The 55,952-nt window shown below is 67.5% G+C and carries 54 protein-coding genes, 3 pseudogenes and 1 riboswitch (1 of these 58 running past the window's edge); of the genes and pseudogenes, 35 read left to right on the forward strand and 22 right to left on the reverse strand.

Going from position 1 to position 55,952, the window contains the following annotated elements:
• The first annotated feature begins 393 nt into the window (after positions 1-393).
• Positions 394-1,008 (forward strand): DUF938 domain-containing protein, encoded by a 615-nt coding sequence (locus tag N5C25_RS07385; protein ID WP_279936710.1) that lies wholly within the window; start codon positions 394-396, stop codon positions 1,006-1,008.
• Positions 1,009-1,081: 73 nt separating this feature from the next.
• Here N5C25_RS07385 and N5C25_RS07390 read toward each other — a convergent pair whose 3' ends face one another.
• Positions 1,082-4,768, reverse strand: a complete 3,687-nt coding sequence (locus N5C25_RS07390; RefSeq protein ID WP_279936711.1) for an indolepyruvate ferredoxin oxidoreductase family protein — start codon at positions 4,766-4,768, stop codon at positions 1,082-1,084.
• 171 nt (positions 4,769-4,939) lie between these two features.
• Between N5C25_RS07390 and N5C25_RS07395 the strand changes: the two genes are divergently transcribed.
• Positions 4,940-5,575: a hypothetical protein gene (locus N5C25_RS07395; protein WP_019661950.1), complete on the forward strand. Its 636-nt coding sequence runs from the start codon at positions 4,940-4,942 to the stop codon at positions 5,573-5,575.
• A gap of 373 nt (positions 5,576-5,948) precedes the next feature.
• Here the strand turns inward: N5C25_RS07395 and N5C25_RS07400 are convergent, their stop codons facing one another.
• Positions 5,949-7,433 carry an AAA family ATPase gene (locus N5C25_RS07400; RefSeq protein ID WP_019661949.1) on the reverse strand — a complete coding sequence of 495 codons (1,485 nt, stop codon included), beginning with the start codon at positions 7,431-7,433 and terminating at the stop codon, positions 5,949-5,951.
• 123 nt (positions 7,434-7,556) lie between these two features.
• On the opposite strand from N5C25_RS07400, the gene N5C25_RS07405 reads away from it, so the two are divergent.
• From N5C25_RS07405 to N5C25_RS07445, 9 genes are all read left to right on the forward strand, one after another.
• The gene (locus N5C25_RS07405) at positions 7,557-8,186 is read left to right on the forward strand and encodes a ParA family protein (RefSeq protein WP_010487235.1); all 630 of its coding nucleotides are present in this window, start codon (positions 7,557-7,559) and stop codon (positions 8,184-8,186) included.
• A gap of 49 nt (positions 8,187-8,235) precedes the next feature.
• Entirely contained in the window at positions 8,236-8,712 is a 477-nt protein-coding gene (locus N5C25_RS07410) for a histidine phosphatase family protein (RefSeq protein WP_019661948.1), read from the forward strand.
• A gap of 4 nt (positions 8,713-8,716) precedes the next feature.
• On the forward strand, positions 8,717-9,343 hold the full coding sequence (locus N5C25_RS07415; protein WP_019661947.1) for a YceI family protein: 627 nt from the start codon (positions 8,717-8,719) through the stop codon (positions 9,341-9,343).
• Positions 9,340-11,391 carry a phospholipase D family protein gene (locus tag N5C25_RS07420; RefSeq protein ID WP_279936712.1) on the forward strand — a complete coding sequence of 684 codons (2,052 nt, stop codon included), beginning with the start codon at positions 9,340-9,342 and terminating at the stop codon, positions 11,389-11,391. Before N5C25_RS07415 ends, N5C25_RS07420 begins: the two co-directional genes overlap by 4 nt.
• Before the next feature lie 10 nt (positions 11,392-11,401).
• Positions 11,402-11,836, forward strand: a complete 435-nt coding sequence (locus tag N5C25_RS07425) for a hotdog fold thioesterase (protein WP_021204081.1) — start codon at positions 11,402-11,404, stop codon at positions 11,834-11,836.
• Between the two features lie 121 nt (positions 11,837-11,957).
• Positions 11,958-12,749 (forward strand): lysophospholipid acyltransferase family protein, encoded by a 792-nt coding sequence (locus N5C25_RS07430; protein WP_279936713.1) that lies wholly within the window; start codon positions 11,958-11,960, stop codon positions 12,747-12,749.
• 52 nt (positions 12,750-12,801) lie between these two features.
• A complete protein-coding gene (locus tag N5C25_RS07435) occupies positions 12,802-13,791 on the forward strand; it encodes an alpha/beta fold hydrolase (RefSeq protein WP_026347255.1) in 990 nt (329 codons plus the stop codon).
• A gap of 56 nt (positions 13,792-13,847) precedes the next feature.
• Positions 13,848-15,917: a tetratricopeptide repeat protein gene (locus tag N5C25_RS07440; RefSeq protein WP_031270642.1), complete on the forward strand. Its 2,070-nt coding sequence runs from the start codon at positions 13,848-13,850 to the stop codon at positions 15,915-15,917.
• A 10-nt stretch (positions 15,918-15,927) separates the two neighbouring features.
• Positions 15,928-16,536, forward strand: coding sequence for a YbhB/YbcL family Raf kinase inhibitor-like protein (locus N5C25_RS07445; RefSeq protein WP_058980253.1), 609 nt, complete (start codon positions 15,928-15,930; stop codon positions 16,534-16,536).
• Between the two features lie 179 nt (positions 16,537-16,715).
• Here the strand turns inward: N5C25_RS07445 and N5C25_RS07450 are convergent, their stop codons facing one another.
• Positions 16,716-17,540, reverse strand: a complete 825-nt coding sequence (locus N5C25_RS07450) for an META and DUF4377 domain-containing protein (RefSeq protein WP_279936714.1) — start codon at positions 17,538-17,540, stop codon at positions 16,716-16,718.
• Between the two features lie 73 nt (positions 17,541-17,613).
• Positions 17,614-18,408 carry an undecaprenyl-diphosphate phosphatase gene (locus N5C25_RS07455; protein WP_058980250.1) on the reverse strand — a complete coding sequence of 265 codons (795 nt, stop codon included), beginning with the start codon at positions 18,406-18,408 and terminating at the stop codon, positions 17,614-17,616.
• A gap of 223 nt (positions 18,409-18,631) precedes the next feature.
• Here N5C25_RS07455 and glnA point away from each other — a divergent pair, with 223 nt between their 5' ends.
• The 11 genes from glnA (at position 18,632) to N5C25_RS07510 (ending at position 30,887) form a co-directional block, all read left to right on the forward strand.
• On the forward strand, positions 18,632-20,041 hold the full coding sequence (glnA, locus tag N5C25_RS07460) for a type I glutamate--ammonia ligase (protein ID WP_019661939.1): 1,410 nt from the start codon (positions 18,632-18,634) through the stop codon (positions 20,039-20,041).
• A 346-nt stretch (positions 20,042-20,387) separates the two neighbouring features.
• Positions 20,388-20,726, forward strand: a complete 339-nt coding sequence (locus N5C25_RS07465; RefSeq protein ID WP_004134334.1) for a P-II family nitrogen regulator — start codon at positions 20,388-20,390, stop codon at positions 20,724-20,726.
• 22 nt (positions 20,727-20,748) lie between these two features.
• Positions 20,749-22,179, forward strand: coding sequence for an ammonium transporter (gene amt / locus N5C25_RS07470; RefSeq protein ID WP_058980247.1), 1,431 nt, complete (start codon positions 20,749-20,751; stop codon positions 22,177-22,179).
• A 221-nt stretch (positions 22,180-22,400) separates the two neighbouring features.
• Positions 22,401-23,147: an N-acetylmuramoyl-L-alanine amidase gene (locus tag N5C25_RS07475; protein WP_279936715.1), complete on the forward strand. Its 747-nt coding sequence runs from the start codon at positions 22,401-22,403 to the stop codon at positions 23,145-23,147.
• Positions 23,148-23,214: 67 nt separating this feature from the next.
• Positions 23,215-24,390 (forward strand): MltA domain-containing protein, encoded by a 1,176-nt coding sequence (locus tag N5C25_RS07480; RefSeq protein ID WP_279936716.1) that lies wholly within the window; start codon positions 23,215-23,217, stop codon positions 24,388-24,390.
• A gap of 84 nt (positions 24,391-24,474) precedes the next feature.
• A complete protein-coding gene (locus N5C25_RS07485) occupies positions 24,475-24,801 on the forward strand; it encodes a hypothetical protein (RefSeq protein WP_058980246.1) in 327 nt (108 codons plus the stop codon).
• A 103-nt stretch (positions 24,802-24,904) separates the two neighbouring features.
• Complete coding sequence (locus tag N5C25_RS07490) at positions 24,905-26,947, forward strand: TonB-dependent receptor (RefSeq protein WP_279936717.1); 2,043 nt, start codon at positions 24,905-24,907, stop codon at positions 26,945-26,947.
• Positions 26,948-27,062: 115 nt separating this feature from the next.
• Entirely contained in the window at positions 27,063-28,124 is a 1,062-nt protein-coding gene (locus N5C25_RS07495) for an ATP-binding protein (RefSeq protein WP_058980241.1), read from the forward strand.
• Positions 28,117-29,565 (forward strand): nitrogen regulation protein NR(I), encoded by a 1,449-nt coding sequence (gene ntrC / locus N5C25_RS07500; protein WP_279936718.1) that lies wholly within the window; start codon positions 28,117-28,119, stop codon positions 29,563-29,565. The genes N5C25_RS07495 and ntrC overlap by 8 nt, the downstream gene beginning before the upstream one ends.
• Positions 29,566-29,658: 93 nt before the next feature.
• Entirely contained in the window at positions 29,659-30,228 is a 570-nt protein-coding gene (locus tag N5C25_RS07505) for a superoxide dismutase family protein (RefSeq protein WP_058980237.1), read from the forward strand.
• Between the two features lie 32 nt (positions 30,229-30,260).
• A complete protein-coding gene (locus N5C25_RS07510) occupies positions 30,261-30,887 on the forward strand; it encodes a superoxide dismutase family protein (RefSeq protein ID WP_058980236.1) in 627 nt (208 codons plus the stop codon).
• Positions 30,888-31,099: 212 nt separating this feature from the next.
• Here the strand turns inward: N5C25_RS07510 and N5C25_RS07515 are convergent, their stop codons facing one another.
• Positions 31,100-31,987: a hypothetical protein gene (locus N5C25_RS07515; protein WP_058980234.1), complete on the reverse strand. Its 888-nt coding sequence runs from the start codon at positions 31,985-31,987 to the stop codon at positions 31,100-31,102.
• Between the two features lie 93 nt (positions 31,988-32,080).
• Between N5C25_RS07515 and N5C25_RS07520 the strand changes: the two genes are divergently transcribed.
• Complete coding sequence (locus tag N5C25_RS07520; RefSeq protein WP_026347250.1) at positions 32,081-33,376, forward strand: acetyl-CoA C-acetyltransferase; 1,296 nt, start codon at positions 32,081-32,083, stop codon at positions 33,374-33,376.
• A 92-nt stretch (positions 33,377-33,468) separates the two neighbouring features.
• On the opposite strand, the gene N5C25_RS07525 is transcribed toward N5C25_RS07520, so the two are convergent.
• From N5C25_RS07525 to N5C25_RS07535, 3 genes are all read right to left on the reverse strand, one after another.
• Complete coding sequence (locus tag N5C25_RS07525) at positions 33,469-34,764, reverse strand: heme biosynthesis HemY N-terminal domain-containing protein (protein ID WP_279936719.1); 1,296 nt, start codon at positions 34,762-34,764, stop codon at positions 33,469-33,471.
• Positions 34,765-34,770: 6 nt separating this feature from the next.
• Positions 34,771-35,748 carry a uroporphyrinogen-III C-methyltransferase gene (locus N5C25_RS07530; protein WP_058980231.1) on the reverse strand — a complete coding sequence of 326 codons (978 nt, stop codon included), beginning with the start codon at positions 35,746-35,748 and terminating at the stop codon, positions 34,771-34,773.
• 104 nt (positions 35,749-35,852) lie between these two features.
• On the reverse strand, positions 35,853-36,662 hold the full coding sequence (locus N5C25_RS07535) for a uroporphyrinogen-III synthase (protein WP_058980229.1): 810 nt from the start codon (positions 36,660-36,662) through the stop codon (positions 35,853-35,855).
• Between the two features lie 35 nt (positions 36,663-36,697).
• On the opposite strand from N5C25_RS07535, the gene N5C25_RS07540 reads away from it, so the two are divergent.
• The 5 genes from N5C25_RS07540 to N5C25_RS07560 all read left to right on the forward strand — a co-directional run bounded on the left by N5C25_RS07540 (position 36,698) and on the right by N5C25_RS07560 (position 39,782).
• Positions 36,698-37,165 carry a YiiD C-terminal domain-containing protein gene (locus N5C25_RS07540; RefSeq protein ID WP_008266702.1) on the forward strand — a complete coding sequence of 156 codons (468 nt, stop codon included), beginning with the start codon at positions 36,698-36,700 and terminating at the stop codon, positions 37,163-37,165.
• A 32-nt stretch (positions 37,166-37,197) separates the two neighbouring features.
• The gene (locus N5C25_RS07545) at positions 37,198-37,623 is read left to right on the forward strand and encodes a hypothetical protein (protein ID WP_058980224.1); all 426 of its coding nucleotides are present in this window, start codon (positions 37,198-37,200) and stop codon (positions 37,621-37,623) included.
• 57 nt (positions 37,624-37,680) lie between these two features.
• Positions 37,681-38,118, forward strand: coding sequence for a rhodanese-like domain-containing protein (locus tag N5C25_RS07550; RefSeq protein WP_058980222.1), 438 nt, complete (start codon positions 37,681-37,683; stop codon positions 38,116-38,118).
• Positions 38,119-38,217: 99 nt separating this feature from the next.
• A complete protein-coding gene (gene secB / locus N5C25_RS07555; RefSeq protein ID WP_005407596.1) occupies positions 38,218-38,736 on the forward strand; it encodes a protein-export chaperone SecB in 519 nt (172 codons plus the stop codon).
• Positions 38,737-38,756: 20 nt separating this feature from the next.
• On the forward strand, positions 38,757-39,782 hold the full coding sequence (locus N5C25_RS07560; RefSeq protein WP_058980220.1) for an NAD(P)H-dependent glycerol-3-phosphate dehydrogenase: 1,026 nt from the start codon (positions 38,757-38,759) through the stop codon (positions 39,780-39,782).
• A 142-nt stretch (positions 39,783-39,924) separates the two neighbouring features.
• Here N5C25_RS07560 and N5C25_RS07565 read toward each other — a convergent pair.
• Positions 39,925-40,211 (reverse strand): annotated as a pseudogene (locus tag N5C25_RS07565) (DUF4440 domain-containing protein); the annotation flags it as partial.
• A gap of 59 nt (positions 40,212-40,270) precedes the next feature.
• Between N5C25_RS07565 and N5C25_RS07570 the strand changes: the two are divergent.
• A complete protein-coding gene (locus tag N5C25_RS07570) occupies positions 40,271-40,945 on the forward strand; it encodes an Ivy family c-type lysozyme inhibitor (RefSeq protein WP_058980218.1) in 675 nt (224 codons plus the stop codon).
• A gap of 60 nt (positions 40,946-41,005) precedes the next feature.
• Here the strand turns inward: N5C25_RS07570 and N5C25_RS07575 are convergent, their stop codons facing one another.
• The 5 genes and pseudogenes from N5C25_RS07575 to N5C25_RS07595 form a co-directional block, all read right to left on the reverse strand.
• Positions 41,006-41,380, reverse strand: coding sequence for a hypothetical protein (locus N5C25_RS07575; protein WP_058980216.1), 375 nt, complete (start codon positions 41,378-41,380; stop codon positions 41,006-41,008).
• 490 nt (positions 41,381-41,870) lie between these two features.
• A complete protein-coding gene (gene arsB / locus N5C25_RS07580; protein WP_262212750.1) occupies positions 41,871-42,902 on the reverse strand; it encodes an ACR3 family arsenite efflux transporter in 1,032 nt (343 codons plus the stop codon).
• Positions 42,903-42,910: 8 nt separating this feature from the next.
• A complete protein-coding gene (locus N5C25_RS07585; RefSeq protein ID WP_279936729.1) occupies positions 42,911-43,414 on the reverse strand; it encodes an arsenate reductase ArsC in 504 nt (167 codons plus the stop codon).
• A 36-nt stretch (positions 43,415-43,450) separates the two neighbouring features.
• Positions 43,451-43,870: pseudogene (arsN2, locus tag N5C25_RS07590) on the reverse strand (arsenic resistance N-acetyltransferase ArsN2); the annotation flags it as partial.
• A gap of 1 nt (position 43,871) precedes the next feature.
• Positions 43,872-44,201 (reverse strand): helix-turn-helix transcriptional regulator, encoded by a 330-nt coding sequence (locus N5C25_RS07595; protein WP_058980212.1) that lies wholly within the window; start codon positions 44,199-44,201, stop codon positions 43,872-43,874.
• A 17-nt stretch (positions 44,202-44,218) separates the two neighbouring features.
• Between N5C25_RS07595 and arsH the strand changes: the two genes are divergently transcribed.
• Positions 44,219-44,947 (forward strand): arsenical resistance protein ArsH, encoded by a 729-nt coding sequence (arsH, locus tag N5C25_RS07600; protein WP_279936720.1) that lies wholly within the window; start codon positions 44,219-44,221, stop codon positions 44,945-44,947.
• A 21-nt stretch (positions 44,948-44,968) separates the two neighbouring features.
• On the opposite strand, the gene N5C25_RS07605 is transcribed toward arsH, so the two are convergent.
• The 3 genes and pseudogenes from N5C25_RS07605 to N5C25_RS07615 all read right to left on the reverse strand — a co-directional run.
• The gene (locus N5C25_RS07605; protein WP_021204019.1) at positions 44,969-45,661 is read right to left on the reverse strand and encodes a L,D-transpeptidase; all 693 of its coding nucleotides are present in this window, start codon (positions 45,659-45,661) and stop codon (positions 44,969-44,971) included.
• Between the two features lie 157 nt (positions 45,662-45,818).
• Positions 45,819-46,091 carry a hypothetical protein gene (locus N5C25_RS07610; protein WP_005407606.1) on the reverse strand — a complete coding sequence of 91 codons (273 nt, stop codon included), beginning with the start codon at positions 46,089-46,091 and terminating at the stop codon, positions 45,819-45,821.
• A gap of 274 nt (positions 46,092-46,365) precedes the next feature.
• Positions 46,366-46,919 (reverse strand): annotated as a pseudogene (locus tag N5C25_RS07615) (lytic murein transglycosylase); the annotation flags it as partial.
• 245 nt (positions 46,920-47,164) lie between these two features.
• Here N5C25_RS07615 and N5C25_RS07620 point away from each other — a divergent pair.
• From N5C25_RS07620 to N5C25_RS07640, 5 genes are all read left to right on the forward strand, one after another.
• A complete protein-coding gene (locus tag N5C25_RS07620; RefSeq protein ID WP_021202106.1) occupies positions 47,165-47,740 on the forward strand; it encodes an Ax21 family protein in 576 nt (191 codons plus the stop codon).
• A 125-nt stretch (positions 47,741-47,865) separates the two neighbouring features.
• A complete protein-coding gene (locus N5C25_RS07625; RefSeq protein ID WP_262212757.1) occupies positions 47,866-48,633 on the forward strand; it encodes a DUF6597 domain-containing transcriptional factor in 768 nt (255 codons plus the stop codon).
• A 68-nt stretch (positions 48,634-48,701) separates the two neighbouring features.
• Entirely contained in the window at positions 48,702-49,070 is a 369-nt protein-coding gene (locus tag N5C25_RS07630) for a VOC family protein (RefSeq protein WP_134735581.1), read from the forward strand.
• Between the two features lie 121 nt (positions 49,071-49,191).
• A complete protein-coding gene (locus tag N5C25_RS07635) occupies positions 49,192-50,166 on the forward strand; it encodes a Dyp-type peroxidase (RefSeq protein ID WP_021202103.1) in 975 nt (324 codons plus the stop codon).
• 180 nt (positions 50,167-50,346) lie between these two features.
• The gene (locus N5C25_RS07640) at positions 50,347-50,766 is read left to right on the forward strand and encodes a hypothetical protein (protein WP_058980202.1); all 420 of its coding nucleotides are present in this window, start codon (positions 50,347-50,349) and stop codon (positions 50,764-50,766) included.
• A 105-nt stretch (positions 50,767-50,871) separates the two neighbouring features.
• On the opposite strand, the gene pnuC is transcribed toward N5C25_RS07640, so the two are convergent.
• From pnuC to N5C25_RS07665, 5 genes are all read right to left on the reverse strand, one after another.
• Positions 50,872-51,441 carry a nicotinamide riboside transporter PnuC gene (pnuC, locus tag N5C25_RS07645; protein ID WP_058980262.1) on the reverse strand — a complete coding sequence of 190 codons (570 nt, stop codon included), beginning with the start codon at positions 51,439-51,441 and terminating at the stop codon, positions 50,872-50,874.
• A gap of 8 nt (positions 51,442-51,449) precedes the next feature.
• Positions 51,450-53,639: a TonB-dependent siderophore receptor gene (locus N5C25_RS07650; protein ID WP_058980200.1), complete on the reverse strand. Its 2,190-nt coding sequence runs from the start codon at positions 53,637-53,639 to the stop codon at positions 51,450-51,452.
• A gap of 70 nt (positions 53,640-53,709) precedes the next feature.
• A riboswitch (TPP riboswitch) is annotated at positions 53,710-53,805 on the reverse strand.
• 43 nt (positions 53,806-53,848) lie between these two features.
• Positions 53,849-54,973, reverse strand: coding sequence for a phosphotransferase (locus N5C25_RS07655; RefSeq protein WP_279936721.1), 1,125 nt, complete (start codon positions 54,971-54,973; stop codon positions 53,849-53,851).
• A gap of 128 nt (positions 54,974-55,101) precedes the next feature.
• Positions 55,102-55,509, reverse strand: a complete 408-nt coding sequence (locus N5C25_RS07660) for a glycine zipper 2TM domain-containing protein (RefSeq protein ID WP_262212764.1) — start codon at positions 55,507-55,509, stop codon at positions 55,102-55,104.
• 245 nt (positions 55,510-55,754) lie between these two features.
• A protein-coding gene (locus N5C25_RS07665) for a peptidoglycan-binding protein (protein WP_279936722.1) crosses the window boundary here: on the reverse strand, positions 55,755-55,952 show its end. The gene runs 1,794 nt beyond the window's last position; only the last 198 of its 1,992 coding nucleotides appear in the window; the start codon falls outside the window, past its right edge — the gene reads right to left on this strand; its stop codon occupies positions 55,755-55,757.

The following is a 55,952-nucleotide window of genomic DNA, read 5'->3' on the forward strand; positions in this document are numbered from 1 at the left end:
CGCCCCGCATCTGACAGATTTCCTCGGCTGTTGGTAGGTGTCGACCTTGGTCGACACATCTGTCAGACATCGAAATGAATCTGGGGTCAGATCCGTTTCCACAGGAAAACGCATCTGACCCCAAGAGCCGTTCCAACAGACCGCAGGAAACTGTCGAAGGCGGGGGTGGGTCCGGTTGCGGGGGCGTGAGCGCCATGGATGGCGCGACCGAGCCTACAGGGACGTATTTACGGCGTCCCCCGCAATCGGACCCACCCCGCCAACCCACAGGAAGTCCGCTTTTGACGTTGCTTCGGCCTTTGCCGTTGCTCCTGCGGGTGCAGGGCTGCAAGCCCTGCCGAGCAACACCCCCTCGTGCACAATGGGGCCGATCCCGCCTGGACACCGTCCCTGATGTCGAGCAAGCCGTATTCAGAAGCCTGCGAGCGCAACCGCGAACCCATCGCCACCGCACTCGACCCGTGGATTGGCGACCGCCACCGGGTGCTGGAGATCGGCAGCGGCACCGGCCAGCATGCTGCCTTCTTTGCCGAGCGCTGGCCCTGGCTGCGCTGGCAGCCCAGTGATCATCCGGACCACCTGCCAGGCATCGAGGCATGGCGTGCCGAAACGGCATTGCTGAATCTGCTGCCGCCGATAGCGCTGCAGGTGGAACTGCCGCCAGCGCCCGGCCTGAACCTGGCACCGGGCAGTACGTTCGATGCCGCATTCAGCGCCAACACGCTGCACATCATGAGCTGGGAACACGTGCAGGCACTGTTCGCCGCGCTGCCACCGGTGCTGCGTCATGGTGCGGTGCTGGCGGTGTATGGCCCGTTCAACTACGGCGGCCGCTACACCAGCGACAGCAACGCGCAGTTCGATGCCTGGCTGAAGACACGTGATCCGCGCAGCGGCATCCGCGACAGCGAAGCGGTGCAGGCGCTGGCGGCCGACAACGGATTCACCCGGTTGGGCGATGTGGCGATGCCGGCCAACAACCGCCTGCTGCTGTGGCGGCTGGGCTGAACCGCCGGTAGTACCGGCCGCTGGCTGGCAACCGATTGCCAGGAGGGATGCCGGCCAGCGGCCGGCACTACCATCAGGCCACCTGCACGATATGCAGCGCCTTCGGATTGCGCCACTGCGCCAGCAGGGCCGCTTCGCGCGCCTTGGCCTGCTCGAAATGCGCTTCCTTGACGTGGCCGAAGCCGCGGATGTGTTCGGGAATGCTGGCGATCTCCACCGCCAGCGCCAGGCGGTCGTCATCCAGGCCATCCAGCAGCACCTGCACAGTGGCCTCGTAATCACTGATCAGCTTGCGCTCCATGCGCCGCTCTTCGGTGCGGCCGAACACGTCGAAGCGGCCGCCACGCAGGAACTTCAGCTTCGCCAGCAAGCCAAACGCCTTGAACATCCACGGGCCGTATTCCTTCTTCAGCAACCGGCCCTGCTCGTCCTTCCTGGCGAACAGCGGCGGCGCCAGGTGGAAGCGCAGCTGGTAGTCACCCTCGAACTGCTGCTGCAGACGGCGCTGGAAGTCACCGCTGGTGTACAGGCGGGCCACTTCGTACTCGTCCTTGTAGGCCATCAGCTTGAACAGGTAGCGGGCTACCGTCTCGGTCAACGCGGTGGAACCGCCGATGCGCTCGGCCTCGGTAGCGCGCACGCGTGCCACCAGATCACGGTAACGCGTGGCGTAGGCAGCATCCTGGTACTCGACCAGGAAGGCGGCGCGGCGCTCGATCATTTCATCCAGCGAGCGCGACAGGCGCGCGTCGTCCAGCGGCAGGAATGCCACGTCGCCACCGTGCGAGGGCAGGCCGCGCAGCTCGCGTTCGTCGCCGGTGTTGCGCGGTGCAGCGGTGGCGCCCCATTCGTTGCCCTCCCATTCGCCCGGCGGCAGCGGATGCAGCGGGCCCGGGGTGGATTCGGTATCGGTGTGGCGGTTGCGCACCAGGCCGGCGGCCTGCTGCACGGCCTGCGGATCGACCGCGGCCAGGCGGCCCCAGGCGAAGGCCTGCTGGTTCATGGCCACCGCAGCGCCATTGAGCTCGATGGCGCGCATCAGCGACTCGAACGACAGCGGCACCAGGCCCTGCTGCCAAGCGTAGCCGAGGATGAACAGATTGGCGGCGATGGCATCGCCCAGCAGCGCGGTGGCCAGCTGGGTGGCATCCAGCAGCAACGGCTCCTGGCCGCCCAGTGCCACACGCACACCGGCGATGATGTCGGCGGCGGGGAACTGCATGTCCGGGCGGGTGGTGAAGGTACCCGGCATCGCTTCGTAGGTGTTCAGCACCACCTGCGAACGGCCGGCACGCACCTTCGACAGCGCCCAGTAGTCGTTGACCACCACCATGTCGCAGCCCAGCACCAGGTCGGCTTCACCGGCGGCGATGCGCACGGCGTGGATGTCATCCGGGCGGCGTGCGATGCGGATGTGCGTGGTCACCGCGCCGCCCTTCTGCGCCAGGCCGGTCTGGTCGAGCACGGTCGCGCCCTTGCCCTCCAGGTGGCCGGCCATGCCCAGCAGCGCGCCAATGGTCACCACGCCGGTACCGCCGACGCCGGTGATAAGGATGTTCCAGGGCTGCTCAAGCGTGCCGCGGATCGTCGGCGCCGGCAGGTTGTCCAGCAGCGTGGAGGCATCGCGCTTGCTGCCCTTGCGCGGCTGGCCACCGTGCACGGTGACGAAGCTCGGGCAGAAGCCGTTCACGCAGGAATAGTCCTTGTTGCAGTTGGACTGGTCGATCTCGCGCTTGCGCCCGAACTCGGTTTCCTTCGGCAGCACCGACACGCAGAAGCTCTTCTTGCCGCAGTCGCCGCAGCCTTCGCAGACCAGCGAATTGATCAGCACCCGCTTCTGCGGATCTTCCAGCTTGCCGCGCTTGCGGCGGCGACGCTTCTCGGTGGCGCAGGTCTGTTCGTAGATCAGGATCGAAACACCCTTCACTTCGCGCAGGCGCTTCTGCACCTCCTCCAGTTCGCTGCGGTCGTGGAACTCCACGTCGCTGGGGAAGTGTTCGCGCTGGCCGGTCCACTTGCCGATGTTGTCCGACAGCACCATGATGGTGTGGATGCCTTCGGCGCGCATCTGCTTTGCGATGTCCGGCACGCTCAGCGGGCCGTCCACCGGCTGGCCGCCGGTCATCGCCACCGCATCGTTGTAGAGGATCTTGTAGGTGATGTTGACGCCGGCGGCGACCGCCTGGCGGATCGCCAGCGAGCCGCTGTGGAAATAGGTGCCGTCGCCCAGGTTCTGGAACACGTGCGGGGTATCGGTGAACGGCGCCTGCCCGGCCCAAGTCACGCCTTCGCCGCCCATGTGGGTGAAGGTGTCGGTGCTGCGGTCCATCCAGGTCACCATGTAATGGCAACCGATGCCGGCCAGTGCCCGCGAGCCTTCCGGCACCTGGGTGGAGGTGTTGTGTGGGCAACCGGAGCAGTAGTGCGGCACGCGCGGGAAGCTGGCGCGCGGCAACGCAAGCTCGGCTTCCTTCTGCTGCATCCACTGCAGGCGTTGTTCAATGGATTCGTTGTTGAAGAACTTCTGGATGCGGCGACCGATCACGCCGGCGATGGTGGCCGGGGTCAGTTCACCGGTGGACGGCAGGATCCATTCGCCGCTTTCGTCGTACTTGCCGACGATGGACGGGCGTTGGCCCCAGCTGGCCGGCCAGTTGAAGAACTGTTCCTTCATCTGGCGCTCGATGAAGGCGCGCTTCTCCTCCACCACGATGATGTCTTCCAGGCCCTGCGCGAAGCGCGCGATGCCCTGCGGTTCCAGCGGCCAGGTCATGCCGACCTTGTACACGCGGATGCCGATGTCAGCGCATGCGGCTTCATCCAGGCCAAGGTATTCCAGCGCCTGCAGCACGTCCAGGTAGCTCTTGCCGGTGGTGACGATGCCCAGCCGCGCGCGCGGCGCGTCCATCACCACCTTGTCGATGCCGTTGGCGCGGGCGAACGCCTGTGCGGCCTTCACCGCATAGCGGTGCAGGCGCATCTCCTGGTCCAGCGGCGGGTCCGGCCAGCGGATGTTGAGGCCACCCGGGGGCATTTCGAAGTCTCCCGGCAGCACGATGCGGCGCGCCATCGGATCGACCTGCACCGAGGCCGACGATTCCACCGTCTCGGCAATGGTCTTGAAGCCGACCCAGCGGCCGGTGTAACGGCTCATCGCCCAGCCCAGCAGGCCCATGTCGAGGATGTCCTGCACGCCGGCGGGGTTGAGAACCGGCATCATCGCGCTGACGAATTCGTCTTCGCTGCCGTGCGGCAGGGTCGAACTGCGGCAGGCATGGTCATCGGCGGCCAGCGCCAGCACGCCGCCGTAGCGCGAGGTGCCGGCGGCATTGGCATGCTTGAACACGTCGCCGCAGCGGTCCACGCCAGGGCCCTTGCCGTACCACATGCCGAACACGCCCTGCACGTTGGCGCCGGGGAACAGGTTGGTCTGCTGCGTGCCCCACACCATGGTGGCGCCCAGGTCCTCGTTCAGGCCCGGGGTGAACTTCACCTTCGCCGCTTCAAGATGCTTGCGCGCGCGCCACAGTTCCAGGTCGAAGCCACCCAGCGGGCTGCCACGATAGCCGCTGACGAAGCCGGCGCTGTCGATGCCTTCGGCGGCATCGCGCAGGCGCTGCATCAGCGGCAGCCGCACCAGCGCCTGCACGCCACTCAGGTAGATCCGCCCCTCGTTGCGGGTGTACTTGTGGTCGAGCGTGTAGTCACGGTCGAGCAGGTCGGCGGAAGAGGGCGAAGTGAGTTGCGCGGTACTGGTCATGGCTGGCCCGGTAGGATCGGCTGGCACCGGCCGCGTGCACGCACGCAGCGGGAAAGGCGCGAATTGTAGCAGCGGGGCCGCGCAGGCCCCGGCACTCGCGCCCACGGCGGTGCTGGGGTTAGGATCGGGGAGAGAGAGAGGGAGGCTGCAGTCGCGGCCTGGGGAGAAGGGATGTCAGTTCCAGGAAAGATCCTGGCCAGCGTGCTGCTGGCCTCGGGAGCGGCCACGGCGTGGGCCGCGCCGGCCATGCCGGCACCACAGGAGTTCTACTTCGACAATGACCCGGCGGCCACGCCGATGGTGGCGGTGCAGGGCGGGGGCGATGATCTGGTCGCCCAGCTGGTCAAGCTGCGTGAACGCGGCCGCCGTGCGGTCGAGGCCACGGTACAACTGGCCTCGGTGGCCGGTGCGCAGGGCCGTGGCGAGCTGGCCGAGCAGTTGTATGCCGAGGCGATGAAAGAGGCCCCGGCACAGAGCAGCAGTGGCCGCAGCGTTCGCTGGAACTACGGCTGGGACCTGCTGCGCCAGGGCAAGCCAGAGGCGGCGCTGGAACAGTGGCTGGCCTCGGCCGCCAATGCGCGTACCAAGCCGAGCTGGGTGCCGCCGACCTATGCGCTGGCATTGTGGCGGATGGGGCAGAAGCAGGAGGCGGTACAGTGGTATGCGGCTGCGGTACGCACCGAGCCGACGCAGTGGAATACCACGGCCAACTATGCGCAGCTGCTGCCGCAGTGGCGCGAGGATGAGCGTGCGTCGCTGGCCGAGGTGCAGCAGGCCTGGGCGGCCGCACCGCCTGCCTGGCCCTGAGGGAAGGGGTTTGGCCGGGTTGCACCCGGCACCCGCAGAGGCAACAGCCGAAGCAACAGCAACAGCGGGCAATCCGCGGGATGGCGGGGCGGTGTGGGTTGGCAGGACACGCCGTAAACCCCCAGACCGGCCCAGCCGCTGGCGGCTGTGCGTTCGGGCGCTTGCGAAGCAGTGCTTCGCAAGCAAAGCGCCCTCACCCATGGGGGCTCGATGGCGCCTTGCTCGTGTGCGCAGGAAAGCGCACGCGAGCAAGCGGCGACCGAGCTTACAGGGATGTACTTGCAGCGTCCCCTGCGCGGCCTACCCGCCCGGCCAACTGCGGCTGTTGCTTTCAGCGACCAGCCACGAGGGGCTGCGCCGTTCGCGGGAAACCTCAGTCGTCCGCGGAAACCGTCCGCCCCGATGCCCACGCCCGCAGCGCCTCGACCTGCTCGGCCATCAGCACCGACAGCGGCCGCGTGGCGCGGATCTCGTTCATCAGCAGCTCGGTGTCCAGCGGCCGGCCTTCGGCGTGCGCTGCATACAGCCCGGCCACGATCGCCTGCTCGATCTCCGCGCCGGAGAAACCATTGGCCGCGGCCGCCAGCGCCGGCAGCGCGAAGTCGTCGCCATTGAGCTGGCGCCGGCCCAGGTGCAGCCGCAGCAGTTCCACGCGCACGTCAGGCGAAGGCAGGTCAACGAAGAAGATCTCGTCGAAGCGGCCCTTGCGCAGCAGCTCGGCCGGCAGCTCGTGCACCTGGTTGGCGGTGGCGACGATGAACACCGGCGCCTTGCGCTCGGCCATCCAGGTCAGCAGGTAGCCGAGTACACGGCGTGATACGCCACCGTCCTCGCCGCCACTGGCCAAGCCCTTCTCGATCTCGTCCATCCACAGCACGCAGGGCGCCAGCTGCTCGGCCGAGGCCAGTGCCTGGCGCAGGTTGGCCTCGGTCTCGCCGTGGTACTTGTTGTACAGCGCGCCCACGTCCAGGCGCAGCAGCGGTACACCGAAGCCGGCGGCGGTGGCCTTGGCCAGCATCGACTTGCCGCAGCCCTGCACGCCCAGCAGCAGCATGCCGCGCGGCGGGTCCAGCCCGGCCGGCGCCGAGCCGGCGATGAAGGCCACGCGCCGCTGGTTGATCCAGCGCTTGAGCCGGTTGGCGCCGGCCACATCGCCGAAGCGCGCGCTGTCATGCTCGAAGAACAGGTGGCCGCTGCGGTTGAGCAGCTCGAACTTCAGCCGTGCCAGCTGCGGCAGGTCGTCGTCGCGCAGCGCGCCATCGGCGTAGATCAGCTGGCGCGCGATGCGCCGGGCATCGACCAGGCTCAGGCCCTGCAGGTTCTTCAGGATCTTCTTCACCGCCTCGCTGTCGACTTCGACCCGGCGGCCGCCGTGCTCGCGCGCATAGGCGTCGGCCTCTTCGCGCAGCATCTTCAACAGGGCGTTGGCATCGGGCAGGCGCGGGTTGAAGCGCACGGCCAACGCTTCCAGCTCGGCCGGCAGCTCCACCTTGGCACCGATCAGCACCAGCACATGCGGCTCGCTGTGGCGGCGCTGGATCAGGTCGCGCAGGGCGCGCTGGTGGCTGGCATAGCCCAGGTACGGGTGGAAATCGAGCAGCAGGTAGACCCCGCGCTGGTCGGCCTGGCGGATCATCTGCAGGGCCGCGCTGGCATCGGGTGGCCCGACCGGCGGGTCTTCACTGTCCAGGTCGATGCGGCGCAGGCCCTCGGTGATCGACCAGCGGTGCAGCGCCCGCCATACGTGCATCAGCGTCTGCCGGAACAGCTCGACGATGCGACCCTCGTCCTGGGTCTCGATCACGATCAGTGGGGTATTGGCGCGGATCAACGCGCTCAGGTCCTGCAGTTCGCTCATGCCGGTTCGATCCTTCGGGAGCGCCACGATAGCAAAGGCGATGGCCGCTGGTTCAGCACGACGCTACCTCCCGTCACCATCGCCGGTGTACGCTCGGGGAACGTACCCGGAAGCGAGGCTGGCATGAAGACGATCCTGGTGGCCGGTTCCAAGGGCGGGGTGGGCAAGACCACCGTCGCCACCCACCTGGCCGCGTACGCGGCATTGCAGGGCAAGGCCACGGTGATTGCCGATGCCGACCCGCAGGGCTCCAGCACCCGCTGGGCACAACGCCGTGCCGGGCTGGAAAGTGCGGTGCTGCCGATCGACGTATATCGGAAGAAGCAGTGGGCGCAGAAGCTGCCCGACGGTACCGACACCGTCATCATCGATGCGCCGGCCGGCGCCCTGGCCGACGATATTCCCCATTTCCTCGACGCTGCCGACGCGGTGGTGGTGCCGGTGCTGCCCTCGGCGCTGGATATCGAAGCCATCGTCGGTTTCCTCAACAGCCTGGCCCAGAACCCGCGCGTGCACAGCCGCAAGCTGCCAGTGGGTCTGGTGCTCAACCGTACCAAGCCTTGGACCCAGACCTCGCAGCAGGCGCTGCAGATGCTGGGTGAATGGCCGTACCCGGTGGTCGCGCAGCTGCGCGACAGCCAGAGCTATGTGGTCATGACCGGCCTTGGCCGCAGCCTGTTCGACTACCGCTCGGCCCAGGTGCGCGAGCACCAGGCCGATTGGGAGCCGCTGCTGTCCTGGCTGAAGCTTTGATGCCTGCATCACCCTTCCTGCTGCATCCTCTTCTTCATGGAAACCCGCGATGCGTGAATTGATCCTGCTGCGCCATGCCCACGCCGAGCCGGCGACCCCCGGCCAGGCCGACCTCGACCGGCCGTTGTCACCGGTGGGGCTGGCCGAAGCCGAAGCCGCCGGCAAGTGGCTGAAGGAGAACAACCTGCTGCCGGACTGCGTGCTGTGCTCGCCGGCGCGACGTACCCGTGAGACCCTGGAAGCGGTGATGACGGCCATCGGCTATGTCGAGAAGCGCCTGGAAGACCGGATCTACGAAGCCACCCCGGGCACCCTGGCGGCGCTGGTGGACGAGCGTCGCGACCTGGACCGGGTGCTGATCGTGGGCCACAACCCGGGGCTGGAGCAGCTGGTGGCCCTGATGACCGACGGCACCAGCAGCGACTACCGCGGCATGCCGCCGGCCGGCATTGCCGTGCTCGGCTTCCCGCGCGAGGCTTCGATCGAGCCGGGCGTGGCCAGCCTGAACGCGTTCTGGTGGCCGTGATCCAATGAGCCTGGCGCGGCGCAGCCGCTTTCTGCTGCCCGTGCTGCTGGCTTCCGGCGCGGCCTGGCCTGCCGCGCCTCCTCCGCCAACGCCAACGCCCCTGCCGCCGGTGGTCGCCGAAGCGCATCGGGTCCTGCGCCTGGACACCCAACGCTCGCAGATCGGTTTCGAGGTGCGCACCCGCTTCGGCCAGCGCATCGAAGGCGTGTTCCCGCACTTCGAGGGCCGCATCGAGATCCTCTCCGATGGCCGCCACCAGGTGCACCTCAAGATGTTCACGCGCTCGGTCGAGATCCCCGGCAAGGCGCGCTATACCGGCTGGATGCGCGGCGAGGAATTCTTCGACGCGGGCCGCCACCCGGTGGTCGAGTTCGACTCGCTGCCGTATTGGCCGGAGACCGTGGAAGAGGGGGGGGACATCAACGGCCGGCTGACCCTGCGCGGGGTCAGCCATCCCGAGAAGCTGAGGGTGGAGAAGGCGGAGTGCGCCCGACCCGGCTATGATTGTGACGTCGTCAGCCGCGGTACCGTGCAGCGAGGCCGGTATGGAATGGACAGCTGGCAGCTTGCCTTGAGTGATCGTGTGACCTTCGTATTGCGAGCGCGCCTGAGCGAGGCGCCGAAACCGTGAACCTCCTGCTGCGTGTACTGGCGCTGGCAACCGTGTTGCTGGGCAGCGGTTGTGCATCGCTGTCCAATACCCAGCGCGACCGCGCCGAAGCGATCGCCGTGCAGGCGCGCTCGACCCAGGTCGACTGCCAGCGCGCCGACCGCTGCGCACAGGACTCGCCGCTGCGGGCGCTGGCCGGCCGGGCGTTCACCGAATCCACCCCGGAGCAACCGCGCCACTACGCCACCCTGCTGGACGAGGGAGAAGGCGCCCTGGTGGCGCGGCTGAACCTGTTGCGCAGCGCCACCCGCAGCATCGACCTGCAGACCTACATCTTCGACAAGGACGACAGCGCCCGGCTGGTCATCGACGAACTGCTGGCTGCATCGCGGCGCGGGGTGAAGGTGCGGGTGCTGATCGACCAGCTCTCGGCGATCTCCGACCTGCAGATCCTCGGCGCGCTGTCCGGCGCCCACCAGAACTTCCAGCTGCGGGTCTACAACCCGACGTTCGGCAAGGCCCGGCTGAACTACTTCGACTATGCCGGCAGCGTGCTGTGCTGCTTCCGGCGCTTCAACCAGCGCATGCACAACAAGCTGCTGGTGATCGACGACGCAATCGGCGTGGTCGGAGGCCGCAACTACCAGGACGACTACTACGACTGGGACCGCGAGTACAACTTCCGCGACCGCGACGTGCTGATTGCCGGCCCCGAGGCGCGTGCGATGGCGGCCAACTTCGATGCCTTCTGGCGTGCCCAGCGCAGCGTGCCGGCCGAGCGCCTGAATGATGTCGGCCGCACCCTGCTGCGCGAGGGCGTGCCGGCGCTGCCCCCCGCCACGTTCCGCCGCCCGGAACGGGTGCAGCGGGTCAGTGCCGAGGCCAATGACATTGACTTCGTCACCCGTTCCTTCGTGGATACCGCGCTGCCAGTGGCCTCGGTGCGCTATGTCGCCGACCTGCCGCGCAAGCACCGGCGCGAGAAGGCCGATGCCCCGCTGGCCGGCCAGCACGTGACCGAGCCCCAGCTGGATGCACTCATTGCCGGTGCGCAGAAGGAAGTGATCCTGCAGACGCCGTACCTGGTGCTGTCCAAGCCGGCGCAGAAGCTGTTCCGCGAGCTGCGCAAGCGCCCGCAGCCACCGCGCGTGGTGGTGTCGAGCAACAGCCTGGCGGCCACCGACAACCCCATCGTGTATGCGCTGTCGTACAAGTACAAGCGGCGCAACATGCGCGAACTGGGCTTCAACATCTTCGAATACAAGCCGTTCCCGCTGGATGCGCCGGTTGATTACCGCAACCTGCTGCCCGACCCGATCGCCGCCCCCGGGGCAGACGACGACGGCGGCCGCAACCCGCTGATCGGCGGCAGCGCCGCCGGCAGCAATGCCGGGGGGGGCAGCGAGGGGGACCGGGCAACAACGCGCAGGCAGGCAGTGGTGAATCATCCGCGTACCGGCAGTGCCTACCAGAACGCGCGCGAACGCCGCCGCGCGGCCGGCAGCGAGGTGGAAACGCGCCTGCTGCGCACCGAAACGCGGCCCTCGTTCCTGGGCAGCAAGGCGGTCAACAAGCCATTGCCGGTCACCCGCAAGGGCGCGCGCATGGGCCTGCACGCCAAGTCGCTGGTGGTCGACCGCCGCATCGGCGTGGTCGGCACCCACAACTTCGATCCGCGCAGCGAGAACTACAACACCGAAGGCGCGGTGATCATCGATGATCCGGTGTTTGCCGAGCAGCTGGCCGAGAGCATCCTGCGCGATACCCATCCGCAGAACTCCTGGACGGTGGCGCCGCGGGCCAAGCCGCCGGTGCTGTCGGGGCTGAACTACAGCGTCGGCAAAGCCTCCGAAGCGCTGCCGATCCTCGACTTCTGGCCATGGCGCTATGCCACCGACTACGAGTTCAAGCCCGGCCCGGACTGCCCGCAGCCGCTGCCACGGCAGGACCCGGAGTTCCATCGCTGCTACGTTGCCGTCGGCGACTTCCCCGAAGTCAACGTCGGCCCGAAGTGGCTGCTGGTGCGCATGCTGACCGCATTCGGTGCCGGCCTCGTTCCCATTCTCTGAAGGTGACCGCATGACCCAGGTGTTCCGCGAAGCCGTTTCCCTCGAGCAGCTCAATGCGCTCAGCCGCAACACGGCGATCGAATCCCTGGGCATCGTCTTCAGCGCAGCGGGCGAAGACTGGCTGCAGGCCACCATGCCGGTGGACCAGCGCACCCGCCAGCCCTACGGCATCCTGCACGGCGGGGCCTCGGTGGTGCTGGCCGAGACGCTGGGCAGCAGCGCCGGCAACCTGTGCGTGGATACCGCAAAGCAGGTCTGCGTGGGCCTGGAGATCAATGCCAACCACGTGCGGGCGGTGCGCTCGGGGATTGTCACCGGCACCGCCCGCGCACTGCATGTGGGCCGCAGCACCCAGCTGTGGGAGATCCGCATCGAGGACGAGCAGGGTCGCCTGGTATGCATTTCGCGGCTGACCCTGGCGGTGGTGGCGGCCGGCCACGGTTGAGCCCCCGGTCGGGCGTGTTGACGACGGCAGAACCCAGCGTTCCCCACCGATTGCCCCGGTCAATGGCCGTTATGGCCTAAATCGGCTGGCAGCTGCTGCGACGCTCCGGTATCGTGCGCGGATGACTTCCCCCACTCCGGCCCCCCGTGGCGGCGTGGCGCGTGTGTGCCGTTACCTGTACCGCGTACCGCTGCTGTTGGTCCACATCGCCGTGTTCCTGCCGCTGATCCTGATCGGCATGCTTCCGCCGTGGGGCGAGCTGCGCGTGGGCGAGGATACCCTCGGGGCGAAGGTGGTGAACTGGTGGCAGGGGGGCCTGATGTGGATCTTCGGCTTCCGCCTGGTGCAGATGGGCGCGCCGCTGCCCGGTGCCGTGCTGTTCGTGGCCAACCATGTCAGCTGGGTGGACATCTGCATCCTGCACAGCCAGCGCATGATGGGCTTCGTCGCCAAGCGCGAAATCGCCAGCTGGCCCCTGGTCGGCTGGCTCGCTGCGCGCGGGCAGACCATCTTCCACCAGCGTGGCAACACCGAGTCGCTGGGCGGGGTGATGCAGGTGATGGCCGATCGCCTGCGTGGCGGCAAGGCAGTGGGCGTGTTCCCGGAAGGGCGCACCCGCGGTGGCCACGAAGTGGGGCCGTTCCATGCCCGCATCTTCCAGGCCGCGGTTGAAACCGGCGTTCCGGTGCAGCCGGTGGCGCTGGTCTATGGGCTCAAGGGTGACGCACAGACCATCGTGGCATTCGGCCCCGGCGAGAGCTTCTTCGCCAATTTCCTGCGCCTGCTCGGTGAGCCGGCGCGGCGTGCGGAAGTGCACTTCCTGGCACCGATCGGTGCACAGGACCTGGAAGGCCGTCGGCGCATCGCGGAGACCTCGCGCGCGCGCATCGTGGCGGCCATGAGCACCGGTTGAGGGCACGGTGGCCCTGGTTCCGCCACCTGTCCTGGACGCCGGTACGCCGACGCTGCATGCGGCTGACTACCAGCCGCCGCGCTGGCTGCGCAACCCGCACCTGCAGTCGATGCTCAGCTCCAGCCGCATGCGCCTGCAGCGCGGCCTGCTGCTGCTGGCGGCCACCGGCGCGGTCAGCGAAGAGCTGATCCTCGACGGCGGCGATGGCGTGCGCCTGCAGGGCTGGCACAGCCATGTCGAAGGCCGCGAACCCAAGGGCATGGCCCTGCTGCTGCATGGCTGGGAGGGCAGTGCCGAATCCAGCTACATGCGCATGGCGGCCGCGCGCATGATCGAACAGGGTTTCGATGTCGTGCGCCTGAACTTCCGCGACCACGGCAACACCCATCACCTGAACCCCGGCATCTTCCACTCCAACCTGATCGATGAAGTGGTGCATGCCGCAGGAGACATCGCCCAGCGCTGGCCGCAGCTGCCGCTGGTGGCGGCCGGCTACTCACTGGGCGGCAATTTCGTGCTGCGCCTGGCCCTGCGCGCGCCGGCCGCCGGCGTGCCGCTGCTGCGCGTGGCCTCGGTGTGCCCGGTGTTGGACCCGGGGCTGACCATGGAGAGCATCGAGAATGGTCCGGCAATGTACGATTGGTACTTCCGACGCAAATGGGCCGGCTCGCTGCGCCGCAAGCGCGATCTGTTCCCCGAGCTGAGCGACTGCGACGACCGCGTGTTGAAGCTGGATATCCGTGCGCTGACCGCCTGGTTGGTTGAACGGCATACCAGCTTTGGCTCGCTGCAGGCCTATTTCGATGGCTACTCGATTGCCGGTGACCGCCTGTCGGCCCTGCAGGTGCCGGCCGACATCCTGATGGCGCAGGACGACCCGGTGATTCCCTATGCGACCTTCAGCGACTGGCAGCTGCCGCGCCACGCGCGCCTGGAGACCGCCTGCTGGGGAGGCCACTGCGGTTTCCTGGAAAACTGGCGGGGCGACGGCTTCTCCGAACGGTGGGTGGCGCAGCGCCTGCAGCGGGTGCTGGCGGGCTGAACCGGCACCGGCGCGTGGACCGCTACAATGCGGGTTTGCACTCGAACCGGACCGCCATGCAAGACCAGATCATCCAAGCGTTGCGCCAGAACCAGGCCGACCAGGCCGTGCAGCTGGCCCAGGCGTGGACCCGTGACGAACCCGGCCAGGCCGGGGCCCACCGCTGGCTGGCGCTTGCGCTGCAGCAGCAGGGCAAGGCCGAAGATGCCATGGAGGCCCTGCAGCAGGCATTGCAGCTGGCCCCCGATGATGCCCAGCTGCACCTGCAGCACGCTGGCCTGCTGCTTGCCCTGCGCCAGTACCAGGGCGCGGACGAGGCACTGGCGCGCACCACCGGCCTCGACCCGAATTCCTTCGCCGCCTACCTGATGCAGGCGCACCTGGCGGTTGGCCGCAATGACTTCGACGAGGCACAACGCCTGTCCACCCTGGCCTCGCGCGTGGAGCCGGACCACCCCGAGCTGCTGACCATCGACGGCATGATCGCGCTGCGCCGCGATGACCCGGACCGTGCGCTGGTGCTGCTGTCGGCAGCCAACAAGGCCCAGCCGAATGACACCCGCGTGCTCTATGCGCTGGGCTTTGCCTACCTTGGCAAGGACATGCTGGCATTCGCCGAGCAGGCGTTCCGCCGCGTGCTGGAACTGAACCCGGCCATCAGCTCGCTGCATGGCCTTGTGGTGCAGCTGGCGCTGCGCCAAGGCAACGTGCCGGCGGCGGCCGAAGCCATGGAGGTGGCCCTGCGGCAGCCGGAGCTGGACGTGCCGGCGATGCGGCGCCTGGCCGGTGAGCTGGCGTTGCGCAACGGCCAGCCGCTGCAGGCGCTGGACCATCTGCTGCCCTTGCTGGAAGCGATCCCCGATGACCGCCAGCTGCTGCAGCTGCTGCTGATGTCCTGGCAGCGCCTTGGCCGCGAAGACGAGGCGCGTGCACGCCTCGACGCTGCCCTGGAGCAGCACCCGCAGCTGCATGATCTGTGGCTGGCGCGCCTGGCCGTGGAAGAAGTTGGCAGCCCCGCTGCCGCGGCGACCGTTGAACGCTGGATGGACGCCATGCCGGGCCACCTGCCGGCGCTGGAAGCACGCCTGCGCCTGCACGACATGGTGGGCGAGCACGAGCAGGCCGAAGCCATTGCCGAGCGTATCGTCAGCATTGAACCGGGCCGTGTCAGTGGCGAAACCCGCCTGGTTGAAGGGTTGCTGCAGCGTGATCCGCCTGCTGCAGTGGCCCGCGTGCAGGCGCTGGTCGAGCAGGCGCCGGAAGCGCATCGCGCCGATCTGCGCACCTGGATGGGCGAGATCCAGGACCGTGCCGGCCAGCCGCAGGAGGCCCTGCGTACCTGGCTGTCGCTGCAGGCCGACCAGGCCCCGCAACGCCTGCCGCTGCCACCGCAGGCCAAGTCTCCGCCAAGCTGGCCGGAGAAGGGTGAGATTGACGGCAACACCAGTTCCGCGCCGATCTTCCTCTGGGGCGCGCCGGGCTCGGGCGTGGAGCGCGTGGCGACCGGCCTGGCGGCCGCCAGCCCGGTGCTGCGCAGCGACCGCTACACCAGCAACCCGCCCGACGATGCGTTCCAGAACTACAACACGCTGCAGGATCTCGCTTCGGGCGTACTGACGCCGGAGCGGCTGGTGCAGCGTTGGCGCGAACAGCTGCCGGCGCGTGGCCTGCAGAGCGATACCGTCATCGACTGGCTGCTGTGGTGGGACAACGCCCTGCTGTGGGCGTTGCGCCCGCAGCTGCCGCAGGGGCGACTGGTGCTGGTGCTGCGTGATCCGCGCGACATGCTGCTGGACTGGGTGGCCTACGGTGCCGCCGCGCCGCTGGCGATGACCTCGCTGGCCGAAGCCAGTGAATGGCTGACCCGCGCGCTGAACCAGATTGCCACGCTGCATGAGGACGACCTGTACCCCCACGTGCTGCTGCGCATCGACCAGGTCGGCAACGATCCGCAGGCGATGGCCGAACTGCTGGGCCGCCTGTTCGAGCGGCCGATGCCGCCGGCGGCGCAGTTGGGCGCGCCGCGCTTCCCGCCCGGCCACTGGCGCAACTACCGCGACGTGATGAGCGCCGCCTTCGCCCAGCTCACCCCGGTTGCGGTGCGCCTGGGTTACCCGGAAGAGTGAGGAGATCCTGATGCAGCTGACCAGTAACAGCCTGACCAATGGCGCACCGATTGATCGTGAGTTCGCCGCCGGCGATGCCAATGGTTTTGCGCCCGACCGCAACCCGCACCTTGCCTGGAACGGGGCGCCGGCCGGCACCCGCTCGTTCCTGCTGGTGTGCGTGGACCCGGACGTGCCGACCGTGCCGGAGACGGTTGGCCGCAGCGACATGAGCGTGCCGCGTGACCAGCCACGTTGCGATTTCGTGCACTGGGTGATGGCCGATATTCCGGCCTCGGTGCAGGAGATCGCCGCAGGAAGCTGCAGCGACGGCTTCGTGGTGAAGGGAAAGCCCGCACCCGCCGGTCCGGCCGGCAGCCGCCAGGGCCTGAACGACTTCACCGGCTGGTTCGCGGGCAACCCGGATATGGCCGGTGATTACCTGGGCTATGACGGCCCGTATCCGCCGTTCAACGACGAGCGCATGCACCGCTATTTCTTCCGGGTATTCGCGCTGGACGTGGCGTCGCTGGACCTGCCGCAGCGCTTTACCGCCGCCGACGCGTACCGCGCCATGCACGGCCACGTGCTGGCCGAAGCCGCACTGCACGGCACCTACACGTTGAACCCGGCGCTGTAACCGCAACCCCGGTAGCGCCGGCCGCTGGCCGGCGTTGCTTTCGGTAGCGTCGAGCCATGCTCGGCTGCTTTTCCCGATAGACAGCAGCCGAGCATGGGCTCGGCTCTACAACGCACAACGAAGAAGGGCGACCTCGCGGCCGCCCTTCAAGTGCCAGCCGACTAACAGTCGGCTCTACATCACTTCTCGATGGCCGACTCGACCACCATGTCCAGCACGTACGCCTGCGACGGCGCATCGGCCGGCGGGTTCTTCACCTCGTAGCGCTTCACGCGCACCACGTTGCGCACGCCGTCTTCGTGGGTGTAGCCCTCGATGGTGCCGTAGAAGTTCTCGAACTTGCCCGGCTCGCCCTGCTTCAGGCCCTTGTCGTCGAACTTCACTTCGCGCACCTGCAGGCACTGGTAGTCCGGGATCAGCGGGTGCGAGCACTTCTCGGTCTTCGCGGCCACCTCCAGGAACACGGTTTCGCCGGCGCCGCCGTAACGGGTTTCAGCGGTCGGTTCCGGGTTGAAGACCAGCGTGTCGCCCTTGGCGGTGGTCAGGGTCAGCCTGCCATCAGCGTCCTGCTCGGCCTTCAGTTCGCCCTGCAGCCGGCTCGACACGGCCTCGTCCAGCGCCATCAGCGCCTTGTCGGTGCAGGCCATCATGGTCGAGGCCATCGCACTGACCGTCAGCTTGCCAGCGTCGAAGGTGTAACCACCGCCCATGCGGTTGCAGGTGTTGCTGACCGACAGGCGACCGTCAGTGAAGTCGAGGGTGACCGGCTTGTCCTGGCGGGCGAACAGCGCGTCGATGCGCTTGCCGTCGGCGCCGGTGGCCTGCTGCAGCAGCCAGTGCTGGCTCTGCAGGCGCTGCGCATCCAGATGCGCCAGCGTCTGCTGGTCCGCTGCCTTGGCCGCGGCCGGGGCCACGTCATCGCCGCCGGTGCCGGCCGGGGCCGGGGTCTGGCTGCACGCGGCCATCAAGGCCAGCGGGAGGAGCAGGGTGAGCTTGCGGTTCATGGTGATTCTCCTTGGGGAACCGTGGGGGAAACGGGGTGGGGCCGGCATTGGGGTTACCGTGCCCCGGTGCTGTTCAGCTGCCGGAGGGCAACCACAGCAGCAGCGCCGCGCCCAGCGCGATGCGGTAGAGGGCGAAGGCCGTGAACCTGTGCGACTTGATGTAGCCCATCAGCCACTTCACTACGACGAAGCCGGTGACGGCCGCGGCAAGGAAGGCCACGCCCACCTCGGTCCAGTTCTCGCTGCCCAGCTGCCCGTCCCTGGCCAGTTCCAGGAAGGTGTAGGCACTGGCGGCGAACATGGTGGGAATGCCGACCAGGAACACGAATTCGGCCGCCGCTGCGCGGCGGCTCAGGCCCAGCAGCATGGCCAGGAAGATCGCCGAGGCCGAGCGCGAGGTACCGGGGAACACGCCCGCCACCACCTGCGCCAGGCCGACGCCGATCGCCACGGTCCAGGTCACCTGGTCGCGGTCAGGCAGGCGCGCGGTGTAGGCCTCCACCAGCAGCATCCAGACACCGCCGATGATCAGCGCCCAGGCCACAGGACTGACCGTCTCCGGCAGCGACCAGCCGGCTTTGCGTACCACCAGGCCGACCACGGCGGTGACCAGGAAGGCCGCCCCCAGCTTGAATACATACTCCCGGTTCCCGCGCTGGTTGAAGCCGGTGGCCAGCTGCAGCAGGCGCTGGCGGAACACCAGCACCACCGCGACGATCGCGCCGGCCTGGATGACGATGTTGAAGAAGTCCGAACGGGCACCCAGCCAGTGCTGGGCGATGAGCAGGTGGCCGGTGCTGGAGATCGGCAGGAATTCGGTCAAGCCTTCGAGGATGCCCAGCAGCAGGGCAGAGAGCAGGTCGGACATGGACGGTGCGGGCACGCGCGGGAGGAAGGAAGAAGGCGAGAGGATAGACGATCCCTGCTGCACCAAATGGGTGCGCCTGCTGCCGACTGCACCCGTTTGGTGCGCGCTGTTCCGCACCGGTGCGGGGCGGGCTTAGGGAAATCAACGACTTGCGGGTCGCAAGAAGTTGGCACGGTCATTGCTGTACCTCAGCAGGCATTCATCCCCATCCGAGGTCGTACCGATGTCCGTGGAAAACGTTGAGAAGCTGATCAAGGACAACCAGATCGAATTCGTCGATCTGCGTTTCGTGGACATGCGTGGCGTCGAGCAGCACGTCACCTTCCCGGTCAGCATCGTCGAGCCGTCGCTGTTCGAAGAAGGCAAGATGTTCGACGGCAGCTCGATCGCCGGCTGGAAGGGCATCAACGAATCGGACATGGTGCTGCTGCCGGACCCGTCCAGCGCCTACGTCGATCCGTTCTACGCCGATCCGACCCTGGTGATCAGCTGTGACATCCTCGATCCGGCCACCATGCAGGCCTATGGCCGCTGCCCGCGCGGCATCGCCAAGCGTGCCGAGGCCTACCTGAAGTCCTCCGGCATCGCCGAAACCGCGTTCTTCGGTCCGGAGCCGGAATTCTTCATCTTCGACTCGGTCCGTTTCGCCAACGAAATGGGCAACACCTTCTTCAAGGTCGACTCGGAAGAAGCGGCATGGAACAGCGGCGCCAAGTATGACGGCGCCAACAGCGGCTACCGTCCCGGCGTGAAGGGCGGCTACTTCCCGGTTCCGCCGACCGACACCCTGCACGACCTGCGCGCCGAGATGTGCAAGACCCTCGAACAGGTCGGCATCGAAGTGGAAGTGCAGCATCACGAAGTGGCCACCGCCGGCCAGTGCGAGATCGGCACCAAGTTCAGCACCCTGGTGCAGAAGGCCGACGAGCTGCTGCGCATGAAGTACGTCATCAAGAACGTCGCGCATCGCAACGGCAAGACCGTCACCTTCATGCCCAAGCCGATCGTCGGTGACAACGGCAGCGGCATGCATGTGCACCAGTCGCTGTCCAAGGGCGGCACCAACCTGTTCTCCGGTGACGGCTACGGTGGCCTGAGCCAGCTGGCGCTGTGGTACATCGGCGGCATCTTCAAGCACGCCAAAGCCATCAATGCCTTCGCCAACTCGGGCACCAACAGCTACAAGCGCCTGGTGCCGGGCTTCGAGGCGCCGGTGATGCTGGCCTACTCGGCCCGCAACCGTTCGGCCTCGTGCCGCATTCCGTGGGTGTCCAATCCGAAGGCGCGCCGCATCGAAATGCGCTTCCCCGACCCGATCCAGTCCGGCTACCTGACCTTCACCGCGCTGATGATGGCCGGCCTGGACGGCATCAAGAACCAGATCGACCCGGGTGCACCGAGCGACAAGGACCTGTACGACCTGCCGCCGGAGGAAGAGAAGCTGATCCCGCAGGTCTGCTCCTCGCTGGACCAGGCGCTGGAAGCGCTGGACAAGGACCGCGAGTTCCTGAAGGCCGGCGGCGTGATGAGCGATGACTTCATCGACGGCTACATCGCGCTGAAGATGCAGGAAGTGACCAAGTTCCGCGCGGCCACCCACCCGCTGGAATACCAGCTGTACTACGCGAGCTGACCGGGCGCGATGGCGGTGGGTTCCCCCTCCCACCCGCCGCCATCGCTTCCGTTCTCGCGGCTGGGGAGCCGCAGGGCGGGCGCAGGCCCGCCGTTGTAGAGCGGACTGTCAGTCCGCTGCATTGGAACGCGGGCCATTGGCCCGCTTATCCAGGGGCAAGAGAGAGACCGGATACGCGACCAGGGCCGCCCTCCCTCCCGCGTCGGTCGTGCAAGGAGAGAGGCACGGCCGTCCCGGCCCTGTACGTGTCCGGTGCAACAGCCACGGTCATCGTCCTGATGACCCGTGGTTGCCTGATGCCAACGCGCGCTGGCGCGCTGGCCCCATCCACCCTCGGGACATGCGCATGAAACTGATCTCCGCCATCATCCGACCGTTCAAGCTCGACGAGGTCCGCGAGGCCCTGTCCGATGCAGGCGTGTCGGGCATCACCGTGACCGAAGTGAAAGGTTTCGGTCGCCAGAAGGGCCACACCGAGCTGTATCGCGGTGCCGAGTACGTTGTCGACTTCCTGCCCAAGATCAAGATCGAAACCGTCGTCACCGACGAACGTGCCGACGCGGTGATCGAAGCGATCCAGTCGTCTGCCGGCACCGGCAAGATCGGTGACGGCAAGATCTTCGTGACCGCTGTCGAGCAGGTCATCCGCATCCGCACCGGCGAAATCGGCGCCGACGCGCTGTAAGCCCCCTTCCGGAGACTCCCCCATGAAGATGCGCCTTCTCACCGGGTGGCAAGCCCGGTTCCATCTGGTGTGCCTGTTGATGCTGCTCAGCGCGCTGGCCGCTGGTGCCTGGCCGGGCAGCGCCCACGCCCAGGCACAGGTGTCGCCGCTGCCGAGCGAAACCGTGGCGGTCGAGCCGCTGCACGATCCGGCCGCCACCGCCGCCGCGCCGGCCGTGGCCGAAGCGGCCGCTGCCTATGATCGTGGCGACGTCGCCTGGATGCTCACATCCACCCTGCTGGTGCTGTTGATGGTGGTTCCAGGCCTGGCCCTGTTCTATGGCGGCCTGGTGCGTTCGAAGAACGTGCTGTCGGTGCTCAGCCAGATCCTGGTGGTGTTCTCGCTGGTGCTGCTGCTGTGGGTGGCCTATGGCTACAGTGCGGTGTTCAGCGCCGGCAATCCGTTCTTCGGCTCGTTCACCGAATTCGCCTTCCTCAAGGGCTTCACTCCGGAGTCGGTAGGCAATACGCCGATCAAGGGCCTGCCGGATTACCTGTTCGTCGCCTTCCAGTCGACCTTCGCCGGCATCACCACCGCGCTGATCGTCGGTGCCTTCGCCGAGCGCATCAAGTTCCGTGCGGTGCTGCTGTTCTCGGCACTGTGGTTCACCCTCAGCTACATCCCGATGGCGCACATCGTCTGGGGCGGCGGCTACCTGGGTGAACTGGGCGCGATCGACTTCGCCGGTGGCACCGTGGTCCACATCAATGCGGGCGTGGCCGGCCTGGTCGGCGCGTGGTTCGTCGGCAAGCGCCTGGGCTACGGCCAGACCGCGCTGAAGCCGCACAACGTACCGTTTACCTACATCGGCGCCATGCTGCTGTGGGTAGGCTGGTTCGGCTTCAACGCCGGTTCCGCCGCTGCGGCCGATACGGTGGCCTCGCTGGCCTTCCTCAACACCGTGCTGGCCACCGCCGCCGCCGTGCTCGGCTGGACCTTGGTGGAAGCGATCGGCAAGGGCAAGCCGTCGGCGCTGGGTGCAGCCTCGGGTGCGGTGGCCGGCCTGGTCGGCATCACCCCGGCCTGTGGCACGGTCGGCCCGCTTGGCGCGATCGTGATCGGCTTCGTCGCCGGCGTGATCTGCGTGTGGGGCGTGACCGGCCTCAAGCGCCTGCTGAAGGTGGACGACACCGCCGACGTGTTCGGTGTGCATGGTGTCGGCGGCATCGTCGGCGCGATCCTCACCGGCGTGTTCAGCGCGCAGTCGCTGGGCGGCACCAAGGCCGATCTGGATATCGGCCACCAGGTGTGGGTGCAGGTGGTCAGCGTCGGCCTGACCGTGCTGTGGTCGGCGGTGGTGACCGCGGTCATCCTGCTGCTGGTAAAGGTCGTGGTGGGCCTGCGCGTGACCGAAGAAGCAGAGCGCACTGGCCTGGATGTGACTTCGCACGGCGAGTCTGCCTACGAGGCCTGAGGTAGCGGCGTACTGACGTGGTGGGTGCCGACCGTTGGTCGGCACTTCCCCTGTCCTGGTTCTGGTAGGTGCCAAGCTTGCTTGGCACAGGGTCCAGGTCTGCTCTGGTGGGTGCCGACCATTGGTCGGCACAGCCGGAGTGGCGCATCCACGCCTGGCGTGGATCAACAGAATCTACCTTGTGACATGCACCCTCGCGCCAGATCGCGCACAATCAGGCCATGCCTCCGATCCGCACCACACTGATGCTCTCGGCCTGCCTGTTGCTGGCCGCCTGCGCTTCCACGCCACGGGAAACGCGTAACCCGCTCGCCACCTGGGTGCCTTCGCCCAACCAGAACGCGCGCACGCCGGTCATCATCGTCATCCACCACACCGAGCAGAAATCGGTGCAGCAGAGCCTGCATACGCTGCGTACCGCCAACAGCGGTGGACCGGTCAGCGCGCACTACCTGATCGGCGCCGATGGCCATCGCTACCAGCTCGTCGCCGATGAGCGCCGTGCCTGGCATGCCGGCGCCGGGCGCTGGGGCACCATCACCGATCTCAACTCGGCCTCGATCGGCATCGAGCTCGACAACGATGGCCGCAGCCCGTTCAGTGCGGCGCAGATCGAATCGCTGATCGTGCTGCTGCGCGACCTCACCACCCGCCTGAACATCCCGCCGCGCCAGGTGATCGCCCACGCCGACCTGGCACCGACGCGCAAGCAGGATCCGAGCCGCTTCTTCCCGTGGCAACAGCTGGCCGAGGCCGGCTTCGGCGTGTGGCCGCGCGCGGCCGACGGCGCGGCACCGGAAGGCTTCGACGCGTGGAATGCGCTGGCCCGCTTCGGCTATCCACTGGACAACCGAGAAGCCACCGCCGCCGCCTTCCACCGCCGTTTCCGTGGCCGCGACGACCTGCCCAAGACGCTGGATGCCGAGGACGCCCGCATCCTGCATTCGTTGCTGCTGCAGATGCCGTGACTCCGCGCATGAACGCTTGACCCCGCGCCGGGTTGCCGCCCAGCGGCCGGCCCGCCACCATGGCGGCATGACCGATTCCGCTACCTTCTTCAAGCGCAAGCACTGGACCCTGTTGGCAGCGGCGGTGCTCGCCGGTTGCGCCACCACCGCTCCCCGCACGGGTTCCGAAGCGCCCGCGCCGACCTCAGCGCCGGCGGCCACCTACGCCAGGGTCGACTGGAAAGCCCTGCCAGCGGTCTCAAACAGCGATCTGCAGGCCGGCTTCGTTGCCTGGCGCAGCAGCTGCACCCGCCTGAAGAACGACGCTGTCTGGGCCAAGCCCTGTGCCACCGCCGCAGCCGTGTCAGACAAGGACCCGGCCGCGATCCGCCAGTTCCTGCAGCGCGACCTCGATGCCTATGCGCTGCGTGCCGGTGGCCATCAGGCCGATGGATTGATCACCGGTTACTACGAGCCGATCTACCCCGGCAGCCTTACCCGTACCGATAAGGCCACGGTGCCGGTGTACGGCACGCCGGATGATCTGATCGTGGTGCAGCTGGACAGCCTCTACCCGGAACTGAAGGGCAAGCGCCTGCGCGGGCGGGTTGAGGGCAAGGTGCTCAAGCCCTATGACGATGCCGGCACCATCGCCGCCAAAGGCGTAAAGGCGCCGGTGCTGGCCTGGCTGACCGACCCGATGGACCTGCAGCTGCTGCAGATCCAAGGGTCCGGCCGCGTGCGCCTGGCTGATGGCACGCAGGTGCGGCTGGCCTATGCCGAGCAGAACGGCCACCCCTATCGCGCGATCGGTCGCTGGCTGGTGGACCAGGGCCAGCTGAAGAAGGAAGACGTCACCATGGACGCGATCCGCGCCTGGGCCCGGGCCCATCCCGCGCGCGTGCAGGAACTGCTGCGCAGCAACCCCAGCTACGTGTTCTTCGTGCGCACTCCGGACAGCCCGGAAGGTCCGCGTGGTTCACTGAACGTACCGCTCACCGCCGGCTACAGCGTGGCGGTGGATCGCACCGTGGTACCGCTGGGCAGCCTGCTGTGGCTGTCCACCACGCGCCCGGACGGCAGCCCGGTGGTGCGCCCGGTGGCCGCGCAGGACACTGGCGGTGCCATCGCCGGCGAAGTGCGCGCCGACCTGTACTGGGGCAGCGGCGAAGCCGCCGGCAAGCTGGCCGGCGACATGAAGCAGAAGGGCAACATCTGGATGTTGTGGCCGAAGGGCGTGGCGTTGCCAGCGCCGGCCCGCTGAAGCGCCCACCTGCGCGCTGCGAGGTCGGGCGATAATGGCGCCATTCCGCACTTTCCGGCCGCGCCAGCGGCCAGGGCTCCTGCAATGACCTACTCAAAGCACAACGCAAAAACCGGCGCGAAGTCCGCCGCGAAGTCCGCCGCAAAGAAGTACTACAAGCACTGGGCCGAATCGGGCCTGGGCAAGGGCAACGTGCTGATGGAAGCGCGCGGCGAGAAGATCGTGCGGCAGGTGGAAATCTACGGCACCAGGATGGTCTGGGCCGACGAGCATGCCCACAGCGACGACCGCTTCCTGCTGGCCGACCAGCCGGTGTCGTTCCTGGATTTCGACGAGGACGACGAAATCTCCGCGCGTGAATTCGAAGCCGCCTGGAAGAAGGCACGGGAAGCCACCGGCTACCCGGTGTAATCCCCCCGGCTCCCGCCCTTGTAGCGCCGAGCTTTGCTCGACGCTGCAAGAGCGGGCGCGTGAAATGTTATATTATTACATTTCACCGTAACCGCCCCTTCCCATGACTCCCACCCTTTTGGCCGCCTTGGCGGCCGCGCCGTTCGCCCCTGAAGCTTTCGCACAGTCCGCCGATGCCGCGCTCACCCTCGGCAAGGTGCAGGTGCACCAGCACGGCGAAGGCCAGCTCAGTGCACACCAGGTACTGACTTCGGTGGACGTGCTCGGCGCGGACCAGATCGAAGACCGCAACGTCTCGCACAGCTGGGAGCTGCTGGGGCAGATGCCCGGCATCCAGCTCACCGAAACGCGGCAGGGTGCCGAATCGGGCAAGGTCAGCTTCCGCGCCTTCAACGGCGAGGGCTACCTCAACGCGATCAAGACCCTCATTGACGGCATCCCCAGCAACGTCAACAGCGGCAACCAGCGCTTCATCGACATGCTGTTCCCGCTGGACATCAGCTACATCGAAGTGGTGCGCGGTACCAACGACCCGCGCTACGGCCTGCACAACATCGGCGGCAACGTGAACTTCGGTACGCGCCAGGGCGGCACCTACACCGACGCGCGACTGGCGTATGGCAGCTACAACACCCGAGATGCACAGCTGGCAGTCGGCCGCGAAGCCAATGGCTTCGCGCAGAACTATTTCGTCGGCACCCAGGCCAGCGACGGCTACCGCGATCACGATGCCTCGAAGAAGTATTCGCTGGGCGGCAAGTGGTTCCATGGCTCGCTGGACGACGGCCTGCGCGTGGGCCTGACCGCGCGCGCCTACCACCATGAGGCCGACGAACCGGGCTTCATGACCGCCGAGGAACTGCGCACGCACCGTCGTGGCAGCGAGCTGCGCAACGGCAACGATGGTGATGACCGCGACATGCGCCAACTGGCCGCGCACCTGGACATGAAACTGTCCGACGCGCTCACCTTCGGCACGCGGCTGTACTACAGCCGCTATGAAGACGACCGCCGCGTGACCTTCAGCGACGTGCCCAACGGCAACCTGCCGCGCCAGCGCCGCGCGTGGGACGAGCGGCAGCATGGCCTGCTCACCACGCTCACCTGGCAGGCCAGGCCCACGCTTACCGTCGAGGGTGGCCTGAACTACGAGCAGCAGGACAACGGCTACATCCGCGAGCGCTACGCCTACGCCGAACCCACCGACTTCAGGCAGCCACCGGCGCGGGTGCAGAACAATGATCGCCACAGCTTCGACAACTGGGGCGCCTACGTGCAGGCGGTCTACCAGCCCGTCGAAGCCTGGAAGGTCGTGCCGGCCTATCGCGTCGACCGCTTCAGCGGCCGCACCCACCTGGTGAACGGCGTCAGCGGCCGCCTGCAGGACTACGGCACGATCGGCCAGCCCAAGCTGAGCATCATCCACAGCCTGGGCCAGACCACCCACGTCTACGCGAACTGGGGCCGCACCTTCCAGGTGCTGACCGGGTCCACCGCACCGGCCTACCTCACCCCGGGACAGGCACCGATGCAGCCGTCCACCAACACCGGCATGGAGCTGGGCCTGAAGTTCCAGCCGTTCGCGGGCGCCCAGGCACGTCTGGCGGCATGGCAGCAGGACGCGGAAAACGAGGTATCCAACATGCCGGCCACCGGCACCACGGTCATTCTGGGCAAGACCCGCCGGCGCGGCGTGGATGCGCAGTTGAGCCTGCAACTGGGCGACGACTGGACGGTGTGGGCGTCGCACGCCTACCAGGAAGCGAAGATCACCCGCGACGACCGCGATGCCGGCGTTTCCCTGCAGGGCCGGGAAGTGGCCGCCACCCCGCGCCACATCAGCAATCTGGGCGTGGATTACCGCGCCGGTGATGCGCTGCGGCTGGGCCTGCAGGCGCGTGCGCAGGGCGATTACTACCTGGAAGAGCGCAACGTAGCCGGCAAGTTCGGTGGCTTCGCCGTGCTCGACCTCAGTGCTGCCTACCAGCTCACCCCGCGATTCAGCGTGGACCTGCAGCTGAAGAACGCCACCAATCGCCAGTACGCCTACGCCTGGTACGACAGCTTCTTCTGGGACAGCGCCCGCCCGATGTTCTCGCCGGCCCCGGGACGCAGTGTGTTCGTCGGCCTCAACATGAAGCTGTAACCGGCCACGCATCTGGTAGTGGTCGAGCTCGCTCGACCTGCGGCAGGGGCCGGAGCCCTTTTCTGGCGGAACGTGCTCTGACCCCGGCCCCCGCGTTTTGCACTACATTGGTGCAATGTCCGACCCCGCACCACCGCCGACCCTTGAAGCCCTGGGCACGCCACTGGCGTGGGCCGGGGCCGATGGCCGCATCATCGGCTGCAATCCGGCCTTCGGCCGCTGGCTGGGCGTCAGCGGGCGCCGCCTGCTGGGCCAGCCGCTGGCTGCACTGGAAGTGCAGGGCGAAGCGCTGGCCCATTTCCTGGCACGCGATGAGCGCGACAGCCTGCGCCTGAACCGGTTGGCGCTGGCGGTGCCCGGCGAGGCGCCGCGCTTCGCCGAGGGCTGGATGAGCCGCCGCGACGATGGCGGCTGGTTGCTGGAGGCACATCCGGTCGACGAATTCCCTGGGTTGGACCCGACGCAGGCCCTGCCCAGCGCGCTCAGCGCGGCGCTGAAGGGTCTGGCCCACGAGCTGCGCAACCCGCTGGCCGGGTTGAAGGGTGCGGCCCAGCTGCTGGCCCGCCGCGCGGCCCAGCGCGAGGCCAGCGAACGCGAACTGATCGAACTGATCGGCTCGGAGATCGAGCGCCTCAACGGCCTGCTCGACCAGCTGCTGTCGCCGGCCCCGGCCGCACCCCACGCCGAACTGAACATCCATGCCGCGCTGGAACGCGTGCTGCGCCTGGCCGAGAACGAGGCCGGCTGGGCAGTACGCCTGCAGCGCGACTACGACCCCAGCATTCCCGAATTCCGTGGCGACGCCGACCGTCTTACCCAGGCGGTGTGGAACCTGGTGCGAAACGCAATCCAGGCCGATGCCGGCAGCATCACCCTGCGCACCCGCGTGGAGCATGGCGCGCGCATCGCCGAGCAGCTGCACACGCTGGCGTTGCGCCTGGAAATTGCCGACGACGGCCGTGGTGTACCCGAGGAACTGGCCGAGCACCTGTTCCTGCCGCTGGTCAGTGGCCGCGCCGAAGGCACTGGCCTGGGCCTGGCGCTGGCCCAGCAGGTGGCGCGCGAGCACCGCGGCACGCTGACCTACCGCTCGCGCCCGGGCCATACCGTGTTCACCCTGCTGCTGCCGATTGTCAGTGGCGCCGCCCCGGCCGAGGAGGCCCCGCGCGATGTCTGAGTCTTCTTCGTCCCCGCAGCGCATCTGGGTGGTCGATGACGATCGTGCCGTGCGCTTCGTGCTGTGCACCGCGCTGCGCGAGGCGGGCTACCAGGTCGTCGATTTCGACAGCGCTGCGGCAGCCCTGCAGGCCCTGGGCGAAGGCGCGCCGCCGGCGCTGCTGTTCACCGATGTGCGCATGCCTGGCGACGATGGCCTGGTGCTGCTGGACAAGCTCAAGGCCGCGTTGCCGCAGCTGCCGGTGGTCGTGATGTCGGCCTACACGGATGTCGCCAGCACGGCCGGTGCGTTCCGCGGCGGCGCGCATGAATTCCTGTCCAAGCCGTTCGACCTGGACGATGCCGTGGCGCTGGCGCAGCGCGTGCTGCCGGCGGTGGCGCCGGCACTGGCAGCGCCCACGCCTGCGCCGGAAGCGCATGGCGACCAACCGCCGCAACTGGTGGGTGAGACGCCGCCGATGCGCGCGCTGTTCCGCGCCATCGGTCGCCTGGCGCAGGCGCCGCTGGCGGTGCTGATCACCGGCGAGACCGGCACCGGCAAGGAGCTGGTGGCCAATGCGTTGCATCGCGAATCGCCGCGCGCGCAGGGTCCGTTCGTCGCGCTCAATACCGCTGCAATCCCATCCGAGCTGCTGGAAAGTGAGCTGTTCGGCCATGAAGCCGGCGCCTTCACCGGCGCGCAGCGCCGCCATACCGGCCGCTTCGAGCAGGCCGATGGCGGCACGCTGTTCCTGGATGAGATCGGCGACATGCCGCTGCCGTTGCAGACCCGGTTGCTGCGCGTGCTGGCGCAGGGCGAGTTCTTCCGCGTCGGTGGCCGCGAACTGATCCGCGTCGATGTGCGCGTTGTGGCCGCCACCCACCAGGACCTGGAAGGGCTGGTCGCGCAGGGGAAGTTCCGCGCGGACCTGCTGCACCGCCTCGACGTGGTGCGCCTGCAGCTGCCGCCGCTGCGCGAGCGCCGTGAAGACATCGCGCAACTGGCCAGCACCTTCCTGGCCGCCGCCGCACGCAGGCTGGACACGCCGCCCAAGCGCCTGACCGCCGCCGCACTGCAGGCGCTGCGCGAGCACGACTGGCCCGGCAACGTGCGCGAACTGGAAAACGTGTGCTGGCGGATGGCCGCGCTGGCCGCCGCCGACACCATCGGCGTGGCCGACGTCGATACCGCGCTGAACCGTTCGCGGGGCCGTCGCGGCAGCACCAGCAGCGCCGATCCAGGCCAGTGGGAAGCGCTGCTGGCCGAATGGGCGCGCCGCCAGCTCGCCGAAGGCGTGGAAGGGCTGCATGCGCAGGTGCGCGAGCGGGTCGACCATGCGCTGCTGGAAGCGGCGCTTCAGATCACCCATGGCCGCCGCGCCGAAGCCGCTGCCCGCTTGGGCCTGGGCCGCAATACCCTTACCCGCAAGCTGGGCGCTGGCCGCCGCCGCGGGGGCCATTGAACGGTCCCTGCACGCGGTCCTCGCGCCCGCTTGCCGAACTGTTGATCGTTCATGGACGATGCAACGCTTAGTGTCATCTGCAAGGAGTCTTTGATGCGTCTGTCCTTTGCCATCCTGCCGTTGTCCGCCGCCGTGCTGCTGTCTGCCTGCGGCAGCGCGCCGAAAAAGACCGAACCTACTCCGCCGCCGCCGACCGTGGTCAGCGCAGCGAAGCAGGGCGAGGCCAATCTTGCGCCGGCCTCGGCCAGCATTGTCAGTGGCCGCATCGCACTGATGGTGGAGCCCGGCGGCATGCACATCACCGGCCTGGTCGGTGGCCTGCAGCCGATGCAGCAGGCCGGCTTCCACATCCACGAGCGCGGCGACTGCAGTGCGGTGGATGCCAGCAGTGCCGGCAATCACTTCAATCCCGGTGGCGCTGCGCATGGCCGCGCTGGCACCGGCAAGCACCACCTGGGCGACATGGACAATCTGCGTGCCGACGCCCAGGGCCGCGCCAACGTCGATATCCACCTCAAGGGCGTTACCCTTGGCGGAGGCGCCGCCACCGATATCGCCGGACGTGCACTGGTCGTGCATGCCAACGCCGACGACTATCGCAGCCAGCCCGCCGGCAATGCCGGCGTTCGCATCGCCTGTGGCGTGATCCGGGTCGTCCGCTGATCACTGCAGGCAACATCCAGGGAGAGATTCCAATGCGTCTGATCCACACTTCGCTGTTTGCAGCCATCGCCGCGCTGGGCCTGGCGGCCTGCGGCCAGCAGCCGGCCGCTCCGCAGACGGAAACCCCGCCGGCCGCCCCGGCCGAGGGCGCCACCACCGAACCGGCCACAACGCCGGCACCCGCTGCCGCCCCGGCAGCCGATGCGTCGGCCACCGCCGAACTGGCACCGACCCAGGGCAACGAGACCAAGGGCAGCGTCACCTTCAAGGTGGTTGATGGCAAGGTGCACGTGACCGGCCAGGTTACGGGCCTGAAGCCGGGTAGCGAGCACGGTTTCCACATCCACGAGAAGGGCGACTGCAGCGCGCCGGACGGCATGAGTGCCGGCGGCCACTTCAACCCGGGCAAGCAGGACCACGGAAGCGTGGCGGCCGATCCGCACCACGGCGGCGACATGCCCAACATCAAGGCCGACGACAAGGGCGTGGCCACCATCGACGGCCCGGTGTCGAGCAACGTCAACATCGGCAAGGGTGATGACTTCGACATCATCGGCCGCGGCCTGATCGTCCACGCCGATGCGGATGACTACAAGACCCAGCCGACCGGCAACGCCGGCGCGCGCCTGGCGTGTGCGGTGATCCAGAAGGTCCCGTAAGGGCGCTTTTGCTGGAAACGGAAAACGCCGGCGCAAGCCGGCGTTTTTCTTTGCATCGCTTCCTGTAGAGCCGAGCCCATGCTCGGCTGCTCTTCGGTGGACCTGAGCCGAGCATGGGCTCGGCGCTACAGCAATACGCACGGCGGTCGCGCCCCGGCGAAACGCAATTGCACGGTAGCGCCGGGCCATGCCCGGCGGTGCGCATCCGCAGATCAGCGCGACAGCAACTCGCGCGCGTCCTGCCCGGCCTCGCAGTGCACGAACAGCACCGGCACGCCGTGTGCCTCCAGCACCGCAGCCATCTGCCGCTGGCGCATCAGGAACTGTTCGTAGATGCCCTTCAGGCGGTCGCAATCGTTCTTGCTGTGGTTGTAGTGCGCGCACCAACCGGCCGGGTCGAACAGTGCCATGCGTGCTTCGCCGTGCGTATAGCGCAGCAGCGGCTCGGGCGCGGCATTGAGCCACTCGTCCTCGCCCGGCGCCATGATCGCTGTCTCGATCAGCGGCCACAGCGCGGCCAGGCCCTGGTTGTCGTACTGCATCGACATCATCGCGGCCAGATCGTTCACGGTGAAGTAGCGTGCGTGTTCGATCCGCGCACCGAAGCTGTTCTGCGCCATCAGCGCGGTGTCGGCATGCGCCATGCCGTTGGCGAGCAAGGTGTCTTCCAGCGCATGCGCGACCGCATTGGTGGTGGCCACATCGCTGCCGGTCAGCAGGATCGGCACCACGCGCAGGCCACCGCCAACCAGGCTGGCATCGGCCTGGAACGGCAGCGGCACGTCACCCTCGGCATCGGTACCGAAGGCCAGCAGGCGCGGGCCCTGGTTGCGGCCCGGAGCACGCATCTGCAGTTCTTCCAGGCGGCGATGGATCGGCCAGCCCGGGCGCAGCACTTCGGCCGGGTCGAAATGGGCGGCGGCGAACACCAGGTCCAGCTCGGCTACCTGTGGCACCAGCTTGGACAGGTCACGGCCGACGCGTTCGGCCAGTTCACCGGCCTGTTCTGCGCTGAGCACCGCCTGGCGGGGGATTTCACCGCCGGCCAGTTCCAGGGCCAGCACGCCAAGGGCATTCATCGCGGGGTCGGGTTTGCTCATGGTTCCACGGTTGGCCCATCACAGGGCGGCAGCTACACTTGGCTCCATTATGCCTGCTCCGCCGTGCAGGCCATGTTGCAGACACCCTCATCCATGCCAGGTATCTCCATGCCCAACGCTCGTCCCGTCGCCATCCTCGGTGGCGTCCGCATTCCGTTCTGTCGCCAGAACACCGCGTATTCGGATGTCGGCAACCTCGGCATGTCGGTCCGTACGCTGGGTGCGCTGGTCGAACGGTTCGGCCTGCATGGCCAGCAGCTGGGTGAAGTGGCAATGGGTGCGGTGATCAAGCACTCCAGCGACTGGAACCTGGGCCGCGAAGCCACGCTGTCCTCCGGCCTGTCGCCGCTGACCCCGGGCATCACCCTGCAGCGCGCCTGCGGTACCTCGCTGGACAGCATCATCACCGTGGCCAACAAGATCGCGCTGGGCCAGATTGAATCGGGCATCGGTGGTGGTTCGGACACCACCTCCGACGTGCCGATCGTCTACGGCAAGAAGCTGCGTGCACGCCTGCTGGCCGCCAACCGCGCCAAGAGCACCGGCGACAAGATCCGCGCACTCACCGCTGGCTTCAAGTTCTCCGAGCTCAAGCCCGAGTTCCCGGGCGTGGCCGAGCCGCGCACCGGCAAGAGCATGGGCGACCACTGCGAGGACATGGCCAAGGAGTGGAACATCTCGCGCGACTCGCAGGACGAGTGGGCTGTGTCCTCGCACAAGAAGCTGGCTGCCGCCTATGAGCGCGGATTCTTCAACGACCTGATCGCACCGTTCCGTGGCGTCGAGCGTGACAACATCCTGCGCCCGGATACCTCGCTGGAAAAGCTGGCGACGCTGAAGCCGGCGTTCGACAAGGTCTCCGGCCGTGGCACGCTCACCGCCGCCAACTCCACCCCGCTGACCGACGGTGCCGCTGCGGTACTGCTGGCCAGCGAAGAGTGGGCACGTGCGCACGGCCATGAGCCGCAGGCCTATCTGCGCGATGCGCATGTCTCTGCGGTGGACTTCGTGCATGGCGAAGGCCTGCTGATGGCACCGACCGTGGCCGTGCCGGAGATGCTCAAGCGCAATGGCCTGACCCTGCAGGACTTCGACATCTACGAGATCCACGAGGCCTTCGCCGCGCAGGTGCTGTGCACCCTGCGTGCGTGGGAGAGCGAGGATTACTGCCGCAACCGCTTGGGGCTGGACGCACCGCTGGGTCGCATCGACCCGGACAAGATCAATCTGCTGGGTTCGTCGCTGGCCACCGGCCACCCGTTCGCCGCCACCGGCGCCCGCGTCATCGCCACCGCCGCCAAGCAGCTGGCCGAACGCGGCGGTGGTCGCGCGCTGGTGTCGATCTGCACCGCCGGCGGCATGGGCGTGGTGGCGATCATCGAACGCTGATCGCTGCGACTACCGGGTTCCACATATGAAAACGCCGCCCGGTGGGCGGCGTTCTTTTTCTCCGGTGGGTGCCGACCGTTGGTCGGCACGCTTCACGGCAACCGCGGGTTGCCGAATTCGTCGCGCTCTTCGTTGGCGTCATACACCGGGGGCTGGACCGCGATCGGCTGCTCTTCCACCGTGGCACGCAGCGGCGCTTCGCTGCCGCGTACCAGTTCCACGCTGTCCTCGCCGCGCTGCAGGCGCAGCGCATTGGCCAGGCACTGTGCCGCCAGCGCGTGTTCGCCACGCTGCGCGAACAGTTCACCCAGTGCCTCCCACGCTGGGGCACCGGCGCCGGCGGCGATGGCCTCGTGCAGGAACGTATCGGCGGCATCCCACTGCTGCTGGGCCAGGGCCACGCGGCCCTGCGCCAGATGCAGTGCGGCCGAGCCATCATGCACACTGCGCCAGCGCGCCAGGTTGGCCTGGCGGGTGGCCAGGCGCTCGGCCGGCAGGCGGCCGTACAGCGCCACCAGTTCGTCGTCCCAGCGCTGGTCCAGCGCCTGTTCCAGCGCCAGCAGCGCCGGCTCATCCCAGTTCAGGGCCACCGCGCGGCTGGCATAGGCGCCCACCACGTCCGGGGTCGGCCGCAGCGCCTTCGGCGTGGCTTCCCACTGTGCGGCCAATGCGTTGACGTCGGCCGCTTCCAGCAGCGCCTGTGCGGCCAGGCGGGCTTCCAGTTCGCTGTTTGATTCGGCCGGCAGTACCTTGCTCTGGCGCAGCGCACCCAGCTGGCCATAGGCCTCGTGTGCGCGGCCGGCACGCGCCAGCGCTTCGGTACGCAGCCACAGGCCGCGCGGCGGCAGCGGCTGGATCGCGGCTACGTCCAATGCGTTGATCGCATCCACCGGCAGGTCGCGCGCCAACAGCTGTTCGGCGCGCAGCAGCGCCTGCAGCGTGGCATCGCTTTCGCCCAGGCGCTGCAGCAGTGCTTCACCGGCGGGGCCGTCGGCGCGCGCCTGTGCGCTGCGCACCGCATTGGCCAGCGCCACCGCGCTCACCTCCGGGTCCTTGGCCGCACCGTCCAGCAGTTTCTCGGCACGCTGCCACTGGCCATGCTCGTAGGCCTGCAGGCCGTCGATCAGGCGCACCCTGCCCTGCTTGCGGCGGTAGCGGCCCCAGGCACGGAACGGTGCAGCGATCAGGCTCCACAGCAGCCACAGCACCAGGACCGTGATCACCGCCAGCAGCGCTACCTTCGGCAGGTTGCTGTGATAGTCGTAGCCGCCGTAGCGCAGGGTCACCTCGCCGAAGCGGTTCAGGTCATCGGCGCCGAGCCATTGCGCGGCGACCACGCCGATGGCCACGGCCAGCAACAGCACGACCAGGGATTGCAGGGGTTTCATGCGGGCTTACCTCCGGTCGGTCTGGGTGCGCAGTTGTTGCAGGGTGCTGCCAAGGACAGCGTCGTTGGCCTGCAGTGGAAGTTCGCGCAAGGCCTTCAGTTCAGCACGTTGCGCGCGCAGGGCCGGTGAATCCGGCCAGCGTCGCTGTGCCCAGTGTTCCACCCGGTCCAGGGCGGAGTTGCGGCCCGCGCGGTCGCCACGCTCGATGGCGGCACGTGCCAGCGTCAGTTCCAGCTGAAGTGCATCGTCGGCGTTGCGCTGTTCGGCGGCCGTCAGTGGGCCGTTCTGGCGGCTGGGGGTGATGTCCACGAACGGGGCCAGGGTGGCCTGCCACCACGGCTTGGCAGCATTGCCGCCGGTTGTGCCGGTGATCTGTGACGGTAGGCCCTGCAGCGCCCGGGCCACAGCATCCAGACGCTGCAGCGACTGCACGCGCGGGCCGCTGCCGAGCGCGTCCAGTGCCTCGCGCTCCTGCACCAGCGCCTGGCGCAGGTTCAGGCCATCAGCGTCGGGCAGTTCGGCCAGTGCGGTGGCCGCCTGTGCGTACAGGCGGCGTGCGCCCTCCACGTCGTCGGCGTAGTTCAGGCGCTGCGCGGCCTGGGTCAGCAGCAGCTCGGCTTCATCGCGCTGCACCGCCTGGCGGCCCTGGTTGGCGCTGTCGGCCAGCTTGGCCAGGTTCTCTTCCAGCAACGCGCTGCGCTGGGAGAGGCCCAGCATCTCGTCGCGCAGCACGCGGTTGGTGGTGGCCGCGTCCTGCAGGCGCTGGCTGGTTGCGCGCTGGTCACGACGCAGCGCATCCAGCGTGGCCTCCAGGCCCTTCAGCTGGACGGCCGTGGTCTGTGCCTGCGCTTCCTGCTCATGCTGTTGCTGCTGCCAGACGTACCAGCCGGCATAGCCGCCCGCGCCGACCACGACCACAGCGGCCAGCGGCAGCAGCCAGCGCACGGGTCGATGGGGTGGGGGAGCGGGCGCAGTGTCGTTCATCGGGCTTCCTTGTCGGCAGCGTCGCCGGTGGAAGTCCGGCAGGCCGCGTTGTGCACAGCATCACTGTTGCCGACGACAGCGGCAAGCGTGATCCACGTCCCTGTTCAGGTCGCTGCCGGGACGGTGAGCGTGGCGTGTGCAGCGGCCACCAGCTGCGCAGCAGTGGGGCCGGCGCTGCGTGAGATGTGCCGCAGGCCGAGCGACCGCGCCTGTTCGCCGAGGCGGTCGCTGGCAACCACCACGCGGACCTCTGCCCGCAGGCGCTGCTGCCAAGTCGGCGGAAGCTGCTGCCAGAAATGCAGCAGCGCCTCGCCACTGCTGACCGCCAGCACCCACGGCCGCGCTGAATGCGCCAATCGCGCCAGCGTGCGGGGCGAAAGGCGCAGCAGGCGACGCTGGTAGACATCGGCACGTTCGATCGCGGCGCCGGCGGCCTGCAGGTGTGCAGCAATCAGGCCGCGTCCGCCGGGCGCGGTGACCAGTCCGATGCGCAGGCCGCGGACGTCCGCCAGTACCGGCAGCGCCAGCAGCCCCTCGCTGTCCATCCGCTGCGGCGCATGCACCCCGGCGACGCCGTGCTCCCGCAGCGCGCGCGCGGTGCCTTCGCCCACGGTCAGCCACGGGCTGCGTTGTGCCTTGGCCAGCGCCAGCAGGGTGGCGGCCGCGGTAACCGCGGCCGGGCTGGTGAACACCACCCGGTCGCAGTTCAGCGCGCGTTGCAGCTGACGCACCACTGGCATGCCGTTCAAGCGCTGCAGGCGCCAGGGCGGCAGGGCCACCACATGCCCGCCCAGCCCAGCAACGGCGCGGCGCAGCGCGGAATTCTGGCCCTGCGGTCGCAGCGAAATGAAGGTCCAGCCCGGCTCGGAACCGGCGGCGCCAGTGGGTATCGTATGGTCGGCCATTGCCTGCATTATGCGGGCCCTTCGTTGTCGTGGTCGCTGCTCCGATGTCCGTTGATGCTCTGACTTCCTCGCTGGCCGCCCTGCAGGACGTGCTGGACTGCATGCCGGCGGTGCGCGCCATGCAGATCCAGCTCGATGGCTATGCCGATGGCGTGCTGCGCATCACCGCGCCGCTGGCCGCCAACGTCAACGACAAGGGCAACGCCTTCGGTGGCAGCCTGGCCTCGGTGCTGACCCTGTCCGGCTGGGCACTGGTCAGCCTGCGCCTGCGCCTGGCCGGCCACGATGCCGAGGTCTACGTGGCCGACAGCAACCTGCGCTACCTGGCCCCGGTCTACGAAGACCTGCATGCCCATGCCGAAGCGGCCGAAGCCAGCGGCTGGGATGCCTTCCTGAATACCTTCCGCCAGCGCCGCAAGGCCCGCATCAGCATCATCGCCACCCAGCCCGGCGCCGATGGCAAGCCGGCCGCCGAGTTCAGCGGTCGCTTCGTTGCCTTCGCCAAAGGGTAGGATGGCAGGCTGACGTCCTGGGGAAACCACCGATGCGCCGCCTCATCCAGTTCCTGATGTGTTCCCTGCTGCTGGTCAGCGCCGTGGCTTCGGCCGACGACCTCAGCCGCAAGCAGCGCAAGTTGCTGGAAGAGACCCAGATCGCCTACGGCGCCACCATCCGCTGGGGCAGCATGGACGATGCGATCGGCTATCTGGACCCCAAGCTGCGCAAGGAAAAGCCGCCGACCGAGTTCGAGCTCAACCGCTACGCACAGCTGCGCGTGTCGTCCTATCGCGAGCGCAGCAGCGCCGCGCTGGATGGCGGCCTGGTCGAGCGCCGGGTCGAAATCGGGGTGATCAACCAGAACACCCAGGCCGAGCGCACCGTGGTCGTGGTCGAGCGCTGGCGCTGGGACCCGGAGGCCAAGCGGTGGTGGCAGACCGCCGGCCTGCCGGACCTGTGGAAGGGGCAGTGACGGGCCGCGTCCGGCTTGTGCGACAATCGGCGCCCGCTTAATCGACCCGTGACCTGAGTGAATTACGAAGAGTTGCTGGCCTTTGCAGGCCGAAACCCGATGCTGTCCGCGGCCCTGGTCGGCCTGACCGTGGCCATCATCGTCACCGAGATCCGCCGCCTGTTCCGGGGCTTCAAGGGCATCAAGCCCGCCGAACTGACCCAGCTGATCAACGCGGGCGGCACGGTGGTGGTCGACCTGTCGGCCAGCGGTGACTTCGAGAAGGGCCACATTGCCGGCAGCCGCAACGCCCAGGCCAGTGCCTTCGGCCCGGAGCACAAGCTGGTGGCCAACGCCAGGCAGTCTCCGGTGGTGCTGGTGTGCCGCAGCGGCAACGCCTCGGAAACCGCCGCCAAGGCGCTGAAGAAGGCCGGCTTCGAGAAGGTCTACGTGCTCGACGGCGGCATTCCTGCCTGGCAGCAGGCCGAGCTGCCGCTGGTCAAGGGCCGCAACTGATTGCCGCAGGTGGCGGATCCGGCCTTGTATGGGCCTGATCCCGCCCCCATCGCAGTAATTCGACCATCGTTTTCATTGCATTCATTGGAGTTACTGGAAATGTCCGAAGAGATCACCAACGGCGCTGCTGCGCCGGTCGATGCCGCCACCGGCCCCGCTTTCACCGTCGAGAAGATCTACGTCAAGGACGTCTCCTTCGAGTCGCCGAACGCCCCGACCATCTTCAATGACCAGGTGCAGCCGGAGCTGCAGCTGAACCTGAACCAGCAGGTGCAACGCCTGGGTGAGAACGCCTTCGAAGTCGTGCTGGCCGTGACCCTCACCTGCCAAGCCGGTGAGCGCACCGCCTACGTGGCCGAAGTGAAGCAGGCCGGCGTGTTCGGCCTGGTCGGCCTGGACCCGCAGTCGATCGACGTGCTGCTCGGCACCCAGTGCCCGAACATCCTGTTCCCGTACGTGCGCCAGCTGATCAGCGACCTGATCCAGGCCGGCGGCTTCCCGCCGTTCTTCCTGCAGCCGATCAACTTCGAAGGCCTGTACGCAGAAACCCTGCGCCAGCGCCAGGAGCAGGGCGACGCACCGTCGCTGGCTGACTCCGAGCCGGCCGGCAACGCCTGATTCCTGCCGCGACGTCACGGATGAGCACTCCCGCTGACAAGATCGCCGTGCTGGGCGCCGGTTCCTGGGGAACCGCGCTGGCCAGCCTGCTCGCACGGCACGGTCACCCGACCGTGCTGTGGGGGCGCGATGCTGCCGTGGTCGAAGCCATCGACCAGCGCCACGAGAACCCGCGTTACCTGCCGGGCATCCCGCTGCCGGACAACCTGCGTGCTACCACCGACCTGGCGTCGGCGGTGGAGGGCGCGGCCTGGATCCTGGTGGTGACCCCCTCGCATGCCTTCGGCGAAACCGTGCGTGCGCTGGCGCCGCTGCGTCCTGCCGGTGCCGGCGTGGCTTGGGCCACCAAGGGCTTCGAACCCGGTTCGGGCCGCTTCCTGCATGAAGTGGCGCGCGAAGTGCTGGGTGAGGACGTGCCGCTGGCCGTCGTCACCGGGCCGTCGTTCGCCAAGGAAGTCACCCAGGGCCTGCCGACCGCGATCACGGTGCACGGCGACGTGCCCGAGTTCGCGCAGACGGTGGCCGAGGCGATGCATGGCCCGGCGTTCCGCGCCTATACCGGCGACGACATGGTCGGTGCCGAGCTGGGCGGCGCGATGAAGAACGTGCTGGCCGTGGCCACCGGCGTGGCCGATGGCATGCAGCTGGGCCTCAACGCCCGTGCCGGCCTGATCACCCGTGGCCTCAACGAGATGCTGCGCCTGGCCGCTGCCATCGGTGCCAAGCCGGAAACGCTGATGGGCCTGGCGGGCCTGGGCGATCTGGTGCTGACCTGCACCGGCGACCTGTCGCGCAACCGCCGCCTGGGCCTGGCCCTGGGCCGTGGCCAGACGCTGCAGGATGCCGTGCGCGAAATCGGCCAGGTGGTCGAATCGGTGCAGACCGCCGACGAAGTGATGCGACAGGCGCGCCGCCATGGCATCGACCTGCCGATCTCCGACCGCGTGCGAGCCGTGCTGCATGGCGAGCAGACGCCGGAAGAAGGCCTGCGCGCATTGCTGGCGCGGGAACAGAAACCGGAATACCCGGACACGCTGTTCAAGTGAATCGAAAACCCCGGCCACGCGCCGGGGTTTTTTTATGCGCGCCTCATCCACGCATGGCGTAGATCCAGGACGGAACCCGCTTCTGGTAGCTGCCAACCTTGGTTGGCGCCCGGTAGCGCCGGGCCATGCCCGGCGGCATTCATCACCGCGCGCGCGGCCGCGCGTTGCTGTTGTCCATGTCCGAGAAAATCAACCACGGCCCATCCCACTCGCGCTTCAGCATGAGCGTGAACTTGCCTGTATCACCCACGTTATTGCCGTAGCGGTACGTATCGATAATGTAGCTCTGTTCCCCTCCACCGCGTACGCCAACGCACGCAGCCGCAATGGGCCGCCACCCCGGCCGGCATACGCGGCCTCGATCGCGCTGCGGCCGCGCATCGGCGGCTGGTTGCTCTGCAGCACAAAGCCATCTTCGGCGAACAGCGCATTAGAATCACGCGGCCGCCGATTCGGCGGACGCAGCGCAGATCAGACAAGGACACGGAATGAAGATGCGAATCACAGGGATGGCGATGATGGCCGCGCTGCTGGCAGCCTGCGGACAGGCACCGGAAAAGACTGGCGAGACTGCACCTGCTGTGGCGCCAGCGCCGACCACCGAAGCGCCGGCCGCCGTGGCGACGGTGGTCGAGAAGGAACCGTCCGCCGAAGACGGTGTGGACCCCTCGGCGTGGGACAACGAAGGCGAACCGGAAGACCCGAGCGCCGGCGGGGAACTCACCTGCGCGGACAACCCGCTGGCGACGCATTTCTTCACCCTGGTGGGCGGCAATACCGTGGACGACTGCGGCCGCAAGGATCCGAAGGTGCTGGCCGCGTTCAACGCCCTGATGAAGAACACGGCCGCAGCCGAATCCGCTGACAAGGAGATTCCATCGCTGCGCGAACGCCTGTTGAGCGGGCCCAGCGGTCCTGGCGAACTGGTAGTGCTGCAGGGTGAGCCGTGGTGGTTCTACACCGCCTGCCAGGCCCACGACTGCCCTGGCACCGCGTTGGCGATGTTGTACTCGCCCGATCAGTCGAAGCTGGTCGGCCGTCTTACCGCGCGCTGCCGTGTGTGGTGGCTGGGCGAGCCGACGGCGGAACAGCGTGCGCAGATCGAACAGCGCCAACCACTGCAGGATGCCGCGTTGAAGGAAGACAGCGCGCTCTGCGAGTGATGTGGCGCGCGCCGCAGCGCCGGGCCGTGCCCGGCGTTGCAGTGAGCATTGTTCCCCGTATCACCCTTCCGGCCGCATGCGTGCGCTGACCTGTGCTGTCAACGACAGGCTGGCCATCATCAGGCCCTCCATCACCCGGTCGCCCACGTACTCCTCGTCGGGACCGTTCTGGCGTACGCGCTCGGCAGCCAGGAGCATTTCCAGCGCCACGCGCAGCCCGGCCAATGCGCAATCCGCGTCGGCCAAGGCCATGCGGCGGCCGGGCATCTGATGACGTTCGGGCCAGGGCTGGCCGTCGGCGGCGGCGCCCTTGCCGATGCGGTCGAGCGTGGCGATGAAACCGTGCGGATCATGCGGGTGCGGTGTTTCCGAGGGCGCGTCCGCGTTGGCGGGCACGTACTGCGCGTGCAGGCGGGAGGATTGGGGTGTGCTCATGGCAAAGGCTCCGTGCAGGACAGACGGTAACCGCCACATAGAGGTGGCGGGCGGAGACGTGGCTCGAAAACCGGGAGATCACGAACAAGACCGGCAGGCGCAAGGCCTCCACGCTCCGCCCGCCATAGCCGGCAGACGGAATGCCAGCCGGCGCCACGCGGGGTGACGCCGGCTGGCAAGCGCAAACAACGTTCGTGATCTAACGGGTTTTCGAGGCCCGGCCACCCATTTTCCGGCGGCCCACCATCTGTACCGCCGTCGCTGCGCAACGCCAATCAGAAGAGTTGCATTCAACGCTGGATCAAAGACGCTTTTGGTATTCTTGCATGCTGTTAAGCCGTCGCAGACGCAGGCGCCGCAACGGCCGCAGCGGCTTGGGCAATATGCGACACGGATCGAAGTTGATGACGTGGCGTATGGGTACCCGACCAAGCCGATGACGACAGTGCGGGGCGAAGAACGTAAATCGATTTCGACACACTCTGATCTGTCAGTGCTCTTCGTGTCTCTCGTACCAGGCTTGAGTACGGTTCACGATCCGCACCACAGACAACATGACCGGTACCTCGATCAGCACGCCAACCACCGTTGCGAGTGCTGCGCCCGAAAGCACGCCGAACAGCCCCACCGCGGTCGCCACCGCCAGTTCGAAGAAATTGCTGGCGCCAATCAACGCCGAAGGGCCGGCCACGCAATGCGCCACGCCCAGGCGACGATTGAGCAGGTAGGCCAGGCCGGAAGTGAAATAGACCTGGATCAGGATCGGCACCGCAATCAGTGCGATCACCAGCGGTTGCTTCACGATCTGCTGGCCCTGGAAGCCGAACAGCAGCACCAGTGTGAGCAGCAGCGCGCACAACGAGACGGGCCCCAGCTGGCGAAGCACCCGCTGCAACGCCGCCTCGCCACGATGCAACAGGATCCAGCGCCGCAGCAACGCCGCCACCAGCACCGGCACCACGATGTAGAGGCCAACCGACAGCACCAGCGTATCCCACGGCACGGTGATCGCTGACAGGCCCAGCAGCAGTGCAACCACCGGCGCGTAGGCAACCACCATGATCGCGTCGTTCAACGCCACCTGGCTCAGGGTGAAGTTGGCATCACCGCGGCACAGGTTGCTCCACACGAACACCATGGCGGTGCAGGGCGCGGCTGCCAGCAGGATAAGCCCGGCGATGTAGCTGTCGATCTGTGCTGCGGGCAGCCAGTCCGCGAAGGCATGGCGCAGGAACAGCCAGCCCAGCAGCGCCATCGAGAATGGCTTCACCGCCCAGTTGATGAACAGCGTTACGCCGATGCCCTTCCAGTGCTGCTGCAACTGGCGCATCGCAGTGAAGTCGACCTTCAGCAGCATCGGGATGATCATCAGCCAGATCAGTACCGCAACCGGCAGGTTGACCTTGGCGATCTCTGCGGATGCCAGCGCGGCAAAAGCACCGGGTAGGAAGTGGCCCAGCAGCGTGCCGACCGCAATGCAAAGCCCGACCCAGAGCGTCAGGTAGCGCTCGAACAGATTCATGGGGGCAGTCACGGCATGCGATCAGTCGGCGGCAGCTGTCCGATCCGATCCAGCGTGTGCTGCAGCGCCTCGCGGTCGGACCACAATGATTCGGGCAAGGCGAGCAATGCACGCAGGCGCGCTTTCACGATGGCATGGGCCAGCGCGAACGCCGCGACTTTCTCGGCATCGCTGCCCGCCACGGCCGCTGGATCGGGCAGGCCCCAGTGGCTGCGGACGAAGTCACCGAACACCACCGGGCAGGCCTCCGCTGCGGCTGAGTCGCATACGGTGATGACCAGATTCATGGGCGCTGCATCCACGAACTCACCCCACGACTTGCTGCGCAGCCCTTCAATGGGCATTCCTTCGGCCTGCAGCTGGGCGAGCGCGAACGGATTGACCTGGCCGTTGGGCTGGCTGCCGGCACTGAAGGCGGCGAAGCAATCGCCGCCCCATGCACGCAGGGTGGCTTCGGCAAGCACGCTGCGGGCGCTGTTGCCGGTACAGAGGAACAGGACATTGCGCTTCATGTGGCTTCCATGATCAGTGAGCGGCTTGGACATGCAAAGCGCGCTGGCCGGGCAGAGACGAGTGAACTCGGCAGAGCTGCGGATCGGCGCCGCTACGTGGGCGCGATCGCATCCCGCAAAGCCGTGCCGCGCGAACCACGGGCCTGCCGACGTTGTCAGCAGCACCAGTTCCCTGACCTGCATGCGGCGGGCCATGTCTTCGGCCGTTGCCAGCAATGCGCGTCCAAGGCCGGTGCCGCGTCGGTCATCAGACACCACCAGGGAGCGGAGCAGCGCCGAGGCGCCGAAAACCTGCAATCCAACGGCGCCCACGGGGACGCCGTCGAGGTCTGCGACGAAAAACACGACCTTGCTGCTTTCCAGATCGGCCACGGGTAACTGCGCCTGCTGCAGAAGGTCCCGGATGGAGCACAGGTCGTCGCGCGTGCCGGCACGGATCACCGGGTGTCGTTTCATCTCAGCACCTGCATGCCGGTTCGCTTGCCGCGCACTGCTGGTCAGGCGAACCCGCGCAGCAGTTATGGGTGAGGTACTCGATCAAGCCGTTCATGGCATCGAAGTTGGCGCGGTAGCAGACGTGGCGGCCCTGGCTTTCGCTCTCCACCAGCCCGGCCTGCACGAGCTCCTTCAGGTGGAAGCTGAGCGTGGCTGGAGGCACCTGCAGGGCCATGGCGATGTCTCCGGCCATGCGGCCCGCTGGGCCAGCCTCCACCAGCAGGCGGAAGGCAGCCAGGCGGGTGGCATGGCCGAGGGCGGTCAGGGCGACAATTGCATTCGACGTTTCCATATTTTTAGAATAGTCGAATGAATGAGCCAGTCACAAGTCCCGACCTGCCCAACCTGGTGGAATCGTCATTGCCCCAGCCCAGTCATCACCAGCTCGCCGCAGCAGATCTGGGGCCGCCACGCATTCTCCTGCTCTATGGCTCGCTGAGGCCGCAATCGTTCAGCCGGAAGCTGGCGCTGGAAGCGGAGCGACTGCTGCGCCATCTCGGGTGCGAAACCCGGGTGTTCGATCCACATGCGCTGCCGATGCTGGACAGCGTGGGCCCGCACCACCCTGAAGTGCAGCGATTGCGCGAATGGTCGCAGTGGTCGGAAGGCCAGGTCTGGGTCAGCCCCGAGCGGCATGGCACGGTCGCCGGCGTGTTCAAGAACCAGATCGACTGGTTGCCGCTGGAAGATGGCAGCGTGCGGGCCACGCAGGGCAGGACGCTGGCGGTGATGCAGGTGAGCGGCGGCTCGCAGTCGTTCAACACCGTCAACACGTTGCGCGTGCTCGGTCGCTGGATGCGCATGCTGACCATCCCCAACCAGTCGTCGGTGGCCAAGGCCTGGCAGGAATTCGATGACGACGGCCGGATGAAACCCTCGCCGTACTACGACCGGGTGGTGGACGTGATGGAAGAGCTGGTGAAGTTCACGCTGCTGACGCGTGGCCGGTCGGACTACCTGGTGGACCGCTACAGCGAGAGGAAGGGCGACGCGCTCGCGGCCGCATTGGCGCAGGCTGCTGGCGCTACCGCCTCCTGAGTTCCGCTACGCAAACGCGCTCTATTTGCTCGCGCGCCGCGCGCCCTTCTCGTCTTCTTCCTTCGCATTCCCACGGCTCTGTGCGAACTCCGGGAAGGTCTTCGCGATCGAATCCTTGTCCGGCAGGATGTAGAACACACCGCCCTTCTCGAACGTGGAGTGCACGATCTGCTCGTAGAACGCAGGCGAAACGTTGATGCAACCGTGGGTGACGCGGTTGTCGTCCGGCGAGGGCGATGCCAACCGCTCGGCGCGCTTTTCCTTCGGGCTGCCCGGCGGCAGCGGGTGCATCGAGACTGCGGAATCGTAGTCCACCCACAGCACGCGTCCGGCATCGTCGGACGGGCCGTAACCGCCAATGAAGCGGCCAGCCGGCGTGGTGCGGTCGTGGCCGGGAATCGCGCTCAGTGCGAGCTTGGCGACGCCCGGTGCGGAGTGGTCGCCGATCGCCGACCCAAACAGCGCCGGTGCTGCGCCGCGCAGCTTGCCGTCACCGCCGAAGACCAGAACCTGCGCCGCCGCCTTGTCCATGACCGCAAACGGATAGCCCTGGTTGTCCTTGCTGGCGACCACCCAGCCGGCAAGCTCGATCACTGTTTCGGACACGCTCTGGTCGGGCGGAAGTTCATCAACGGCGGCAATGCGTTGTTCAGGCGCTTCCTTGTCCTTGCCCTTGGCGCTGGCTGCGCCGCTGCACGCAACGGCCAGTGCCAACGCCAGTGCGGCATGGAAGACGCGGCGTGCAGGGGAGGAGGAGGTACGAATGGGACGGCTCCTTGCAATGCAATTCTGGGTGGAAGGATGCCAGTGGCCGGCGAAGGCCACTGGTTCCCGATACAGAGGTGGATCAATTCAAAGGGTGAGAGAGCTATCAGCCGCGCGGCTTGCGACCGGCCGGTGCCCTTTCAAGCTGCTGTACGCGGCCTTCGATCTGGTCCAGACGCTGGTTGGCCTGCTGCGCCGACTGGTTGGCGGACTCGGCACTCTGGGCAGCGCCCTGCACCTTTACGTCGAGCTGATCGAGGCGCGAGTTGATGGTTGCGAACTCGTCCTTGTAGGTGGCGCAAGCGCCGAGGCTTACGGTGGCCACGATGGCGACGGTGATGGCACGTGCTGCGTTGATGTGCTGCTTGGTCAGTTTCATTTCCAACTCCCTCCTTCGTCTGGGGAAGCTGGAATATAGCGGCGTTTGTTCCCGGCGCTAGCCCGTGCTTTCAGCTGGAATTGGAAGACGTGGAAGCGCCGTGAAGACGTTCGATCAACAAAACTTAACAAGCAGGATCACGCGGGCGGACGTGCATCGGCCGGCTTGCCTTGTGCCTGTTCAGAAGCACGTATTCATCAGCATGAAGCGGATTTCATCGAAGTGCCGTCGGCACCGCCTCGATGCCAGCGCACGCGGGCCGCCACCGGCTGGCTTCCAGCAGCGCCTGATAGAGCAGGGTGGGCTGCTCGACTTCCACGCGTGCACCTGGCTGTTGCACGTGCACGTACTCATGGGCAATCAGGTGCACGAAACGGTCGCCGACATCGGCCTCATCCAGTCGGCGTCGCACAGCGCTTGCAGTCCAATGACCACGCCTGCTTCGGCGGTCACGCCACCACTGTTGCCGCGGCCCACCAGTACGGTGACCGGGGAAAGCGCCGCAGACGGCAACAAGGTGCCCAGCTGATCGACGGCAGCGGCGACGCGCATGCGGATCAATGGCAATGCTGTCGCGCAGGTTCTCGCTTTCGCAAATAATGCCGGTGTGTCCTGGATGGCCCTGGCCAGCCGCTCCATCGAGCCGATACGGCTGTCGGTGAAGCTGCGCAGAGCGTCTGTGCCAGCATCCAGATAGCCGCGCTGCAGATCGTCGGCACTCGGCTTTCCAGCGCTGGCATCCAGCACATGGAAGAAACGCGTGACATCGTCCGTCTGAATCACGATGCGCGCAGGAGGCTGGCTGCGCTCGGCCGCCTGCAGCATCATCGCAAGGATGATGAGCAGCAGCTCGCGCACCCTACGGCGGGCACGTCCCCGCAACAGCAGTGACGCGGCGGATGTGTGCGGCATGCGGAGTTCCCTGAACGTTGCCCACATTTATATACCAGTCAGTTCAATATTCAGGGTTGATTAGACCCCCTAACGGATAATTCACACCTGTCGATCGCCTCCTCTCTCTCCCCCTCCCGGGAGGCGGCCGACGAAACCAAAATAATTAAAGGTGTGTCCCGATGAACAAGAATTCGCTGCTCGCTCTGGGCCTTCTGGCTGCCCTGCCATTCGCTGCATCGGCAACCGACGGCCTGTCGTACAACTACGTTGAAGGCGGCTACGTGAACACCGACGCCAAGGGCGGCGACGCCGATGGCTGGAAGGTGAAGGGTTCCGTTGCGGTGCACCCGAACTTCCATATCTTCGGCGACTACAGCGCGCAGGAGACCGACAAGTTCAAGAACGATGTCGACCAGTGGCGCATCGGCGCCGGCTACAACTACGGCATCGCACCGAACACCGACCTGGTGGCTCGCGTTGCGTACCAGAAGTACGACATGAAGCACGGCCTGGACTTCAACGGCTACTCCACCGAAGTGGGCGTGCGCACCGCGTTCAACCCGTACGTGGAAGGCTACGTGATGGCCGGCTACGAAGATTTCAGCAAGAAGCACGGTTACAACCCGGACGGCGAGTTCTACGGCCGTGTCGGCGCCACCGCCAAGTTCAACCAGAACTGGGGCCTGAGCGGCGAAGTGAAGCTGGCCAAGGCTGGCGACCGCGAGTGGTTCGTGGGCCCGCGCTTCACCTGGTAACAAACGCCTGCCGTTAGTGCGTGTTGTGCTGGCGTGTGACTCTCTCTCTCTCTCCCACACGCCAACCGAAGCCCGGCCTCGCGCCGGGCTTCACTTTTATGGGCCCTGTAGCGCGACAATGCGGCATGGGCGACTCTTCCCCCCTCGCAGGTACTGGCACGGCCTACCAGAAGCATCCGGCGCCTGCGCCGCTGCGCGGCCACTTTGGTCAGCTGTGGCAGAGCCAGCTTCCTGACGATGCCGATGGGCACATCACCGTACTGCCCGATGGTTGCGTGGATATCCTCTGGCGCGACGGTGCGTTGTTCGTGGTCGGCCCGGACCGCGTGGCCGCGCACCCGGCGCTGGCACCCGGTGCGCAGGTGCTGGGGGCACGCTTCCGTCCCGGCCAGGCATTGGCCGCGCTGGGCCTGCCCCTGGCCGAGATCATCGGCCAGGCCGTGCCACTGGCCGATCTGAAGGGCGCGTGGGCGAGCAAGGCGGCGGCCTCCATTGGTGACACCGCGCCTGCACAGCGCCTGCAGCGGATGGCGCACTGCCTGCAACAGCATATGGGTGCGTCCGCGCTCGATACCCCGGCGCAGCGTGCACATGCCCTGTTCCAGGCGCTCGCCATTGGTGACGCCACGCTGGATACGCTGGCGGCACGCCTGAGCCTGAGTCCGCGCAGCCTGCGGCGCTTCAGCCAGTCGCAGTTCGGCTACGGCGCCAAGACGCTGGAACGGATCCTGCGGCTGCAACGTTTTCTGCGCCACAGCCGCGCGCTGCCGCAGCACTCCCTGGCGATGCTGGCCGCCGAGGCCGGCTATGCCGACCAGGCCCATCTCAGCCGCGAGGCACGTGAGCTTGCCAGCATGACAGCACGCGAGCTGCGCCTGGAATGGGGCCAATGATGGCCGTTTCGTTCAAGACCGCGATGCCACGTTGATTGAAGCTGGGGCTCCCAACACGGAGCCACGCCATGAGCCACGCCGCATCCCGCGATGCCGAACGCCGCATCGACAACATCGAATTCAACGTCGCCGACATTGCCCGCAGCAAACGCTTCTACGGCGAGGTGTTCGGTTGGCACTTCACCGACTATGGCCCGGCCTACACCGAATTCGACGATGGCCGCCTGAAGGGCGGCTTCGTGGCCGACGTGCCGGTGCGTGTCCACGGAGGGCCGCTGGTGATCGTGTATTGCGCGGACCTGTCCGACGCGCAGCAGCGCGTAGTCGCTGCCGGTGGCGAGGTGGTGCGAGCGGTGTTCGCATTCCCCGGCGGCCGCCGCTTCCACTTCCGCGACCTGGATGGCTACGAGCTGGCGGTGTGGAGCGATCTGGATTGAGTCTTCGTACCATCGCCGGTGGACGGAACGAGAACCGCTCCGTCCCCGGTCAGGCGGTTCCGCTATGATCGCCCGCACATCGCCACTCGCGACGCGCCCGCCTCAAGCCCGCAGGAATACCGTGAACACCCAGCCCGCCCAGATCACCGCCCTCAACCACACGCTCGACAACGAGCCGCAGCAGATCACCGCGCCACTGACCCATTCGGCGGCGTTCCTGGTGCTGAAGGTGAAGGACGATGAGGCGTCGATCGCCAGGGCGCGCGAGGTGCTGGCCAGCACCGATGACCTGATCAAGAACACCGCCATCCGCGAGATCGAGCGCACCTTCACCTGCAACGTGGCCATCGGCCACCGTGTGTGGCAGCCGCTGGTGGGCACCACGCCGCCGCGCGAGCTGAAGCCGTTCCGCGAGATCAAGGGCGCCACCCACACCGCCGTGTCCACGCCGGGCGACCTGCTGTACCACATCCGGGCGCGCACGATGGACCTGATCGTGGCGTTCGAGCGCAACCTGCTGATGGCCTTCGGCGATGCGGTGGAAGCGGTCGATGACGTAGCCGGTTTCCGCTATTTCGATGGCCGCGACCTGCTCGATTTCGTCGACGGCACCGCCAACCCGGAAGGGCTGTCGCTGCCGGAAGCCACGATCGTTGGTGAGGAAGACCCGGAACATGCCGGCGGAAGCTACGTGGTGGTGCAGAAGTACCTGCACAATCTCGATGCCTGGCGCGCGCAGAAGACCGAGGCGCAGGAGGCGATCATCGGCCGCACCAAGCACGACAACATCGAGCTGGACGATGCACCGGCCGATGCGCAGAAATCGCACAAGACCCTGTGCACCATCGAGGACGCCGACGGCGAGCATGAGATCCTGCGCGACAACATGCCGTTCGCCAACCCGGGCCGCGGCGAATACGGCACCTACTTCATCGGCTACACGCGCCGCCTGTGGGTGATCGAGAAGATGCTCGAGCGCATGTTCATCGGCAATCCCGCGCCGCTGCACGACCGCATCCTCGATTTCTCCACCGCCACCACCGGCGTGACCTTCTTCGCGCCCTCGCGCAAAGTGTTGGCCGATCTGGGCGATTGATCGCGGCTCCCGTCCTTGCGCACGCTACTGGCCGCTCTGTTCCAGTAGATCCACGCCACGCGTGGATGGTACGCACGTTGCCCGTAGCAGCCACGCATGGCGTGGCTCTACTGTGCCGCCATCTGCCTGTCATCTACCGCCCCGACCATCAGCCGTTGGATGAGAGCGCAGGGGCGGGCGATGGCGATGGCAAGGAACACAACCGGCGCACGCCGCTGGTGGCGGCCGCTGGCCGCGGTGTTCGGTGCGCTGGCACTGGGGAGCGCCGCGGTGTCCGCGCAGGACGCCCCTGCGCATTGGATGGCCTACGCCGCTGCGGTCGGTGGCCAGCTGCAGCAGCGCCTGCAGCAGGAGCAGGACCCGCAGGCGCAGCGCGTGCTGGCATGGCTGCAGGCACATCCGGACGCACCGACGCCGCTGCCGGTGAGCGTGTGGATCGCGGCGGATGGCCGCATCTCGAAGCTGGAATTCGACAGCCTGGGTGACGCCCAGGTCGACGCAGACCTGCGCGCGACGCTGCAGGGCGCGCCGTTGCAGGCAGCCCCGCCGGCCGACATGCGCCAGCCGCTGCGGTTGGGCCTGTTGCTGGAACCGAAGTAGATCCACGCCATGCGTGGATGTGGTGGGTAGATGCCGACCTTGGTCGGCAGGCGCGCGCCAACCCAGGTTGGCGACTACCGGTAGCCCGCCACGCATGGCGTGGCTCTACCGGGTTGCCACCTGTGGCTCGCGCGCGGCGGCGCTCCATGCGCGCAGGCCGAACACGGCCAGGCCGAGGAAGAACACGTACAGCGCGGCGGTCACGTGCAGCGACTTGAACAGGTACGCGCCCACGTAGACCACGTCCACCGCGATCCACACCCACCAGCAGGCCACGTGGCGGCGCGCCTGCCACCACTGCCCGACCAGGCTCAGGCCGGTCAGCAGCGCGTCCAACCACGGCAGTGCGGCATCGGTGAAGGTATGCATGGCCGCACCCAGCGCCACGCCACCACACAGGCCGATGGCCAGGTCGCGCAGCAGCTTGCCGCGCGCCAGCGGCACGATGCGGATGCTGCCCTCATCGGCGGCATGCTGCCGCCAGTTGAGCCAGCCGTAGACCAGGAAGCCACCGAAGGCGACCTGCAGCAGGGTATCCGAGTACAGCTTGGCCTCGGCGAATACCAGCCCGTACAGCGTCACCGACAGCAGGCCCACCGGCCACGCCACCAGCCGGCGCCGGGCCATCAGCCAGACGCCAAGGATGCTGCACAGTGCGGCGGTCCACTCGAGCATCACGCCGCTCACAGCGCGAACGTCACCGACAGGCGGGCCTGTCGCGGTGCGCCGGGGAACAGGTAGTAGTCACCGCCGCTGCTGCCGGTATCGCGCCAGTAGAAGCGGTTGAACACGTTGTCCACCGACAGGTTCCAGGTCACCGCACGCTCGTGCAGGCGATGCTGGAAGCGCAGACCAGCGTCGAACACCGAGTAGTCCGGTGCGCGCACGCCGCCGTCGGCACGTGCGACGTTGGCACCGGCATAACGCCAGCCGCCAGTGACATCCAGGCCCTGCACGAACGGCAGCGCATAGGCCACATGCACGCTGGCCCGCACCTTCGGCACATTCACCAGCTGATGGCCTTCATAAGCCGGCGTGCCGGTGTCGCGCGCACGCGCCTGCAGCACGCTGGCACTGGCCACGATCTGCAATGCATCGGTCAGCTGGCCGTTGGCGGTCAGCTCCAGGCCGGTGTGGGTCTGGGTGCCTTCCTCGACGAAGGTGTAGCCCACGTCGCTGTTGTCCGGCCTGGCGTACTGGTACGGCTGCGAAATGCGGAACACGGCCGCACCCAGGGTCAACGCCTCGACCGGCACGTACTTCACGCCCACTTCCAGCTGGCGCGACTGCACCGACGGCAGGAAGGTGTCGGCATTGCTGGTCCAGAACGGCGCTTCCTGGCCCAGCGAAATGCCGCGCACGTAGCTGGCATAGGCATTGAGCTGGTCGGTGGCCTTCCACACCACCGCGGTCTGCGGCAGGAAGCGCGACAAGCGGCTGTGCCGCTGCGGGGTGCCACGCTTGTCGTAGGCGCGCTCATCGAGGCGCACGAAGCGGCCACCGGCCAGCCACTGCCAGTCGTCACCGAAGCTCATCCGGTCCAGCGCGAAGAAGGCGGTCTGGCGGCTGTCCAGGCGACGTGCGGATGGGCCGGGCATCTTCGGCGACGGCTCGAACACCGGCACCGGTGCCTCGTGGATGTTGGTGGTGCCGACGTACTCGTTGACGCTCGGGCGCCTGTCCACGGTGCGGCGGAAGTAGTCGGCGCCGAGGGTCAGCTCATGGCCGACGCTGGCGGTCTCGAAACGGCCACGCAGCTCGGCACGGGCCTGCTGGTTGCGGCGGGTATCGTCCGGGCTGCGGTAGTCGTAGACGTCGTAGTCGCCGTTGGGCGCGAAGTAGTTGCCCGGCACGCTGCCATCGGCGCATTGCACGGCGTAGTAGCAGCCGTAGGCGAAGGCGACGTTGTCATCGATTACCGAGCGGCTGTGGCCGACCGAGACGCGCGACTGCCAGGCCTCGTTGAAGTCGTAGGTGTGCAGGGCGGTGATGTTGGTGCTGGCGATATCCACCGGACGCTGCCACGGCTGGTAGCCGAGCAGGTGCTCGCGGTCGACGCCGCGCGGCAGGTCGCGTGCGCCCAGCAGCTGGTAACCGGACACCGAACGCTGCGAGCTGGTCTGGTAGTTGGCATCCACTTCCAGCTTGCCGCGTTCGCCGATCAGCCAGTCGGCCGCCAGCGAGTAGAAATTGCGGCGGCCATCGGCGTGCTCGACATAGGAATTGCTGGAATCCCACGCGGCATTCAGGCGCAGGCCGAAGCGCGGGGTGATCCAGTGGCCGACATCGACGGCGACGTAGCGCGAGCCTTCCGAATCGGTGCCGAGCGTGGCGGTGCGCACTTCGGCCGGGCGCTTGCCGATGTAGTTGATGATGCCACCCGGTGCCATCACGCCTGCGGCCAGGCCGGCTTCACCCTTGAGGATCTCCACCGACTGCACGTTCTCCAGCGCCAGGCGCTGTTCGCCGGCGATGGACAGGCCGTTGAAGCGGTAGCCGGTGGCGGCGTCCAGCGCGAAGCCACGGATGGCGATGTTCTGGTAGTAACCCACCGGCGCATACGCATCACCGAGCGAGGCATCGTTGCTGGCCAGCTCGGACAGCGAACGCACCTGGCGACGGTCGAGATAGTCGCGCTCGAGCACGTTCACCGAGGCCGGCGTGTCCTTCCAGCTGCCGCCACCGAAGGCGTTCACGCGCGAGGTATCGGCTTTCGGTTTGCCGGCCTGCACGCGCACCGCTGCCAGTTCGGTCGGCGAATGCTCGGCGCCGGTGGCAGCCGCATCGGGGGACGCTTCGGCCTCGCTGGCGTGCAGCGGCAGCGCGGCGCAGAGGGCGAGGGAGAGCAGGGTGGGGTGCAGGCAGCGGTTCATTCGATTCGTCTTCGGACAACAAGGGAGACGAAGCGACGGCGCGCAGGTGCACCGGCCCATGACGGGGGTGTGGCTGCGGCTCAAAGCTCCCTACGCCGGTGCAAACCGGATCAGGTTCCAAGGGACTCTCTCAGCCTGGCAGATCCAGGCACCCCCGCTTCAGGTGACCATTTCACTACAAATGGTACGGATTTGCGAGCCGGCGCCCTTCAGGCTGCCGCGTGCAGGGCCTGCAGCAGTGCCTGTCCCGGCGCGCTGTGGAACCACGCCGGGTGCCCCAGCATGAAGGGCCGCCACGCTACATCGGCGTTGGCGGTCGAGCCGGTGACGCCTTCGAAGTACTCCACTTCGGACAGTGCGAAGTCGAAATGGACCATCGGCAGCAGGTCGGCCAGCAGGTGCACGCGTGCCGCCGACAGCGGCAGCGCCTGACGGTAGCCGTCGAGCAGCGCCAGCGCGATATCGATGCGCACTGCCTGCATGCCGCGCTCCAGTTCCAGCCACGCCACCGCGTTGCGCTCGATCGCGGTGGCGAGGTCGAACAGTGCGCTGGTAGGCGACGCCAGGCCGAAGTCCAGCACGGTACTGATCTGCCCATCGCGCCACAGCAGGTTGGACACATGCCAGTCGTTGTGGGCCCACAGCCGGGGCTCGTCGCGCAGGCGCTTGGCCAGGCCGGCATGCCACGGCAGCACGTCACGCTGCAGCTGCGCCTCCCACGGAATGCGCGCGAGATAGCGGGCCAGCGCGGGGCGCTCGTGCAGCCCTGCCTTGATGGCCGCGACCGGATCGTCGCTGCGGATCAGATCATCGCGCGCGACCAGCACATGGGTACTGCGCTGGGGCGCGTGGTAGCTGGCGGCGGCACGGTGCAGCTGCGCGAGTGCGCGCCCGGCTTCGCGGGCCTGTGCAACGTCGGTCAGCAGCGACCACGATACGGCATTACGGTACAGATCCTCGCCGACGCCAACCGCATGCAGCTCGAAGGTCCATTCGCCATGCTCGACGGCGCTGTGGCCATCGGCCGCTGGCAGCACCTGCACCACCGGCACGCCCGCTGCGGCGAGATGGGCGATGAAGCGGTGTTCTTCTTCCAGGCAGGCCGCGCTGCGCACGCTGTGGTGGTGGCGCTTGATGAACACCGCGCCGTCCCTGCCATTGACGATGGCGGCGGCCGACAGTGGCCGCGGGCTGTGCCAGCGCGGTTGGCTCTGCTCGTCCAGCTGAGGGTAGCGCTGGCGCAGCCAAGCAATGTCCGCCGCGCTGATCGGTGGCCAGTCGGCAGCAACCTCGTCGTTGTTCAGGCCCTGCACGCGGTGGGAGGAAGAAGTCATGCCGCAGCCCCGGTGGGGAAAGTCACATCCAAGGCTGCGCATTCAACGCCATGCACGCGGCCAACGCAAACGGGCGGGTCATCGACCCGCCCGTCCGTGCATCAGCTGCGGTGATGCCGCCGCGCTGCTTACCAGCCGCGATGGCGGCCGCGGTCGTGGTAGTAGCGGTTGTCGTAGTAGCGCTCGCGCTGCCAGCGACGGTCGTCACCGCGGTCGTAGTAGCCGCTGCGGTAGTAGCCACGGTCGTAACGGCGATCGTAGCGGTCGTCGTAACGGCGATTGTCGTAGTAACGACGGTCGCGGCGGTCGGAGGTGGTCAGGTTGCCGATCGCGCCGCCGGCCACGGCGCCGCCCACGGTGGCGGCAGGATCACCGTTGGAGAGCAGGTTGCCGGCCACGCCACCGACCACGGCGCCGACCAGGGTGCGCTTGTCCTTCCTCGACATCGCGCTGGCATCGCTGACCACGGCCACACTGGCCACCAGTGCCAGAGCCATCGCCAGACCACGGAAGCTGAGTGTGGAAGTACTGAGCATGTTCGTTCTCCTGTGAGGTGCATGCCACGCTGGGCAGGGAGGGCGCGGGCGCCCCGGCTGCCGTGGAGACCACGCTGACGTTCCAACATTGCCGGAACATTGCCTGGTCCACCGTGCGGCTTGCGCATTCATCTAGCGGCAGGCGGCATGAAGCAAGGCTGAAAGCGGCCTCGGCCGCTCAGCTGGCAGAAAGGGAAAGGCCACGCGGACGTGGCCCTCCCTTCTCTGCCAAGGCGTTTGCGGGCTTAGACGCCCATCGCCTTCTGTGCCTGCCGGGCCTGCTCCTGCTGGGCGTCCTGCTGCTGGTGCAGCACGTTAGGCGCGCCCTGCACGGCACCGCTGCTGAGCGCGATGCTCTGCTCGCTGGCCGCACGGGTGTCCACCGCCACGCGGCTGGCCGCCGGGTCACCGATCGTGCCCTGCACGGCAAACAGGCGCTCACC

Origin of the sequence: Stenotrophomonas sp. GD03958 (assembly GCF_029839005.1) — a bacterium.
In the GTDB taxonomy this organism is placed as follows: Bacteria; Pseudomonadota; Gammaproteobacteria; order Xanthomonadales; family Xanthomonadaceae; genus Stenotrophomonas; species Stenotrophomonas hibiscicola.

Coding starts and splice junctions, on each gene's coding strand:
- N5C25_RS07530 (WP_058980231.1), bottom strand. CDS start 35,748: ATGAACGACACTGCGCCCGCTCCCCCACCCCATCGACCCGTGCGCTGG.
- N5C25_RS07390 (WP_279936711.1), bottom strand. CDS start 4,768: ATGACCAGTACCGCGCAACTCACTTCGCCCTCTTCCGCCGACCTGCTC.
- N5C25_RS07620 (WP_021202106.1), top strand. CDS start 47,165: ATGAACAAGAATTCGCTGCTCGCTCTGGGCCTTCTGGCTGCCCTGCCA.
- N5C25_RS07515 (WP_058980234.1), bottom strand. CDS start 31,987: ATGAGCAAACCCGACCCCGCGATGAATGCCCTTGGCGTGCTGGCCCTG.
- arsB (WP_262212750.1), bottom strand. CDS start 42,902: ATGAATCTGTTCGAGCGCTACCTGACGCTCTGGGTCGGGCTTTGCATT.
- N5C25_RS07520 (WP_026347250.1), top strand. CDS start 32,081: ATGCCAGGTATCTCCATGCCCAACGCTCGTCCCGTCGCCATCCTCGGT.
- ntrC (WP_279936718.1), top strand. CDS start 28,117: ATGTCTGAGTCTTCTTCGTCCCCGCAGCGCATCTGGGTGGTCGATGAC.
- N5C25_RS07465 (WP_004134334.1), top strand. CDS start 20,388: ATGAAACTGATCTCCGCCATCATCCGACCGTTCAAGCTCGACGAGGTC.
- N5C25_RS07450 (WP_279936714.1), bottom strand. CDS start 17,540: ATGAACCGCAAGCTCACCCTGCTCCTCCCGCTGGCCTTGATGGCCGCG.
- N5C25_RS07660 (WP_262212764.1), bottom strand. CDS start 55,509: ATGCTCAGTACTTCCACACTCAGCTTCCGTGGTCTGGCGATGGCTCTG.
- N5C25_RS07510 (WP_058980236.1), top strand. CDS start 30,261: ATGCGTCTGATCCACACTTCGCTGTTTGCAGCCATCGCCGCGCTGGGC.
- N5C25_RS07410 (WP_019661948.1), top strand. CDS start 8,236: ATGCGTGAATTGATCCTGCTGCGCCATGCCCACGCCGAGCCGGCGACC.
- N5C25_RS07585 (WP_279936729.1), bottom strand. CDS start 43,414: ATGAAGCGCAATGTCCTGTTCCTCTGTACCGGCAACAGCGCCCGCAGC.
- N5C25_RS07480 (WP_279936716.1), top strand. CDS start 23,215: ATGACCGATTCCGCTACCTTCTTCAAGCGCAAGCACTGGACCCTGTTG.
- N5C25_RS07570 (WP_058980218.1), top strand. CDS start 40,271: ATGAAGATGCGAATCACAGGGATGGCGATGATGGCCGCGCTGCTGGCA.
- N5C25_RS07625 (WP_262212757.1), top strand. CDS start 47,866: ATGGGCGACTCTTCCCCCCTCGCAGGTACTGGCACGGCCTACCAGAAG.
- N5C25_RS07655 (WP_279936721.1), bottom strand. CDS start 54,973: ATGACTTCTTCCTCCCACCGCGTGCAGGGCCTGAACAACGACGAGGTT.
- N5C25_RS07545 (WP_058980224.1), top strand. CDS start 37,198: ATGCGCCGCCTCATCCAGTTCCTGATGTGTTCCCTGCTGCTGGTCAGC.
- N5C25_RS07455 (WP_058980250.1), bottom strand. CDS start 18,408: ATGTCCGACCTGCTCTCTGCCCTGCTGCTGGGCATCCTCGAAGGCTTG.
- N5C25_RS07495 (WP_058980241.1), top strand. CDS start 27,063: ATGTCCGACCCCGCACCACCGCCGACCCTTGAAGCCCTGGGCACGCCA.
- N5C25_RS07400 (WP_019661949.1), bottom strand. CDS start 7,433: ATGAGCGAACTGCAGGACCTGAGCGCGTTGATCCGCGCCAATACCCCA.
- N5C25_RS07430 (WP_279936713.1), top strand. CDS start 11,958: ATGACTTCCCCCACTCCGGCCCCCCGTGGCGGCGTGGCGCGTGTGTGC.
- N5C25_RS07650 (WP_058980200.1), bottom strand. CDS start 53,639: ATGAACCGCTGCCTGCACCCCACCCTGCTCTCCCTCGCCCTCTGCGCC.
- N5C25_RS07505 (WP_058980237.1), top strand. CDS start 29,659: ATGCGTCTGTCCTTTGCCATCCTGCCGTTGTCCGCCGCCGTGCTGCTG.
- N5C25_RS07525 (WP_279936719.1), bottom strand. CDS start 34,764: ATGAAACCCCTGCAATCCCTGGTCGTGCTGTTGCTGGCCGTGGCCATC.
- N5C25_RS07395 (WP_019661950.1), top strand. CDS start 4,940: ATGTCAGTTCCAGGAAAGATCCTGGCCAGCGTGCTGCTGGCCTCGGGA.
- N5C25_RS07490 (WP_279936717.1), top strand. CDS start 24,905: ATGACTCCCACCCTTTTGGCCGCCTTGGCGGCCGCGCCGTTCGCCCCT.
- N5C25_RS07415 (WP_019661947.1), top strand. CDS start 8,717: ATGAGCCTGGCGCGGCGCAGCCGCTTTCTGCTGCCCGTGCTGCTGGCT.
- N5C25_RS07540 (WP_008266702.1), top strand. CDS start 36,698: ATGTCCGTTGATGCTCTGACTTCCTCGCTGGCCGCCCTGCAGGACGTG.
- amt (WP_058980247.1), top strand. CDS start 20,749: ATGAAGATGCGCCTTCTCACCGGGTGGCAAGCCCGGTTCCATCTGGTG.
- secB (WP_005407596.1), top strand. CDS start 38,218: ATGTCCGAAGAGATCACCAACGGCGCTGCTGCGCCGGTCGATGCCGCC.
- N5C25_RS07405 (WP_010487235.1), top strand. CDS start 7,557: ATGAAGACGATCCTGGTGGCCGGTTCCAAGGGCGGGGTGGGCAAGACC.
- N5C25_RS07630 (WP_134735581.1), top strand. CDS start 48,702: ATGAGCCACGCCGCATCCCGCGATGCCGAACGCCGCATCGACAACATC.
- N5C25_RS07485 (WP_058980246.1), top strand. CDS start 24,475: ATGACCTACTCAAAGCACAACGCAAAAACCGGCGCGAAGTCCGCCGCG.
- N5C25_RS07640 (WP_058980202.1), top strand. CDS start 50,347: ATGGCGATGGCAAGGAACACAACCGGCGCACGCCGCTGGTGGCGGCCG.
- N5C25_RS07575 (WP_058980216.1), bottom strand. CDS start 41,380: ATGAGCACACCCCAATCCTCCCGCCTGCACGCGCAGTACGTGCCCGCC.
- N5C25_RS07595 (WP_058980212.1), bottom strand. CDS start 44,201: ATGGAAACGTCGAATGCAATTGTCGCCCTGACCGCCCTCGGCCATGCC.
- N5C25_RS07610 (WP_005407606.1), bottom strand. CDS start 46,091: ATGAAACTGACCAAGCAGCACATCAACGCAGCACGTGCCATCACCGTC.
- N5C25_RS07445 (WP_058980253.1), top strand. CDS start 15,928: ATGCAGCTGACCAGTAACAGCCTGACCAATGGCGCACCGATTGATCGT.
- pnuC (WP_058980262.1), bottom strand. CDS start 51,441: ATGCTCGAGTGGACCGCCGCACTGTGCAGCATCCTTGGCGTCTGGCTG.
- arsH (WP_279936720.1), top strand. CDS start 44,219: ATGAATGAGCCAGTCACAAGTCCCGACCTGCCCAACCTGGTGGAATCG.
- N5C25_RS07425 (WP_021204081.1), top strand. CDS start 11,402: ATGACCCAGGTGTTCCGCGAAGCCGTTTCCCTCGAGCAGCTCAATGCG.
- N5C25_RS07535 (WP_058980229.1), bottom strand. CDS start 36,662: ATGCAGGCAATGGCCGACCATACGATACCCACTGGCGCCGCCGGTTCC.
- glnA (WP_019661939.1), top strand. CDS start 18,632: ATGTCCGTGGAAAACGTTGAGAAGCTGATCAAGGACAACCAGATCGAA.
- N5C25_RS07385 (WP_279936710.1), top strand. CDS start 394: ATGTCGAGCAAGCCGTATTCAGAAGCCTGCGAGCGCAACCGCGAACCC.
- N5C25_RS07560 (WP_058980220.1), top strand. CDS start 38,757: ATGAGCACTCCCGCTGACAAGATCGCCGTGCTGGGCGCCGGTTCCTGG.
- N5C25_RS07440 (WP_031270642.1), top strand. CDS start 13,848: ATGCAAGACCAGATCATCCAAGCGTTGCGCCAGAACCAGGCCGACCAG.
- N5C25_RS07475 (WP_279936715.1), top strand. CDS start 22,401: ATGCCTCCGATCCGCACCACACTGATGCTCTCGGCCTGCCTGTTGCTG.